Source organism: Streptomyces sp. Tek67B01 (assembly GCF_055231995.1).
On the sequence record NZ_JBUYUY010000001.1, the window covers coordinates 1928329 to 1985999 of the forward strand.

Annotated in this window: 49 protein-coding genes, 1 pseudogene and 1 riboswitch (2 of these 51 only partly in view); of the genes and pseudogenes, 21 read left to right on the forward strand and 29 right to left on the reverse strand. The window is 71.0% G+C overall.

Annotated features, from left to right (window positions below):
• A pseudogene (locus ACV7NM_RS08555) lies at positions 1-921 on the reverse strand (type I polyketide synthase); its annotated part reaches 4533 nt to the left of the window's first position; the annotation flags it as partial.
• A 358-nt stretch (positions 922-1279) separates the two neighbouring features.
• Between ACV7NM_RS08555 and ACV7NM_RS08560 the strand changes: the two are divergent.
• From ACV7NM_RS08560 to ACV7NM_RS08595, 8 genes are all read left to right on the forward strand, one after another.
• Positions 1280-2068 (forward strand): thioesterase II family protein, encoded by a 789-nt coding sequence (locus ACV7NM_RS08560; RefSeq protein WP_463409736.1) that lies wholly within the window; start codon positions 1280-1282, stop codon positions 2066-2068.
• Positions 2069-2088: 20 nt separating this feature from the next.
• Positions 2089-2946 carry a metallophosphoesterase family protein gene (locus tag ACV7NM_RS08565; RefSeq protein WP_463409737.1) on the forward strand — a complete coding sequence of 286 codons (858 nt, stop codon included), beginning with the start codon at positions 2089-2091 and terminating at the stop codon, positions 2944-2946.
• A complete protein-coding gene (locus ACV7NM_RS08570; RefSeq protein WP_463409738.1) occupies positions 2943-3698 on the forward strand; it encodes a 4'-phosphopantetheinyl transferase family protein in 756 nt (251 codons plus the stop codon). Before ACV7NM_RS08565 ends, ACV7NM_RS08570 begins: the two co-directional genes overlap by 4 nt.
• A gap of 67 nt (positions 3699-3765) precedes the next feature.
• Positions 3766-4989, forward strand: a complete 1224-nt coding sequence (gene metK, locus ACV7NM_RS08575) for a methionine adenosyltransferase (protein ID WP_463409739.1) — start codon at positions 3766-3768, stop codon at positions 4987-4989.
• 1 nt (position 4990) lies between these two features.
• Positions 4991-5974: a carbohydrate kinase family protein gene (locus ACV7NM_RS08580; protein ID WP_463409740.1), complete on the forward strand. Its 984-nt coding sequence runs from the start codon at positions 4991-4993 to the stop codon at positions 5972-5974.
• 35 nt (positions 5975-6009) lie between these two features.
• Positions 6010-6894 (forward strand): methylenetetrahydrofolate reductase [NAD(P)H], encoded by an 885-nt coding sequence (gene metF, locus ACV7NM_RS08585; RefSeq protein ID WP_463409741.1) that lies wholly within the window; start codon positions 6010-6012, stop codon positions 6892-6894.
• A 16-nt stretch (positions 6895-6910) separates the two neighbouring features.
• Entirely contained in the window at positions 6911-8779 is a 1869-nt protein-coding gene (locus tag ACV7NM_RS08590; protein ID WP_463409742.1) for a 2-oxoacid:acceptor oxidoreductase subunit alpha, read from the forward strand.
• Positions 8772-9896 carry a 2-oxoacid:ferredoxin oxidoreductase subunit beta gene (locus ACV7NM_RS08595; protein ID WP_463409743.1) on the forward strand — a complete coding sequence of 375 codons (1125 nt, stop codon included), beginning with the start codon at positions 8772-8774 and terminating at the stop codon, positions 9894-9896. The genes ACV7NM_RS08590 and ACV7NM_RS08595 overlap by 8 nt, the downstream gene beginning before the upstream one ends.
• Before the next feature lie 51 nt (positions 9897-9947).
• Here ACV7NM_RS08595 and ACV7NM_RS08600 read toward each other — a convergent pair whose 3' ends face one another.
• Positions 9948-11279: a class I SAM-dependent RNA methyltransferase gene (locus ACV7NM_RS08600; RefSeq protein ID WP_463409744.1), complete on the reverse strand. Its 1332-nt coding sequence runs from the start codon at positions 11277-11279 to the stop codon at positions 9948-9950.
• 102 nt (positions 11280-11381) lie between these two features.
• On the reverse strand, positions 11382-13430 hold the full coding sequence (locus ACV7NM_RS08605; RefSeq protein WP_463409745.1) for an APC family permease: 2049 nt from the start codon (positions 13428-13430) through the stop codon (positions 11382-11384).
• Between the two features lie 210 nt (positions 13431-13640).
• Between ACV7NM_RS08605 and ACV7NM_RS08610 the strand changes: the two genes are divergently transcribed.
• Together ACV7NM_RS08610 and ACV7NM_RS08615 are read left to right on the forward strand one after the other, a co-directional pair.
• Positions 13641-14309: a potassium channel family protein gene (locus tag ACV7NM_RS08610; RefSeq protein ID WP_463409746.1), complete on the forward strand. Its 669-nt coding sequence runs from the start codon at positions 13641-13643 to the stop codon at positions 14307-14309.
• Positions 14306-14968: a potassium channel family protein gene (locus tag ACV7NM_RS08615; protein WP_351373912.1), complete on the forward strand. Its 663-nt coding sequence runs from the start codon at positions 14306-14308 to the stop codon at positions 14966-14968. The genes ACV7NM_RS08610 and ACV7NM_RS08615 overlap by 4 nt, the downstream gene beginning before the upstream one ends.
• Positions 14969-15097: 129 nt before the next feature.
• On the opposite strand, the gene ACV7NM_RS08620 is transcribed toward ACV7NM_RS08615, so the two are convergent.
• The 7 genes from ACV7NM_RS08620 to ACV7NM_RS08650 all read right to left on the reverse strand — a co-directional run bounded on the left by ACV7NM_RS08620 (position 15098) and on the right by ACV7NM_RS08650 (position 21697).
• Complete coding sequence (locus ACV7NM_RS08620) at positions 15098-15829, reverse strand: DUF3159 domain-containing protein (protein ID WP_463409747.1); 732 nt, start codon at positions 15827-15829, stop codon at positions 15098-15100.
• A gap of 3 nt (positions 15830-15832) precedes the next feature.
• Complete coding sequence (locus tag ACV7NM_RS08625) at positions 15833-16252, reverse strand: OB-fold nucleic acid binding domain-containing protein (RefSeq protein WP_463409748.1); 420 nt, start codon at positions 16250-16252, stop codon at positions 15833-15835.
• Positions 16253-16276: 24 nt separating this feature from the next.
• Complete coding sequence (locus ACV7NM_RS08630) at positions 16277-16963, reverse strand: response regulator (protein WP_463409749.1); 687 nt, start codon at positions 16961-16963, stop codon at positions 16277-16279.
• Positions 16960-19611: a DUF4118 domain-containing protein gene (locus ACV7NM_RS08635; protein ID WP_463409750.1), complete on the reverse strand. Its 2652-nt coding sequence runs from the start codon at positions 19609-19611 to the stop codon at positions 16960-16962. The genes ACV7NM_RS08630 and ACV7NM_RS08635 overlap by 4 nt, the downstream gene beginning before the upstream one ends.
• A gap of 178 nt (positions 19612-19789) precedes the next feature.
• Complete coding sequence (locus tag ACV7NM_RS08640; protein WP_463409751.1) at positions 19790-20575, reverse strand: DUF3710 domain-containing protein; 786 nt, start codon at positions 20573-20575, stop codon at positions 19790-19792.
• Between the two features lies 1 nt (position 20576).
• On the reverse strand, positions 20577-21113 hold the full coding sequence (gene dut, locus ACV7NM_RS08645) for a dUTP diphosphatase (RefSeq protein ID WP_401530776.1): 537 nt from the start codon (positions 21111-21113) through the stop codon (positions 20577-20579).
• On the reverse strand, positions 21113-21697 hold the full coding sequence (locus ACV7NM_RS08650; protein ID WP_463409752.1) for a PaaI family thioesterase: 585 nt from the start codon (positions 21695-21697) through the stop codon (positions 21113-21115). Before ACV7NM_RS08650 ends, dut begins: the two co-directional genes overlap by 1 nt.
• A 58-nt stretch (positions 21698-21755) precedes the next feature.
• Between ACV7NM_RS08650 and ACV7NM_RS08655 the strand changes: the two genes are divergently transcribed.
• On the forward strand, positions 21756-22232 hold the full coding sequence (locus ACV7NM_RS08655) for a DUF3093 domain-containing protein (protein WP_463409753.1): 477 nt from the start codon (positions 21756-21758) through the stop codon (positions 22230-22232).
• A 70-nt stretch (positions 22233-22302) separates the two neighbouring features.
• Here the strand turns inward: ACV7NM_RS08655 and ACV7NM_RS08660 are convergent, their stop codons facing one another.
• The 4 genes from ACV7NM_RS08660 to ACV7NM_RS08675 form a co-directional block, all read right to left on the reverse strand.
• Positions 22303-23223 carry a hypothetical protein gene (locus ACV7NM_RS08660; RefSeq protein WP_463409754.1) on the reverse strand — a complete coding sequence of 307 codons (921 nt, stop codon included), beginning with the start codon at positions 23221-23223 and terminating at the stop codon, positions 22303-22305.
• Between the two features lie 12 nt (positions 23224-23235).
• Entirely contained in the window at positions 23236-23532 is a 297-nt protein-coding gene (locus ACV7NM_RS08665; protein WP_136212598.1) for a DUF4193 domain-containing protein, read from the reverse strand.
• A gap of 393 nt (positions 23533-23925) precedes the next feature.
• Complete coding sequence (locus tag ACV7NM_RS08670) at positions 23926-25170, reverse strand: sensor histidine kinase (protein ID WP_463409755.1); 1245 nt, start codon at positions 25168-25170, stop codon at positions 23926-23928.
• Between the two features lie 4 nt (positions 25171-25174).
• Entirely contained in the window at positions 25175-25828 is a 654-nt protein-coding gene (locus ACV7NM_RS08675) for a response regulator transcription factor (protein ID WP_030036265.1), read from the reverse strand.
• Positions 25829-26090: 262 nt separating this feature from the next.
• Between ACV7NM_RS08675 and ACV7NM_RS08680 the strand changes: the two genes are divergently transcribed.
• The gene (locus ACV7NM_RS08680) at positions 26091-26258 is read left to right on the forward strand and encodes a hypothetical protein (RefSeq protein WP_168714001.1); all 168 of its coding nucleotides are present in this window, start codon (positions 26091-26093) and stop codon (positions 26256-26258) included.
• 109 nt (positions 26259-26367) lie between these two features.
• Here the strand turns inward: ACV7NM_RS08680 and ACV7NM_RS08685 are convergent, their stop codons facing one another.
• On the reverse strand, positions 26368-27186 hold the full coding sequence (locus ACV7NM_RS08685) for an inositol monophosphatase family protein (protein ID WP_463409756.1): 819 nt from the start codon (positions 27184-27186) through the stop codon (positions 26368-26370).
• Between the two features lie 14 nt (positions 27187-27200).
• A complete protein-coding gene (locus ACV7NM_RS08690) occupies positions 27201-28340 on the reverse strand; it encodes a ferrochelatase (protein WP_463409757.1) in 1140 nt (379 codons plus the stop codon).
• A 168-nt stretch (positions 28341-28508) separates the two neighbouring features.
• Between ACV7NM_RS08690 and ACV7NM_RS08695 the strand changes: the two genes are divergently transcribed.
• Together ACV7NM_RS08695 and ACV7NM_RS08700 are read left to right on the forward strand one after the other, a co-directional pair.
• The gene (locus ACV7NM_RS08695) at positions 28509-29780 is read left to right on the forward strand and encodes an MFS transporter (RefSeq protein WP_463409758.1); all 1272 of its coding nucleotides are present in this window, start codon (positions 28509-28511) and stop codon (positions 29778-29780) included.
• Positions 29713-31059 (forward strand): D-arabinono-1,4-lactone oxidase, encoded by a 1347-nt coding sequence (locus tag ACV7NM_RS08700; protein WP_463409759.1) that lies wholly within the window; start codon positions 29713-29715, stop codon positions 31057-31059. Before ACV7NM_RS08695 ends, ACV7NM_RS08700 begins: the two co-directional genes overlap by 68 nt.
• 7 nt (positions 31060-31066) lie before the next feature.
• On the opposite strand, the gene ACV7NM_RS08705 is transcribed toward ACV7NM_RS08700, so the two are convergent.
• A complete protein-coding gene (locus tag ACV7NM_RS08705) occupies positions 31067-31798 on the reverse strand; it encodes a hypothetical protein (RefSeq protein ID WP_463409760.1) in 732 nt (243 codons plus the stop codon).
• A 531-nt stretch (positions 31799-32329) separates the two neighbouring features.
• Between ACV7NM_RS08705 and sepH the strand changes: the two genes are divergently transcribed.
• Positions 32330-33340 (forward strand): septation protein SepH, encoded by a 1011-nt coding sequence (gene sepH / locus ACV7NM_RS08710; protein ID WP_136212591.1) that lies wholly within the window; start codon positions 32330-32332, stop codon positions 33338-33340.
• A 176-nt stretch (positions 33341-33516) separates the two neighbouring features.
• Here the strand turns inward: sepH and ACV7NM_RS08715 are convergent, their stop codons facing one another.
• Positions 33517-34362: a sulfurtransferase gene (locus ACV7NM_RS08715; protein ID WP_463409761.1), complete on the reverse strand. Its 846-nt coding sequence runs from the start codon at positions 34360-34362 to the stop codon at positions 33517-33519.
• Between the two features lie 195 nt (positions 34363-34557).
• Between ACV7NM_RS08715 and ACV7NM_RS08720 the strand changes: the two genes are divergently transcribed.
• Entirely contained in the window at positions 34558-35352 is a 795-nt protein-coding gene (locus ACV7NM_RS08720; RefSeq protein WP_463409762.1) for a VOC family protein, read from the forward strand.
• Positions 35353-35427: 75 nt separating this feature from the next.
• On the opposite strand, the gene ACV7NM_RS08725 is transcribed toward ACV7NM_RS08720, so the two are convergent.
• From ACV7NM_RS08725 to ACV7NM_RS08745, 5 genes are all read right to left on the reverse strand, one after another.
• Entirely contained in the window at positions 35428-36858 is a 1431-nt protein-coding gene (locus tag ACV7NM_RS08725; RefSeq protein WP_463409763.1) for an NAD(P)/FAD-dependent oxidoreductase, read from the reverse strand.
• 153 nt (positions 36859-37011) lie between these two features.
• Complete coding sequence (locus ACV7NM_RS08730; protein ID WP_463409764.1) at positions 37012-37662, reverse strand: thymidine kinase; 651 nt, start codon at positions 37660-37662, stop codon at positions 37012-37014.
• 61 nt (positions 37663-37723) lie between these two features.
• Positions 37724-38926 carry an alkaline phosphatase family protein gene (locus tag ACV7NM_RS08735; RefSeq protein ID WP_463409765.1) on the reverse strand — a complete coding sequence of 401 codons (1203 nt, stop codon included), beginning with the start codon at positions 38924-38926 and terminating at the stop codon, positions 37724-37726.
• Positions 38926-39516: a DUF5998 family protein gene (locus tag ACV7NM_RS08740; protein ID WP_463409766.1), complete on the reverse strand. Its 591-nt coding sequence runs from the start codon at positions 39514-39516 to the stop codon at positions 38926-38928. The genes ACV7NM_RS08735 and ACV7NM_RS08740 overlap by 1 nt, the downstream gene beginning before the upstream one ends.
• 51 nt (positions 39517-39567) lie before the next feature.
• Positions 39568-42456 (reverse strand): bifunctional acetate--CoA ligase family protein/GNAT family N-acetyltransferase, encoded by a 2889-nt coding sequence (locus tag ACV7NM_RS08745; RefSeq protein WP_463409767.1) that lies wholly within the window; start codon positions 42454-42456, stop codon positions 39568-39570.
• Positions 42457-42640: 184 nt separating this feature from the next.
• On the opposite strand from ACV7NM_RS08745, the gene ACV7NM_RS08750 reads away from it, so the two are divergent.
• The gene (locus tag ACV7NM_RS08750) at positions 42641-42922 is read left to right on the forward strand and encodes an HPr family phosphocarrier protein (protein WP_079430157.1); all 282 of its coding nucleotides are present in this window, start codon (positions 42641-42643) and stop codon (positions 42920-42922) included.
• Positions 42923-43187: 265 nt separating this feature from the next.
• On the opposite strand, the gene ACV7NM_RS08755 is transcribed toward ACV7NM_RS08750, so the two are convergent.
• The 4 genes from ACV7NM_RS08755 to ACV7NM_RS08770 form a co-directional block, all read right to left on the reverse strand.
• Positions 43188-43853 carry a GntR family transcriptional regulator gene (locus ACV7NM_RS08755; protein ID WP_463409768.1) on the reverse strand — a complete coding sequence of 222 codons (666 nt, stop codon included), beginning with the start codon at positions 43851-43853 and terminating at the stop codon, positions 43188-43190.
• Positions 43854-44069: 216 nt separating this feature from the next.
• On the reverse strand, positions 44070-44861 hold the full coding sequence (locus ACV7NM_RS08760) for a M23 family metallopeptidase (protein ID WP_463409769.1): 792 nt from the start codon (positions 44859-44861) through the stop codon (positions 44070-44072).
• A gap of 12 nt (positions 44862-44873) precedes the next feature.
• Positions 44874-45032: riboswitch (cyclic di-AMP (ydaO/yuaA leader) on the reverse strand.
• A gap of 198 nt (positions 45033-45230) precedes the next feature.
• Positions 45231-46598 carry a M16 family metallopeptidase gene (locus ACV7NM_RS08765; RefSeq protein ID WP_463413874.1) on the reverse strand — a complete coding sequence of 456 codons (1368 nt, stop codon included), beginning with the start codon at positions 46596-46598 and terminating at the stop codon, positions 45231-45233.
• Positions 46599-46618: 20 nt separating this feature from the next.
• Positions 46619-47983, reverse strand: a complete 1365-nt coding sequence (locus tag ACV7NM_RS08770; protein WP_463409770.1) for a M16 family metallopeptidase — start codon at positions 47981-47983, stop codon at positions 46619-46621.
• A gap of 350 nt (positions 47984-48333) precedes the next feature.
• On the opposite strand from ACV7NM_RS08770, the gene ACV7NM_RS08775 reads away from it, so the two are divergent.
• Together ACV7NM_RS08775 and ACV7NM_RS08780 are read left to right on the forward strand one after the other, a co-directional pair.
• A complete protein-coding gene (locus ACV7NM_RS08775; protein ID WP_463409771.1) occupies positions 48334-50790 on the forward strand; it encodes a DNA gyrase/topoisomerase IV subunit A in 2457 nt (818 codons plus the stop codon).
• A 101-nt stretch (positions 50791-50891) separates the two neighbouring features.
• A complete protein-coding gene (locus ACV7NM_RS08780; protein WP_463409772.1) occupies positions 50892-53030 on the forward strand; it encodes a restriction endonuclease in 2139 nt (712 codons plus the stop codon).
• Here the strand turns inward: ACV7NM_RS08780 and ACV7NM_RS08785 are convergent, their stop codons facing one another.
• Entirely contained in the window at positions 53031-54191 is a 1161-nt protein-coding gene (locus ACV7NM_RS08785) for a CobW family GTP-binding protein (RefSeq protein WP_463409773.1), read from the reverse strand.
• Between the two features lie 14 nt (positions 54192-54205).
• Positions 54206-55372, reverse strand: coding sequence for a citrate synthase/methylcitrate synthase (locus ACV7NM_RS08790; RefSeq protein ID WP_463413875.1), 1167 nt, complete (start codon positions 55370-55372; stop codon positions 54206-54208).
• Positions 55373-55427: 55 nt separating this feature from the next.
• On the opposite strand from ACV7NM_RS08790, the gene ACV7NM_RS08795 reads away from it, so the two are divergent.
• Entirely contained in the window at positions 55428-56675 is a 1248-nt protein-coding gene (locus ACV7NM_RS08795; protein ID WP_463409774.1) for a citrate synthase, read from the forward strand.
• A 363-nt stretch (positions 56676-57038) separates the two neighbouring features.
• Positions 57039-57671: the 5' end (the start) of a sensor histidine kinase gene (locus ACV7NM_RS08800; RefSeq protein ID WP_463409775.1), read on the forward strand. 984 nt of this gene lie beyond the right edge of the window; only the first 633 of its 1617 coding nucleotides appear in the window; it begins with the start codon at positions 57039-57041; the stop codon falls past the right edge of the window.

A 57671-nucleotide genomic window follows, 5' to 3' on the forward strand; every position in this document is an offset into this window, starting at 1 on the left:
TCGCTGCGAAGGACCGTGAGGGGCGGTCAGTCGGCTCGACGCACCGTCCTGGTTGACGGCAGACCCGCGCAGCACGGCAAGCACCGGATGGCCGTTGCGCCGCGCGTCCGACAACCGCTCCAGCACCAGTACGCCCACGCCCTCGCCCCAGCCGGTGCCGTCGGCAGCATCGGCGAAGGGCTTGCACCGCCCGTCGGCTGCCAGGCCGCGCTGCTGGCTGAAGTAGATGAAGACATCGGGGGTGGACATCACGGTCACACCGCCGGCCAACGCCAGCGAACACTCACCCGACCGCAACGACTGCGCCGCCAGATGCATCGCCACCAACGACGACGAACACGCCGTATCCACCGTCACCGCCGGACCCTCAAGCCCCAGGCTGTAGGCAACGCGCCCCGAGACCAGACTCCCCCCACTGGTCACCGCCGCCTCGGCACCCAACCCGTAATCGTGATACATCAACCCCGCGAAAACACCCGTCGCACTCCCCTTCAACGACAGAGGATCAATCCCCGCCCGCTCCAACCCCTCCCACGACGCCTCCAACAACAACCGCTGCTGCGGATCCATCGACAACGCCTCATTCGGACTCACACCGAACAAACCCGCATCGAACAACGCCGCATCACGCAGAAAACCACCCTCCCGCGCATACGACTTACCAACCCGACCCACCTCCGGATCGAACAACCCCGCAACATCCCAACCACGATCCCCAGGAAACACACCAACCGCATCCACACCCCCGGAAACCACACCCCACAAACCCTCCGGAGACGCCACCCCACCCGGATACCGGCACGCCATCCCCACCACCGCCACCCGCTCCCCCGCCAACAACCCCTCAGCACGGGAAAGGCGTTCGCGCGTCGTTCGCAAATCGGCAGTGGCGCGCCTCAGGTATTCAAGAAGCCTTTCCTCGTTGCCCACCGAAGGCCCCCTCTGCGTCAGTTCGGATCCCCATGGCTCACACGGCACGGCAGCCGGGAGTGTGCGGTTTTCAGTCAGTCGTCTCGGCGTTTCACAAGACGTCTGATTCTTCGCTTCGGAGGCTACTGAGGCCCCCCTGGGCGGCCAACCCCTGACTGCGGCCAAGGGGGACCCCTAGTCCCGGCGGGCCTGTGGGTTAGGGGGTGGAACGAAGGTTCCGGGCTCCTTCAGGGGGTGAATCGTCTGGTGGCTCTCATGTCTATCCGGCTTGAATGTTGTTCCGGTTCGACTGCCCGTCGGCCAAGACGGCGTTCGCCTTGTGGGCGGAGTACAGAAGGGAAGCCTGCCAGTGAATGAGGCCGCGGCACCAGAACGAACCAGTGCGTGGATCCGACGTTTCGAGCCGGCCCCTTCGGCGCCGACGCAGCTGGTCTGCTTCCCGCACGCGGGTGGCTCGGCTGCGTACTTCCTCCCCGTCGCGCGGGGTATGTCGCCCGCCGTGGACGTCCTGGCGGTCCAGTATCCGGGCCGGCAGGACCGACGCGGCGAGCCTTGCATCGAGGACATCCACCAGCTGGCCGATCTCGCTGCCGCCGAGCTGCTCCTTTGGGCCGACCGGCCCCTCACTCTCTTCGGTCACAGCCTCGGCGCCACGGTGGCGTTCGAGGTCGCGGTACGACTGGAGCGCGCCGGGATCGAATTGCTCGGTCTGGTGGCCTCGGGACGTCGGGCACCTTCCCGACCCCGCGACGAACGAATCCACGAATTGGATGACCGCGGACTGATAGAGGACCTGAAGCGGCTGAGCGGAACCGACCACCGGATGCTCGATGACCCGGAAATCCTCGAAATGATCCTTCCCTATGTACGCAGCGACTACAAAGCCGCCGAGACGTACCGCTACCAAGTCGGCGGGGTGCCCGAGATCAACTGCCGGGTCTTCGCCATGACGGGTGACTCCGATCCACATGTGACGATCGAAGAGGCACGAGCCTGGTCCACCCACACGTCGGGGGCCTTCGGCCTGAAGGTTTTCTCCGGCGGCCATTTCTTCATCAACGACCACGCAACCGAAGTGATCAAGAAGACCGGCGAATTCATCGATGGCCGTATGCCGGCCACCGAACTCCACGTGTAGTTCAGAAACAGAGGCTTTCGATGTCGGGGTACGGAAAACTCCTGGCCATCAGCGACCTCCACGTCCGCTACGACGAGAACAAGGAGATCCTCCAAGGGATCCGGCCGACGTCGGACGGCGACTGGCTGCTGGTCGCGGGGGATGTCGGGGAAAACAGCACCGACATCCATCGGACCCTGGAGCTCCTTGCCGGTCGGTTCGCCAAGGTGATCTGGGTGCCGGGCAACCATGAACTGTGGACCACTCCGGACGACCCCCTGCGGCTCGGCGGTGTGCGGCGTTACGAGCATCTGGTGTCGATGTGCCACGCGTTGGGGGTTGTGACCCCCGAGGACCCCTTTCCCATCTGGGAGGGGGCAGGCGGCCCCACTGCAATCGCCCCGCTGTTCGTCCTGTACGACTACTCTTTCCTGCCTGCCGGCGCGGTGGACAAGGCATCCGGGCTGGCCATCGCGGAGCGAGCGGGCATCGTCTGCAGTGACGAGTTCATGCTGCACCCGGACCCGTATCCCTCCCGGGAAGCATGGTGTCGGGCCAGGGTGGAGAGCACGGAAGCACGGCTGGCCGCCCTGCCCACCGGCATGCCCACCGTGCTCATGAACCACTTTCCGCTGGTCCGCGACCCCACGTTTATCCTGAGGCATCCAGAGTTCGCCATGTGGTGCGGGACCGTCGCCACCGCCGACTGGCCGACCCGCTTCCGCGCGGCGGCGGTGGTCTACGGCCATCTGCACATTCCCCGGCTCACTTATCACGACGGAGTGCCGCACCACGAGGTGTCCCTGGGCTACCCGCGCGAGTGGCGTCGTTACGGCACGAACCCGGGCCAGCTCGTGGAAGTGCTCCCGGCCGCTGCCGCCGAAGAGGTGCGCCTGTGATCGAGGATCTGCTGCCGGCTTCGGTCGAGGTGGTCGAGTCATTCAGCGACTCTCCCGTCGAGTCGCTCTTCCCGGCGGAGGCCGAGGTCGTCGCGCATGCGGTACCCGCACGCCGCCGTGAGTACGCGACCGTCCGAGTGTGTGCCAGAGAGGCACTCGGACGGCTGGGAATCCCTCCCGCGCCGCTGCTGCCTGGGGCATCCGGCGAGCCCGTGTGGCCGACCGCGATCGTCGGCAGTCTGACGCACTGCACCGGGTACCGGGCGGCTGCGGTCGCGCGATCGTCGGACGTCACCACCATCGGACTGGATGCCGAGCCCAACCAGCCGCTGCCCAACACCGGGGTGCTGCACCACGTGGCGCGGCCCGAGGAGCAGCGACAGCTCGCCCGGCTTGCGGCACAGCGGCCCGACGTCTGCTGGGACCGGATGCTCTTCAGCGCCAAGGAGAGCATCTACAAGGCCTGGTTCCCATTGACCCACCGTTGGCTGGACTTCCTGGAGGCCACGGTTGTGATCGAACCCGAGGAGGGCACGTTCTCCTCGCGTCTACTGGTCCCCGGACCGCTCGTGGACGGCGTCAGGCTGCACGGTTTCCGTGGCAGCTGGCTGACCAGGGACGGTCTGCTCCTCACCGCGATCACAGTGACCCGGTCCGGGGCCGGGACCCTGGCGGAGGCCTGGGCCGGCCGATCGACATCGCTGCATACGGGCCCGGCCCCCGTGGAACACCCCACCACCGTGGTCCGCTGAGACTCGCGGTCCGGGTCGGCCGTACCGGCCCCCGGTCCTCTCACACCGAATCGAGTACGGAGACCCCATGTCCCGCCGTCTGTTCACCTCGGAGTCCGTGACCGAGGGTCACCCCGACAAGATCGCTGACCAGATCAGCGACACGATCCTCGACGCGCTCCTCCGTGAGGACCCGACCTCGCGCGTGGCCGTCGAGACGCTGATCACCACCGGTCTCGTGCACATCGCGGGCGAGGTGACGACGAAGGCGTACGCGCCGATCGCGCAGCTCGTCCGCGACAAGATCCTGGAGATCGGCTACGACTCCTCGAAGAAGGGCTTCGACGGCGCCTCCTGCGGCGTTTCGGTGTCCATCGGCGCGCAGTCCCCGGACATCGCCCAGGGCGTCGACACCGCCTACGAACAGCGCGTCGAGGGCGCCGCCACAGGTGAAGAGGGTAACGAACTGGACAAGCAGGGCGCCGGCGACCAGGGCCTGATGTTCGGCTACGCCTGCGACGAGACGCCCGAGCTGATGCCGCTCCCGATCCACATCGCGCACCGGCTCTCGCGGCGCCTGACGGAGGTCCGCAAGGACGGCACCGTCCCCTATCTGCGGCCCGACGGCAAGACGCAGGTCACCATCGAGTACGACGGCGACAAGGCCGTCCGCCTCGACACGGTCGTCGTGTCCTCGCAGCACGCCGCCGACATCGACCTGGACTCGCTCCTCGCCCCGGACATCCGCGAGTTCGTCGTCGAGCACGTGCTCGCGCAGCTCATCGAGGACGGGATCAAGCTCGACACCGAGGGCTACCGCCTCCTGGTGAACCCGACGGGCCGGTTCGAGATCGGCGGTCCGATGGGTGACGCCGGCCTGACCGGCCGCAAGATCATCATCGACACGTACGGCGGTATGGCCCGCCACGGCGGTGGCGCGTTCTCCGGCAAGGACCCGTCCAAGGTGGACCGTTCCGCCGCGTACGCGATGCGCTGGGTCGCGAAGAACGTGGTGGCCGCGGGTCTCGCCTCGCGCTGCGAGGTGCAGGTCGCGTACGCGATCGGCAAGGCCGAGCCCGTCGGCCTGTTCGTGGAGACCTTCGGCACCGCCAAGGTCGAGACCACGAAGATCGAGGAGGCCATCGGCCGGGTCTTCGACCTGCGCCCGGCCGCCATCATCCGCGACCTGGACCTGCTGCGGCCCATCTACGCCCAGACCGCCGCCTACGGCCACTTCGGCCGCGAACTGCCCGACTTCACCTGGGAGCGCACCGACCGCGTCAACGCCCTGCGCAAGGCTGTGGAGGCCTGACATGCGCATCGCCATCACGGGCTCGATCGCCACCGACCATCTCATGACCTTCCCGGGCAGGTTCACCGACCAACTCATCCCGGACCAGCTCGCCCACGTCTCGCTGTCTTTCCTGGTCGACACCCTGGACATCCGCCACGGCGGGGTCGCGGCGAACATCGTCTACGGGCTCGGCTCCCTAGGCCACTCTCCCACCCTGGTCGGAGCGGTGGGCAAGGACTTCGGTGAGTACCGCGACCTCCTGCGCGCAGCGGGTGTTGACACCGAGTCGGTACACGTCTCGAGTCTTCACCACACAGCCCGGTTCATGTGCACCACCGACGAGGAGGGCAACCAGCTGGCCTCCTTCTATGCCGGAGCGATGGCCGAGGCACGCACCATCGACCTCGCCGAGACGGCCTGGCGACTCGGCGGACTCGATCTGGTGCTCGTCGGTGCGGACGACCCCGAGGCGATGTTGCGCCACACCCGCGCATGCCGAACCCTCGGTATCCGCCACGTAGCGGACCCCGCCCAGCAACTCGCCCGGTTGGACGGCGCTCCTCTGCGCGAGTTGGTCGACGGATCCGACCACCTGTTCACCAACGAGTACGAGCGTGCGCTTCTGCTGAGCAAGACCGGCTGGTCCGAAGCCGAGGTCCTCGGCCGGGTCGGCACCTGGGTCACCACCCTCGGGGCCAAGGGCTGCCGCATCGACCAGGTGGGCCGGCCCACCGTCGAGAGCGCCGCCGTCTCCGCCCTGACCGTCGTGGACCCGACCGGTGTCGGCGATGCCTTCCGCGCGGGATATCTGGCAGCCATGGTGTCAGGCTTGGAGAGCCTTCAGTCGGCCCAAGCCGGCGCCGCGATGGCCACCCTCGCCCTGGAGTCGGTGGGCACACAGTCGTATGTGGTCACGCGCGAGCGCCTGCACGAACGGCTCGTATCCTCCTACGGCGCGGATGCCGCCGTCGTCACCGCGGCCGTGTTCGGGGGCACCCCGTGACGACGGTTCAGGCTCCAGCGGCCCGCCCGAGCATCGTGGACACTCTGGGGATCGGGCAGCGCTCGTACTCCTTCGAATTCTTCCCGCCGAAATCGGAGCGCGGCGAGCGGACACTGTGGCAGGCGCTACGCCGGGTAGAGGCGGTGAACCCGACGTTCGTCTCCGTGACGTACGGCGCCGGGGGCTCCTCCCGGGAGCGCACCGCCGCCATCACCGAGCGGATCGCGGAGGAGACCACGCTGCGACCGGTCGCCCATCTGACTGCTGTCGGGCATTCAGTCGCCGAGCTGCGGCACATCATCGGCCGCTACGCGGATGCCGGCATCCGGGATGTCCTCGTGCTTCGCGGCGATCCGCCAGGCAACCCGCGGGGCCCCTGGGTGCCGCATCCCGACGGTCTGCACCACGCCATCGATCTCGTACAACTCGTGCGTCGGTGCGGGGACTTCGACATCGGCGTCGCGGCCTTCCCCGAGCGTCATCCGCGGTCCTTGGATTGGGAGAGCGAGATCCGACATCTCACGGCGAAGTTCCGGGCGGGCGCGGGATACGCCATCACTCAGATGTTCTTCAGCGCGGACCACTACTTCCGCCTCCGCGACAGACTTGCCGCAGCGGGGTGCCACGCTCCGGTGATCCCCGAGATCATGCCCGCCGTGCGGTTCGAGCAGATCACCCGGTTTGCCGCACTCAGCGACGCGGCCTTCCCCGACCAGCTGGCCCGGCGCCTGGAGGCCGCGCGGAACAACCCGCAAGAGGCCCACAGCATAGGAGTCGACCACGCGACAGAGCTGGCTCAGCAGCTCCTCGATGCGCAGGCCCCTGGCCTGCACTACATCACGCTCAACCATTCGACAGCAGCGCTCGACATCCATCGCACGCTACGGCTGCCCGCGCATCCGACGCGGCCCGGGGACTGAACGCGAGGTGGAAGAAATGACGCAACTGCCCGCAAAGCAAATCCGCCGTCTCGATCGTGTGATCATCCGTTTCGCGGGTGACTCGGGTGACGGCATGCAGCTCACCGGTGACCGCTTCACCTCGGAGACGGCGTCGTTCGGCAACGACCTCTCCACACTGCCGAACTTCCCGGCCGAGATCAGGGCGCCCGCAGGAACTCTGCCGGGCGTCTCGTCGTTCCAGCTGCATTTCGCGGATCACGACATCCTGACGCCCGGGGACGCGCCGAACGTGCTGGTGGCCATGAATCCGGCGGCGTTGAAGGCGAACATCGGCGATGTGCCGCGCGGCGCGGAGATCATCATCAACACCGATGAGTTCACCAAACGGCCGATGGCCAAGGTGGGCTACGAGACCTCCCCGCTGGAGGACGGTTCCCTCGCCGCGTACAACATCCACCCGGTGCCGCTGACGACGCTGACCGTGGAGGCGCTGAAGGACTTCGGCCTCTCGCGCAAGGAGGCCGAGCGGAGCAAGAACATGTTCGCGCTGGGCCTGCTGTCGTGGATGTACCACCGGCCGACCGAGGGCACCGAGGCGTTCTTGCGGAGCAAGTTCGCGAAGAAGCCGGACATCGCCGAGGCGAACGTGACGGCCTTCCGGGCGGGCTGGAACTTCGGTGAGACGACCGAGGACTTCGCGGTCTCCTACGAGGTGGCCCCCGCGACCCGCGCCTTCCCGACGGGTACCTACCGCAACATCTCGGGGAACCTGGCCCTCGCCTACGGCCTGATCGCCGCCGGCCGGCAGGCCGATCTCCCGCTCTACCTGGGCTCGTACCCGATCACTCCGGCCTCGGACATCCTGCACGAGCTGAGCAAGCACAAGAACTTCGGCGTACGGACCTTCCAGGCGGAGGACGAGATCGCCGGCATCGGCGCGGCCCTCGGCGCGGCCTTCGGCGGCGCCCTGGCGGTGACCACCACCTCCGGCCCCGGTGTCGCGCTCAAGTCGGAGACCATCGGCTTGGCGGTCTCCTTGGAGCTGCCGCTGCTGATCGTGGACATCCAGCGCGGCGGCCCCTCCACGGGTCTGCCCACCAAGACGGAGCAGGCCGACCTGCTCCAGGCGATGTACGGGCGCAACGGCGAGGCGCCGGTGCCGATCGTCGCCCCCCGTACCCCGGCGGACTGTTTCGACGCCGCTCTGGACGCGGCGCGGATCGCGCTGACCTACCGCACGCCGGTCTTCCTGCTCTCCGACGGCTACCTCGCCAACGGCTCCGAGCCCTGGCGCATCCCGGAAGTCGCCGACCTGCCCGATCTGCGCACCAGTTTCGCCACGGCACCCAACCACGTCCTCGCCGACGGCACCGAGGTGTTCTGGCCCTACAAGCGCGACCCGCAGACCCTGGCCCGCCCCTGGGCCCTGCCCGGCACCCCCGGGCTCGAACACCGCATCGGCGGCATCGAGAAGCAGGACGGCTCGGGCAACATCTCCTACGACCCGGCCAACCACGACTTCATGGTCCGCACCCGCCAGGCCAAGATCGACCAGATCGCCGTCGCGGACCTGGACGTCGACGACCCGGACGGGGCCCGCGCGCTCGTCCTGGGCTGGGGCTCCACCTACGGCCCCATCACCGCCGCCGTGCGCCGGCTGCGCACCGCCGGCCTGCCCATCGCCCAGGCCCACCTGCGCCACCTCAACCCGTTCCCCGGAAATCTCGGGGAGGTCCTGAAGCGTTACGAGAAGGTAGTGGTGCCGGAGATGAACCTCGGGCAGCTGGCCACCTTGATCCGGGCGAAGTACCTGGTGGACGCCCAGTCGTACAACCAGGTCAACGGAATGCCCTTCAAGGCGGAACAGCTCGCGACGGTCCTCAAGGAGGCCATCAATGACTGACGTGACCGACGCGCCGACCCCGTCGCTGCTGTCGCTGGTACCGAAGGCCCAGGCCAAGCAGTCGATGAAGGACTTCAAGTCGGACCAGGAGGTCCGCTGGTGTCCGGGCTGCGGTGACTACGCCGTCCTCGCCGCCGTGCAGGGCTTCATGCCCGAGCTGGGGCTGGCGAAGGAGAACATCGTCTTCGTCTCGGGCATCGGCTGCTCCTCCCGCTTCCCCTATTACATGAACACCTACGGCATGCACTCCATCCACGGTCGTGCCCCCGCCATCGCGACCGGTCTGGCCACCTCCCGCCGCGACCTGTCCGTCTGGGTCGTCACCGGTGACGGGGACGCGCTGTCCATCGGCGGCAACCACCTGATCCACGCGCTGCGCCGCAACGTCAACCTCAAGATCCTGCTCTTCAACAACCGGATCTACGGACTGACCAAGGGCCAGTACTCGCCCACCTCAGAGGTCGGGAAGATCACCAAGTCCACCCCCATGGGCTCGCTCGACGCCCCCTTCAACCCGGTCTCCCTCGCGCTCGGCGCCGAAGCCTCCTTCGTCGCCCGCACCGTCGACTCCGACCGCAAGCACCTCACCGAGGTCCTGCGCCAGGCGGCCGATCACCGGGGCACCGCCCTCATCGAGATCTACCAGAACTGCAACATCTTCAACGACGGCGCCTTCGAAGTCCTCAAGGACCAGGAGCAGGCCCAGGAGGCGGTCATCCGCCTCGAACACGGCCGGCCCATCCGCTTCGGCGCCGAGGGCCACAAGGGCGTGATCCGCGACCAGACCACGGGCGACCTGGAGGTCGTCACCGTCACGCCGGAGAACGAGGCGCGCGTACTGGTCCACGACGCGCACGCGGCGAGCCCGACCACCGCCTTCGCGCTCTCCCGCCTCGCCGACCCCGACACGCTCCACCACACGCCCATCGGCGTCTTCCGCGACTTCGACCGGCCGGTCTACGACACCCTCATGGCCGACCAGCTCGACGCCGCGATCGACCAGCGCGGCAAGGGCGACCTGACCACGCTGCTCACCGGCAACGACACCTGGACCCTCACCGGAATGCCCAGCCGGAAGGAAGCGGCCGACGCAGAGAGAAATCGGGTACGGCCGTGAGAGCTACATCGCACCCTCGGACCAATAATGCACTCTGACTAAAATTGCAGGTCAGACGCCCTTTTGGGTAGGCTCCAGGATCGCCACGCACTCCACGTGGTGCGTCATCGGGAAGAGGTCGAAGACGCGGAGCGTGCGGACCTTGTAGCCGTTTTCCGCGAAGTACGCCAGGTCGCGGGCCAGGGCCGCCGGGTCGCAGGCCACGTAGGCGATGCGGCGGGGGGTGAGGCCGGCGACCTGGCGGACCGTCTGCTTGCCGGCGCCGGCGCGCGGGGGGTCGAGGACGACGAGGTCGCACTCGGTGATGCCGGTCTTCGGCAGGATCTGCTCGACCTTGCCCTGCTCGATGCGGACCCGCGGGAAGTCGGTCAGGTTGTGCCGGGCGTCCTCGACCGCGCGCTTCGTCGACTCGATGCCGAGCACCGCGCCCGTCTCGCCGAGCCGTTCCGCCAGCGCGCCCGCGAAGATGCCGACGCCGCAGTAGAGGTCGAGCGCCATCTCGCCCTTGCGCGGCATCAGCCCCTGCATGACGGCCTTGATCAGGGTGTCGGCGGCCTGCGGGTGGACCTGCCAGAAGCCGCCCATGCCCACGCGGTACGTACGGCCGTCCGCGCGCTCGCGCACGAAGGGGCGGCCGTGGACGCGGTGGACCCCGCCGTCCTTCTCCTCCACCCGCAGCACCGAGACGGGCTTGTCCAGTTCGACGAGCGGCAGTCGGCCGCCCGGGCGCGGGGTGAGGACGACCTGGCGGTCGCCGGAGCCGGAGGCGGCGATGGCCTCCACCGTCTCCATCTGCGGCCAGTCCTGCTTCTCGATGCCGAGTTCCTCGACACCGACGGCCGCGATCATGCAGTGGTCGATCAGCTCGATGTCGTGCGAGCGGTGCTTGCGCAGCCCGGCGTTGCCGTCCTCGTCGATCGCGAACTGGACCCGGGTGCGCCACTGCGGGACCTGTCCGGCCGGCAGCTTGTCGCCCTCGGCCGGCATGACCGTGCCGTCCCAGCCGGCCTCCTCCGGGGTCAGCCCCGCGAGCCGCTTGAGCTGCTCGGCGACGACCTCGCCCTTGAGCCGGCGCTGGGCGCCCGGCTTGGCGTGCTGCCAGTCGCAGCCGCCGCACTTGCCGGGGCCGGCGAACTTGCACGGCGCCTCGACGCGGTCCTTGGAGGCCTCCAGGACGGTGATCGCGTCGGCGCGCAGGAAGCGGGAGTCGACGTCGCCCTCCGTGACCCGGGCGACGACCTTCTCGCCGGGCAGGGTGTGGCGGACGAACAGGACGCGACCCTCGGCGGTGCGGGCGATGCAGTGGCCGCCGTGCGCGACGGGACCGACCTCGACCTCGTACTCCTCCCCGACCAGTGACTGCTTCTCGATCTGCTCGGTCATGGTGGGGAGACTCCAAAACATAAAAATGGGAACGGCCGGACGACCGACCCACCAGTTTACGTGGATCTCGTCCGGCCGTTCGCCACACCGACCGACCGGCGGCTACTTGCCCGCGCGGTCCTTGGGCCGCGAGGTGTCCACCGGGCCGCGGCGCACGGCGCCGGGGGCGTTCCACTCCTGCCGCTTCTTCGCCCGCTTCTTCGCGAGCTCCGAGGACTCCAGCTGGTACGGCACCGAGGTGACCATCACGCCGGGCGTGAACAGCAGCCGCCCCTTGAGCCGCAGCGCGCTCTGGTTGTGCAGCAGGTGTTCGTACCAGCGGCCGACGACGTACTCCGGGATGTAGACGCTGACCGCGTCGCGCGGGTTCTCGCTGCGCAGGCCCTTGACGTACTCCACCACCGGCCGCGTGATCTCGCGGTACGGGGAGTCGAGGATCTTGAGCGGTACGTTGATCCCACGCCGCTCCCACTCCGCCTTGAGCGCCTTGGTCTCGGCCGGGTCGACGCTGATGCTGAGCGCCTCCAGGGTGTCCGAGCGGGTCAGCTTGGCGAAGGCCAGGGCGCGCAGCGTGGGCTTGTGCACCTTGGAGACCAGCACGATCGAGTGGACCCGCGAGGGCCGCACGCTGTCGTCGCTAGGCCCCTCGTCGGCGGCGATCTCGTCGGCGACGCGGTCATAGTGCTTGCGGATGGCGGTCATGGTGCCGTAGAAGATCAACATCCCCAGCAGGGCGACCCAGGCCCCGTGGGTGAACTTGGTGGCGAGGACCACGACCAGCACCAGGCCGGTGAAGAAGGCGCCGAAGGCGTTGATCGCGCGGGAGCGGAACATCCGGCGCCGCACCCCTTGGTCCTTCTCGGTCCTCAGGTGCCGGTTCCAGTGCCGGACCATGCCGGTCTGGCTGAGGGTGAAGGAAACGAAGACGCCGACGATGTAGAGCTGGATCAGCTTGGTCGAGTCCGCGCCGTAGATCCAGATCAGCAGGACGGCGGCGCCCGCGAGCAGCACGATGCCGTTGGAGAAGGCGAGCCGGTCGCCGCGGGTGTGCAGCTGACGGGGCAGATAGCGGTCCTGGGCGAGGATCGAGCCCAGCAGCGGGAAGCCGTTGTAGGCCGTGTTGGCTGCCAGGAACAGGACGAGTGCGGTGGCGGCGGCGAGCACGATGAACAGGAAGCTGCCGTCGCCGAAGACGGCTTCGGCGACCTGGGAGATCACCGGGTTCTGCACGTACTCCGGTCCGACCGCCACGCCGTTGTGGAGCAGGTCCGTCGCGGGCTTCTCGGCCATCCTGACGTCGGTCGCCATCGCCAGGGCGATGATTCCGCAGAACATCGTCACGGCCAGCGCGCCCATCAGGGCGAGGGTGGTCGCGGCGTTCTTGCTCTTGGGCTTGCGGAACGCGGGCACGCCGTTGCTGATCGCCTCGACGCCGGTCAGTGCGGCACAGCCCGAGGAGAAGGCGCGCAGCAGCAGGAAGACCAGCGCGAAACCGGCCAGTCCCTGGTGCTCCGCCTTGATCTCGAAATCCGCGGTGGGCGCCTTCATGGTCTCGTCGAGGACGAGGCCCCGCCAGGCACCCCACGCGATCATGATGAATACGCCCGCGACGAAGACATAGGTGGGAATCGCGAACAGTCGCCCCGATTCCTTCATGCCGCGCAGATTCATCAGTGTGAGGAGCAAGATCATCCCGATCGCGCAGAGCACTTTGTGCTCGACGACGAAGGGGATGGCGGAGCCGAGATTCTCCACTCCGGAGGCGATCGACACGGCGACGGTCAGGACGTAGTCGACCAGCAGCGCGCTCGCCACCGTGAGACCGGCCTTGGGCCCGAGGTTCGTGTTGGCGACCTCGTAGTCGCCGCCGCCGCTCGGGTAGGCGTGCACGTTCTGCCGGTAGGACGCGACCACGGTGAACATCAGCACCACGACCGCCAGCGCGATCCACGGGCTGTAGCGGTACGCCGACACGCCCGCGATCGACAGGACCAGCAGGACCTCGCCGGGGGCGTACGCCACCGAGGAGAGCGGGTCTGAGGCGAAGACGGGTAGGGCGATCCGCTTGGGGAGGAGCGTTTCTCCGAGGCGGTCGCTGCGGAGCGCCCGGCCGATCAGGATCCGTTTGGGCACGTCGGTCAGTTTGGACACGCCAAGGATCGTAAGCGTTCGAAAACCGGCTGACGAACCCCCCGCCCCTATTAGCGGGCAATCGCGCTCCAATGAGCCCCCACCCACAGCCCAAATGGTCACACTGGTGACCGCCCGTGTGTAGCTTGGGCCATGGTCTGAGACCCTGTTTAGCCAGAGCATGCAATGAGGCTGGTAACCAGCGAGCCGCTGTCAGCCGGAAGGACGGCCGTGCACATCGTCATCATGGGCTGCGGAAGAGTGGGCTCCGCCCTCGCGCAGACCCTGGAACAGCAGGGTCATACGGTCGCAGTCGTCGACCAGGACCCCACCGCATTCCGTCGACTGGGGGCATCGTTCGGCGGCCGCCGCGTGACCGGGGTCGGCTTCGATCAGGACACGCTGCGGGAGGCGGGCATCGAGGAGGCGGGCGCCTTCGCCGCCGTCAGCAGCGGTGACAATTCCAACATCATCGCCGCCCGCGTGGCCCGCGAGATGTTCGGCGTCGAGAACGTCGCCGCCCGCATCTACGACCCCAAGCGCGCCGAGGTCTACCAGCGCCTGGGCATCCCCACCGTGGCGACCGTGCGGTGGACGGCCGACCAGATGCTGCGCCGGCTGCTGCCCTCGGGTTCGGAGCCGCTGTGGCGCGACCCGAGCGGCGGTTTGCAGCTTGCCGAGGTGCACACCTCGGCGAGCTGGATCGGTCACAAGGTCAGCACGCTCCAGGAGGAGACGGGCGTCCGCGTGGCGTTCCTCACCCGGCTGGGCGAGGCCATGCTGCCGACGTCGCAGACGGTCCTCCAGGAGGGCGACCTCGTCCACGTGATGATGCGTACGGACGAGATCGAGAAGGTCGAGGCGGTCTTCGCCCAGGGGCCCGAGGAGGCACACGCATGAGGGTCGCGATCGCCGGAGCCGGCGCCGTCGGCCGCTCCATCGCGGGCGAGCTGCTGGAGAACGGCCACGAGGTGCTGCTCGTCGACAAGGCGCCGACCGCCATCTCGGTGGAGCGGGTGCCGCAGGCCGAATGGCTGCTGGCCGACGCCTGCGAGATCACCTCGCTGGACGAGGCCGCGCTCCAGCGCTGCAACGTGGTCATCGCCGCCACGGGGGACGACAAGGTCAACTTGGTCGTCTCCCTGCTCGCCAAGACCGAGTACGGGGTCCCCCGGGTCGTGGCGCGGGTCAACAACCCGAAGAACGAGTGGCTCTTCAACGAGTCCTGGGGCGTCGACGTCGCCGTCTCCACGCCCCGCCTGATGTCCGCCCTGGTCGAGGAGGCCGTCAGCGTCGGCGACCTGGTACGGCTGCTCCGCTTCAGCCACGGCGACGCCAACCTCGTCGAGCTGACCCTGCCGGCCGACTCCTCGGTCGCGGGCACGCAGATCAGCGAGATCAACTGGCCCGAGGACACCTCGCTGGTCACGATCATCCGGGGCAACCGGGTGCTCACCCCGCACGGCGAGGAGACCCTGGAGCCTGGTGACGAGCTCCTCTTCGTGGCCGCCCAGGCCCGCGAGGAGCAGCTGGAGGACCTCCTCCAGGCCCGCCACTGACACGGTACGCACGGGAAGGGGCCGCCGACCACACCGTGGTCGGCGGCCCCTTCGTCTTGGTCACCGTGCGCCGCGCGAGCGCTGATCAGACCGCAGGCTGAGCGGTGATCAACGGCCAGGTCCGCGTCCTCAGGTCCGGCGTTCCCGCGCCGCGGCCTTCGCCGCCTTCTCGGCGGCCTCCTCGGCCTCGTACTCGGCGATGACGTCGATCGGCGGCGGCGCCTTCGCCAGGAACACCCAGGTGAAGTACACCGCGAGCACCATCGGCGGCAGCTTCAGCGCGATCAGCACCCAGCCGAGCTGCGTCGCGTCCCCCCACCAGTACAGCGGGAAGAGGATCGCGTACTTGGCGAGGAAGATGATCCCCCACGCCAGGCTCGCCTTGGTGTAGGCCTTCTTGCGTCCGGGGTTGCGCGTGCGCCAGGACAGGTTCTCCTTGAACACCGGCCCGAGGATCACGCCGAGCAGCGGGAAGCCGATCAGCGCCGAGAGCGTGAAGGCCACCCCCAGCCCGGCCCCGTAGATCATTCCGGGCAGGTAGAACCCCTTCGCGGTGCCCGTGAAGAGGGCGAAGGCCACGCCCACGCCGACCCCGAACACGCCGCTGAACGCGTGCTTGACGGTGTCCTTGCGCAGCAGCCGCACGATCACCAGCGCGACCGCGACGACGGCCGCGGCGATGGCGGACATCACCACGTTCTTGTTGATCGTGTAGATCATCACGAAGAGCAGGCCGGGGAGCATCGTCTCCACGGTGCCCCTGATGCCACCGAACGCGTCGAAGAGCGCGGCCTGCGTCGCGGCCTTCTGGTCGTCGGCATGGTCCGGGGCGGGGATGTTCGGTTTGTCGAGTGACGTCACCGGTTACTGCTCCTGTCCGAGCGGTCGGAGTTCGTACTTCGGGTTGAAGAGGACCCGGCGCCCATGACTCATCGCGATGCGCCCGGAGGCGATCATGTGCCGCCCGGGCTCGATTCCCACGATCGAGCGACGCCCGAGCCACACCACGTCCAGCGCGGCCGAGCCGTCGAACAGCTCCGCCTCCAGGGCGGGGACGCCGGCCCGCGGACGCAGGGTGACGGTCCGCAGGGTACCGGTCACCTTGACTATCTCGCGGTCGTAGGAGTCGCAGATCCGCGTACATCCCGCAGCTTCTGCGTCCTCCTGCAGCTCCGCCGAATGCAGATCTTCCTGGGAGGTGGAAAGACGCTCTATCATCCGGCGGAACCGGCCCGCCGGCCTGGCCGGTTTCGCGGGCTTCTCGGGACGCGGTTCAGCACTCATACAGGAAGCGTACCGGCGTGCCCACTACCTCTCGAAGCGGTAGCCCATGCCCGGTTCGGTGATGAAGTGCCTCGGGTGCGAGGGATCGGCCTCCAGCTTGCGGCGCAGCTGCGCCATGTAGACCCGGAGGTAGTTGGTCTCCGTCCCGTACGAGGGGCCCCAGACCTCCTGGAGGAGCCGCTTCTGGCCGACCAGTTTCCCGCCGTTGCGGACCAGGACCTCCAGCAGGTGCCACTCGGTGGGGGTCAGGCGTACGTCACGCCCCCCGCGCACGGCCTTCTTGGCCGCCAGGTCGACGGTGAAACCCTCGGTCTCCACGATCACCTCGTCCTCGCCGGCGCCCGTGAGGGGCTCGGCCCGGCGGACGGCGGCGCGCAGCCGGGCCAGCAGCTCGTCCATGCCGAACGGCTTGGTGACGTAGTCGTCGGCGCCCGCGTCCAGGGCCTCGACCTTCTCGTCGGAGCTGTGGCGGGCGGAGAGCACCAGGATCGGGACCCGTGTCCAGCCGCGCAGGCCCTTGATCACCTCGACGCCGTCCATGTCGGGCAGGCCCAGGTCGAGGACGATCACGTCGGGGTGGCGGGCGGCGGCGAGCTCCAGGGCGCGCGCGCCGTCGCCCGCGGCGTCGACCTCGTACTTGCGTGCCTTCAGATTGATCACGAGGGCTCGGACGATCTGGGGCTCGTCGTCCACCACGAGCACTCGGGTCATCGAAGATCTGCCTTCTGTCGTACGGAGGGAACATTGAACGGATCAGCAGGTTGGTCTTCCCGATCCACGGGGTCCGCGCGGTCCACGGCGCCCGGGCGATCCCCACGGTCCACCCGGTCCACCCGACCGGGTCCCCGCGCGGTCCCGCCGGCGGCCGCCCGCAAGGTCAGCACCATCGTGAGCCCGCCCCCCGGCGTGTCCTCGGCGGTCAGGGTGCCGTCCATGGCCTCCGCGAAGCCGCGGGCCACCGCGAGCCCGAGCCCGACCCCCGCCCCGCGCGGCGCGTCCCCGTGCCGCTGGAACGGGGCGAAGATCCGGTCCTTGGCCTCGTCCGGCACCCCCGGCCCGCGGTCCACGACCCGTACCTCGACCCGGTCGCCGAGGAAACTCGCCGCGACCAGCGCGGGCTGCCCCGGCGGGCTGTACTTGACGGCGTTCTCCACCACGTTGGCGACGGACCGCTCCAGCAGCCCCGGGTCCACCGCGACCATCGGCAGCGTCTCCGGGACGTCCAGCACCACGCTGTCCTCGGGTACGCCGCCCAGCGCCATCGGGACCACCTCGTCGAGGTCGATCTCCCGGATCAGCGGGGTGACGGTGCCGGTCTGGAGCCGGGACATGTCCAGCAGGTTCCCCACGAGGTGGTCGAGCCGGTCCGCGCCGTGCTCGATCCCCGCGAGCAGCTCGGCCCGGTCCTGCGGCGACCACTCCACGTCCTCGGAGCGCAGCGAGGATACCGACGCCTTGATGGAGGCCAGCGGGGTGCGCAGGTCGTGGCTGACGGCGGCGAGCAGCGCGGTCCTGATCCGGTTGCCCTCGGCCATCCTGCGGGCCTCCTCCGCCTCCCCGACCAGCCGCTGCCGGTCCAGTACGACGGCGGCCTGCGCGGCGAAGGCGCCCAGCACCCGGCGGTCCTCGGCGGGCAGTACCCGCCCGGACAGGGCCAGCGCCATGTGGTCGCCGATCGGCATGTCCACGTCGGCGTCCTCGGGCCGGGCGACGGGGCTCGGGCCGACGCTGCCGGCCGGCTGCCAGGGTTCCAGCTCGCCCGCGCGTTCCAGCAGCGCCACCGACTCCATGGCGAAGGTCTCCCGCACCCGCTCCAGCAGTGCGTCCAAGGTGGTCTCCCCGCGCAGCACGCTGCCTGCGAGGAAGGACAGGATCTCGGATTCGGCGCGCAGCCGTGCGGCCTGCTGGGTGCGCCGGGCGGCGGAGTCCACCACGGAGGCGACGGACACCGCCACCCCGAAGAACACCGAGATGGCGACGATGTTCTTGGGGTCGGAGATGGTGAGGCGGTGCAGCGGCGGCGCGAAGTAGTAGTTCAGCAGCAGCGAGCCGAAGGCCGCCGAGGCCAGGGCGGGCACGAGGCCGCCGAGCAGGGCCGCGGCCACGGTCAGGGCGAGGAACAACAGCATGTCGTTGGCCAGGCCGGGGTCGTCGTGCACATGTGTGAGCAGCACCGTGAGCAGGGCCGGGAAGGCCACGCCGACCACCCAGCCGGCGACGACGCGGGTCCTGCCGAGCCGGGCGGCCGAGCGGACGACGGGCAGCCCCCGCCCCTTGGCGACCTCCTCGTGGGTGACGATGTGCACGTCCAGGTCGGGCCCCGAGTCGCGGGCCACGGTGGCGCCCACGCCCGGCCCGAACACGTACTGCCAGGCCTTGCGCCGGCTGGAGCCGAGCACGATCTGGGTGGCGTTGACCCCGCGTGCGAACTCCAGCAGAGCCTCGGGGATGTTGTCGCCGATGACATGGTGAAACGTTCCGCCAAGGTCCTCCGCGAGGGTCCGCTGTACGGCGAGCTCCTTGGGCGAGGCGGAGGTCAGCCCGTCGCTGCGCGCGATGTACACCGCCAGTACCTCGCCGCCCGCGCCCTTCTCGGCCAAGCGCGCGGCACGCCGGATCAGGGTCCGCCCCTCGGGCCCACCGGTGAGCCCGACGACGATCCGCTCGCGCGCCTGCCAGGTGGAGCGGATGTCGTGCTCGCCCCGGTACTGCCGCAGGTACTCGTCGGCGCGGTCGGCCACCCAGAGCAGGGCCAGCTCCCGCAGCGCGGTGAGGTTGCCGGGGCGGAAGTGGTTGGACAGGGCCGCGTCGACCTTGTCGGGCTTGTATATGTTGCCGTGGGCCATCCGGCGGCGCAGCGCCTGGGGCGACATGTCGACCAGCTCGATCTGCTCGGCCCGCCGCACCACCTCGTCCGGCACGGTCTCGCGCTGCCGCACCCCGGTGATGGCCTCGACCACGTCCCCCAGGGACTCCAGGTGCTGGATGTTCACGGTCGACACTACGTCGATGCCGGCCCGCAGCAGTTCCTCGACGTCCTGCCAGCGCTTGGCGTTGCGCGAACCGGGGACGTTCGTGTGCGCCAGCTCGTCCACCAGTGCCACCGCGGGCCGCCGGGCCAAGAGCGCGTCCACGTCCATCTCGGTGAAGGCGGCGTCCCGGTAGGAGAGCTCCCGCCGCGGCACCTGCTCCAACCCGTGGAGCATCACCTCGGTCCGCGGCCGGCCGTGGTGCTCGATGAAGCCGACGACGCAGTCGCCGCCCCGCTCGACCCGGCGGTGGCCCTCGGAGAGCATGGCGTACGTCTTGCCCACACCGGGCGCCGCGCCCAGGTATATCCGTAGCTTGCCGCGTCCCATGCGCCCATTCTCGGGGACGTTCGCGCCGCCGACCGTCCGATGGGCGGTCCGCGCGGCGATCCCTGACGCATCCCTGACGCGATCGCCGCGTCCGGGGCCGAGAACGCCGGTGGGCCGTACCCGAGAGGGGGTACGGCCCACCGGCCTTGAAGAGGAAGACCGCGGGAGCGGCGGACGATCAGCGGACCTCGGTGATCTCCGGCCCGCGCTCCAGCTGTCCCATGTCGCCGCCGAAGCGGGAACCCTCGGCCTCATCGGTCGGCTGAACGCCGTCCGGCACCATCTGGGCGTCGTTCGGGAGCTTGAGGACGATCGGGTCGCGGGGCGCCATGGGGCCTTCGCCGCGCACGACGACCGTGTCCCGGAAGATCTGCTCCAGCACACCGCCCGACTCGGGGCGCACCGCGGCCTGGCCGGAGATGACGCCGCGCAGGAACCAGCGCGGGCCGTCGACGCCGACGAAGCGCACGAGCTGCGCGCCGGTCTGTCCGTCGGGCAGCGGTACCGGCACCTGGGCGCGCAGCTCCCAGCCGAGGGGGCCCTCGACCTCGTCGATGATGCCGCCCTGCTGGGTGATGCCCGTGGCGATCTCGTCGCGGACCTCGCCCCAGATGCCTTCCTTCTTGGGTGCCGCGAAGGCCTGCAGCTGCACGGCGCTGTCGCCCAGGACGACGGTCGCGGCGACGATCGCGTCCCCGGCGACCTCGACGCGCAGCTCCATGCCCTCGACACCGGGTACGAGGATGCCGCCCAGGTCGACCCGGCCGTCTTCCGGCTTGCCGGGCACCTCGGAGACGTCCCAGGGGCCGTCGGGCCGTGGCGCCGGCGGCAGGTTCATGCGGCGGGGCGTGGCGTCGTCGAGCCGCTCGGCGTCGTTCTGCTCATCGCCGTGCTCGTTCTCGACGACCTGCTCGGCCGCGCCGCCGTCCTTGACGGAGTCGTTCTTCTTGCGACGTCCGAACACGTCACTGTCCTTCCCGGTCGGTTACGACCGAAGCGTAGCCATTCCCACCCTGCTGACCAGCTCCGGATCCGGCCACGGCCGCATGACCGCCGGTGGAGCCGAAACCCCCCTCGGCCCGGGCCGAGCCGGGAAGTTCCGCCACCTCGTGGAAGCGCACCTTCTCGACCCGCTGGACAACCAGCTGGGCAATGCGGTCGAAACGCTCGAACCTGACGCTCTCGCGCGGGTCGAGATTGACCACGATCACCTTGATTTCCCCACGGTACCCGGCATCCACCGTCCCCGGGGCATTCACGAGCGCGAGCCCGCAGCGCGCGGCCAGGCCCGAGCGCGGGTGCACGAAGGCGGCGTACCCGTCGGGCAGGGCGATGGACACACCGGTGGGCAGTACGGTCCGCTCGCCGGGAGCCAGCTCGGCGGCCTCGGTGGTCACCAGGTCGCAGCCCGCGTCGCCGGGGTGACCGTAGGAGGGCAGCGGCACCTCGGGGTCGACGCGGCGGATCAGCACGTCGACGGGGGCGTGGTTGTTCTCAGACATCAGGGGTTCACCTCGAAGGCGCGCGAGCGCCTGACCTGGTCCGGGTCGGCCATTGCCGCCCGGATCTCCTCGGGCCGTCCGTTGTCGATGAAGTGGTCGACCTTCACCTCGATGAAGAGGGCGTCGGCGCGCACGGCGACGGGCCCTTGCGGCCCTCCTATTCGACCGACCGCGGTGGAGTAGATCTTCCGCCCGGCCACGGCGGTGACCTCGGCCTCCAGGTACAGGACGGTGCCCAGGGGCACCGGCCTCACGAAGTCGGTCTCCAAGCGCCCGGTCACCGCTATGACGCGCAGCAGCCAGTTCAGGGAACCGAGCGTCTCGTCGAGGGCGGTGGCCAGCACGCCCCCGTGCGCGAGACCGGGCGCGCCCTGGTGGGCGGGCTTGACGGTGAACTCGGCGGTGACGCGCACGCCCTCGCCGGCCCGGGCCTCCAGGTGGAGCCCGTGCGGCTGCCCCGCGCCGCAGCCGAAGCAGTGCTCGTAGTGCGCGCCGAGGAGTTCGCCGGGGGCGGGCGCCTCGGGGTGCCGGACCGGCGCCGTGGCGTCGGCCGGGGGCGTCAACGCTGTGTTTCGTCCACTCACAGCCGCAGACCTTACCCGCGCGGCTACCCGCCGGTCGCCTCGTGGCAGGCTTGAGGGCATGCAGCTCTCCCCCGCGCACCACGACGAACGCCTGACCGCCCCCCGCTCCTGGTGGGCGATCGCCGTACTGACCGGTCTGGCCTGCGCCTTGGTGGCGTTGCCGCTGGGCACGCTGCCGCTGCTGGCCGGGCTGGTCGGGGGTACGGCGTTGGCGGGGATGCTGGTGAGTTCGTACGGCTCCGCGCGCGTGCGCGTGGTGAACGGGGCGCTGGCGGCGGGTGAGGCCCGGATCCCGGTGACGGCTCTGGGCGAGCCGGTGGTGCTGGACGCCGAGGAGGCCCGGGCCTGGCGTACGTACAAGGCCGACACGCGGGCGTTCATGCTGCTCCGCAGCTACGTGCCGACCGCGGTCCGCGTCGAGGTCACCGATCCGGCGGACCCGACCCCGTACGTCTACGTCTCCACCCGCGAGCCCGAGGCACTGGCGGCGGCGATCCGCTCGGCGCGGACCGAGGCGCACCAAGGCGTGCTCTAGCGAGGCGTGCTCTGGCCGGGCGTGCTCCCGAAGTGGCGCCGGGCGCCCGAGGCCCGGGCGGGAAGCTTCGTCACGAGCGCTGGTCGCGCTCGCGCGGATCCGAGTCCTCGACGGCGGCCCTGATGGCCTCGGGAAGGGGCCCGGAGGGCCGCTCAAGGGGCGGGAGCCTGTCGAGGGACTCCCAGGGCACGGCGCGGGCCCGCAGGTCCGCGCGTACCTTGTGGGCGACTTTTCGGGTGTCGCGCCGGTTCATGAGGGCGCCGACGGCCGCGCCGACCATGAAGGGGATCAGGTTCGGGAGGTTGCGGACCATCCGCTTGGTGATCTGCTGTCGCAACTCGCGCTTCATCTGGCCGCCCAGCGCCACGTCCATCGTGCTCGGCTTGACCAGGTTCACCCCTCGCTCCTGCGTCCAGGACGCGAGGTAGGCGATGGTGCGGTCCTTGAGGTTGCCGGGGGGTCGCAGCCCGTACACCTCGTGCAGCTCGGCGATCAGCTTGAGCTCGATCGCTGCGACCCCGGTGATCTCCGCCGCCAGCTCCGCCGGCATCGCGGGCGGCACGGGCAGCATCGCCGCCGCGCCGACACCGGCTCCCACGGCGGACGTGGCATGGGCGGCGCCGGCGATCAGCTTGTCGGCGAGCTGGTCGGGGTCGAGGCCCGGGAACTGCGCGCGCAGCGTCGCGAGGTCCCGAACCGGAACGCGCGGTGCGTTCTCGATGACGCGTTCGGCGATGTACAGGGCGACGGCCCTGGAACCTTCGCCGCCCTTGCGCACACCGTTCTTGACGGCTTGCATCCGACGGGTCCCGGGCTTTCGGGGCCCGTCGCCGGCCACTGGGGCCGGCGGCACCGCGGGGGCGGTGTCGGAGGGCGCGTCGAGGCCGCCGGCGGTTCCGGGGCCCGTCTCCGGGCCCGTTTCCACCCGCGTCTGCACCGGATCACCAGACTTCCGGAAGCGACGCTTCCGGAAGGGCGACGACCCTGTCACGGCCGAGGCCTCTCAGTCGCAGTCGCGACAGATCGGCTGGCCGTTCTTCTCCCGGGCCAGCTGGCTGCGGTGGTGCACCAGGAAGCAGCTCATGCAGGTGAACTCGTCGGCCTGCTTGGGCAGGACCCGGACGGCCAGCTCCTCGTTGGAGAGGTCCGCACCGGGAAGCTCCATGCCTTCCGCCGCGTCGAAGTCGTCCACGTCCACATTCGAGTGGGACTTCTCGTTGCGCCGAGCCTTCAGCTCTTCGATGCTGTCGTTGTCTACGTCGTCGTCGGTCTTGCGCGGAGTGTCGTAGTCCGTTGCCATGGTTCGCTCTCCCCCTCTGGGATTTAGCGGTGTCTCAGCGCACGTAACGCGCGAGAGGCCGGACTTGTGCCCGACCTGAGGCGGAGATTTTGCCTCACATCAAGGTCTGTTACTCAATCGACACCCAGCCGGGCCCCCGAAGGAGCTTGCAGCTGGGATGACGACCGGGACCGTACACGGTCCGGAGGCCGCCTTGCACGCATGCCACCCCGTGTATTTCCCGCCATTCGGGGGGCCGGAAACCCGGACTTCCCGGGCGTTCCGGCCTTCTTGGGGTCACTGAACGCGCACAGCCGGACACTCGCTCATGTGATCGATCACACAGCGATTTCCCGGGATGCCGCTCTGTCGATTCTGGCGATTCAGCCAAAAGCGAACACGGGCACACCCTGCTCAGAGGGGCAAAGTGACACGCATCACGAGGCCACCGCCCTCCTGCGGGGTCGCCTGGATGCGACCGCCGTGTGCGCGCGCCACGGAGCGCGCGATGGACAGGCCGAGCCCCACACCCTTGTCGCTGCCCGTTCGCTCCGTACGCAGCCGTCTGAACGGCTCGAAGAGGTTGTCCACCTCGTACGCGGGAACCACGGGACCCGTGTTCGATACGAGAAGTACCGCCTGGCCGTGCCGGACCTCGGTCGCGACCTCCACCCAGCCTCCCTCCGGCACGTTGTACCGGACGGCGTTCTGCACCAGGTTCAGGGCGATCCGCTCCAGCAGCACGCCATTGCCCTGGACGACGGCCGGCAACCGTTCGCCGCGAATCTCCACGCCCTTCGCCGCGGCCTCCGCCCGCGCCTGCTCGATGGCGCGCGAGGCGACCTCCGCCAGGTCCACGGGCTTGCGCTCGACGATCTGGTTCTCGCTGCGGGCGAGCAGCAGCAACCCCTCGACCAACTGCTCGCTGCGCTCGTTGGTGGCCAGGAGCGTCTTCCCGAGCTGCTGGAGCTCCACCGGGGCCCCCGGGTCGGAGAGGTGCACCTCCAGCAGCGTCCGGTTGATCGCGAGCGGGGTGCGCAGTTCGTGCGAGGCGTTCGCGACGAACCTCTGTTGGGCGGTGAAGGCCCGTTCCAGCCGGTCGAGCATCTCGTCGAAGGTGTCGGCGAGCTCCTTGAGCTCGTCGTCCGGGCCGTCCAGCTCGATCCGCCGGGTCAGGTCGGTGCCGACCACCCGGCGGGCGGTACGGGTGATCTTGCCCAACGGCGACAGCACCCGCCCGGCCATCGCGTAGCCGAACGCGAAGGCGATGATGCTCAGGCCCAGCAGGGCCATCAGGGACCGGCTCAGCAGGTCATCGAGGGCGTGCCGGCGCTGGTCGAAGATGCACTGGCTGATCGCCGAGTAGAACTGGTCGAACGACATGTCGGCGCCCACGCCGGAGCAGGTCGTGCTGGTGACCTCGATCTTCGTACCGCCGACGATCTTGAAGGGCAGGGCGTTGCCCTCCCGCAGCGCCTGCGCCGCCAGCAGGTAGATGATCGACAGCAGCAGGATTCCCGCGATGAGGAACATCCCGCCGTACAGCAGGGTGAGGCGTATGCGGATGGTCGGCCGCAGCCACGGGAAAGGACCCTCGGGCTGGCCGGGGTCCCAGGTCGGTTTCGGTGGTGCCGTCGGTGGCGCCGGAGTCGCTGCCATGGCCTCAGATCCGGTATCCGGAGCCCGGCACGGTCACGATGACGGGCGGCTCGCCGAGTTTGCGGCGCAGGGTCATGACCGTCACCCGCACCACGTTCGTGAACGGGTCGGTGTTCTCGTCCCAGGCCTTCTCCAGCAGTTGCTCCGCGGAGACAACGGTTCCCTCGCTGCGCATGAGCACCTCCAGGACCGCGAACTCCTTCGGCGCCAGCTGCACCTCCCGGCCCTCCCGGAACACCTCTCGCCGGTTCGGGTCCAGCTTGATCCCGGCGCGTTCCAGTACGGGTGGCAGGGCGACCGTCGTACGCCGGCCCAGGGCGCGCACGCGGGCGGTCAGTTCGGTGAAGGCGAACGGCTTGGGAAGGTAGTCGTCCGCCCCGAGCTCCAGCCCCTCGACCCGGTCGCTGACGTCCCCGGAGGCCGTGAGCATCAGGACGCGCGTCGGCATGCCGAGCTCGACGATCTTGCGGCAGACGTCGTCCCCGTGGACGAGCGGGAGGTCCCGGTCGAGCACGACCACGTCGTAGTCGTTCACTCCGACGCGCTCCAGGGCCGCGGCACCGTCGTACACGACGTCCACGGCCATGGCCTCCCGGCGCAGGCCGGTGGCCACCGCATCGGCGAGCAGCTGCTCGTCCTCGACGACGAGTACGCGCACGTCGTTTCCTTCCTTCGAGCCCAGAAGGGCACACGTGTATTGCGTCGCCCATCCTGCCCGTTTCGGCGGTAAACCGGCTGTAAGGCGCCCTGGGGGCCGGCCGCGGCAGGCGCCGCCGGGCACGGGGCCGAGGATTCGATGGGCTTGAGAGGTTTCTGCGCCCAGGGTGCCGGGGAGGACGTTGTAACACCCCATCCACTCCTGACGGCGGACCCGCCACGGGCTGAGCCGCCGCGACCCACGAAGAGGGGGCGCACCCACCATGGACGCATTCACCGCGGGTCTCCTGCAGCGCATCAGCGCCACGCAGTCGGACCTGAGCAAGGCCCGTGAGACGGGCGACGACTACCTCGCAGACGTGGAGCAGGCGGAGCTGGAGGACCTCCAGCGCCTCGCGGCGGAACACGGAGTGCCCGTCACCGCCGCCTGACCGACGCCACTCGACCCCGGTAGGTACTTCCCGGATCGACTCCCGTTGCTCACCGGACCCCGGCCGCCCTCAGGGCGACCGGGGTCCGTTCATGCGCGGGCCCGGCGGGTCAGTCGTGCCAGGCCCCGGCTTCCTCCAGCAGCGGCTGGAGCGAGGCGAACACGGCCGGGGTGGCGGCCAGCGCCAGCTCCCCCGAGGCCGGTTCACCCGGCCGGCCGCCCGTCACGGCGCCGGCCTCCCGGGCGATGAGCGCTCCGGCGGCGAGGTCCCAGGGGTTCAGCCCCCGCTCGTAGTACCCGTCCAGCCGCCCGGCGGCCACATCGGAGAGGTCCAGGGCCGCCGATCCGGCGCGGCGGATGTCCCGCACCCTAGGCAGGATGCGCCGGGCCACCTCCGCCTGCTGCTCCTTGCGGTTTTGGAGGTAGGCGAACCCGGTCGCCACCAGCGCCTGGTCCAGCGGCGCGGCGGCGCGGCACCGCAGCCGCCGGTCCCCCAGCCAGGCCCCCTCGCCGAGCACCGCGTGGTACGTCTCCGAGCGCATCGGCGCCGCCACCACGCCGACGACCGTCTCGCCGCCGTACTCGGCGGCGATCGAGACGCTCCAACTGGGCAGGTCGTAGAGGTAGTTCACGGTGCCGTCCAGCGGGTCCACGATCCACCGCACGCCGCTCGTCCCGGGACTGTCGGCGCCCTCCTCGCCCAGCAGCCCGTCCCTCGGTCGGCGCTCCGCGAGGATGCTCGTGATCAGCTTCTCCGCCGCGATGTCCATCTCGGTCACCACGTCGATCGGGCTCGACTTGGTCGCCGCCACCGCCAGGTCCGCCGGCCGCCCGTCCCGCAGCAGCTCGCCCGCCCGGCGGGCGGCGTCCAGCCCCACCGCCAGCAGCTCCGCCTTGAGTTCCGCGGACGCCTGTTCGTCGATGCTCATGCTCGTCCCGCTCCCTACGCGTACGGACTGTCGACACCCGCGGCCGCCGGCCGGGGTGCTCGCGCGGGACAGCAGCCCACCGCGCAGAGGTCGTGGCTGGGACCGAGCGCCCCGAGCACGCATCGATCCACCGTTTCACCGCGCTCGACGGCCGCCCGCTCCAGCACGAGGTCCCGTACCGCCGCCGCGAAACGCGGGTCGGCGCCGACCGTCGCCGACCGGGCGACGGGCAGGCCCAGTTCGGTGGCCTTGGCCGTCGCCTCGGTGTCGAGGTCGTACAGGACCTCCATGTGGTCCGAGACGAAACCGATCGGCACCATCACCACCGCCGGAACGCCCGCTCCGTGCAGCGCCTCCAGGTGGTCGCAGATGTCGGGTTCCAGCCAGGGGATGTGGGGGGCGCCGCTGCGCGACTGGTAGACCAGTTCCCAGGGCAGTTCGGTGCCCGTCTCGGCGCGCACCGCGTCCGCGATCAGCCCGGCGACGTCGAGGTGCTCCTTGACGTACGCGCCGCCGTCGCCGTGCTCCTCGACGGGACCGGAGGTGTCGGCGGCCGCCGTCGGGATGGAGTGGGTGGTGAAGGCCAGGTGGGCGCCTGCTCGGACCTCCTGCGGCAGGGCGGCCAGGGAGGCGAGTACCCCGTCGATCATCGGCCGTACGAAGCCCGGGTGGTTGAAGTAGTGCCGCAGCTTGTCGACCTTCGGAAGCTCGGCGACACCCTCCTCCGCGAGCGTGGCGAGCGCGTCGGCGAGGTTCTCCCGGTACTGCCGACAGCCCGAGTACGAGGCGTACGCGCTGGTGGCGAGCACCGCGATGCGGCGGCGCCCGTCGGCGGCCATCTCCCGCAGCACGTCGGTGAGGTACGGGGCCCAGTTCCGGTTGCCCCAGTAGACGGGCAGGTCCAGCCCGTGCTCGGCGAAGTCCTTGCGCAGCGCGTCCAGCAGCTCGCGGTTCTGGCCGTTGATGGGGCTGACCCCGCCGAAGCCGAAGTAGTGCTGTCCGACTTCCTTGAGCCGCTCGCGCGGGATGCCGCGCCCGCGCGTGACGTTCTCCAGGAACGGCACGACGTCGTCGGGACCCTCGGGACCGCCGAAGGACAGGAGCAGCAGGGCGTCGTAGGGGCCGGCATCGGGTGCGCGTAGCTGGTCAGACATGCGTCGAATCCTGCCACCAGGCCGACTGCGGCGGGAAGCGGACCCGGCGGTCGGGCCCCTGTTCTGCGGGGTAAGGTCACCCTTACTTCAGTCTGTTTTCTCGCCATGCGGGTGCCTTGTCGGCGGTCGTAACCTGTAGAGGCCATTGACGTCCCTTACGGAGGGTCCGTGCCCAGTCCCTACCGCGCGATCTTCGCCGCCCCAGGAACCAAGGGGTTCAGCGCCGCCGGGCTCATCGGTCGCATGCCGCTCTCCATGGTGGGCGTCGGTATCCTGACCATGATCTCGGAGATCACCGGGCGCTACGGGCTGGCGAGCGCCCTCACCGGGACCGTCGCCCTCTCCGCAGCGGCCGTCGGCCCCCAGATCTCCAGGCTGGTCGACCGCTACGGACAACGGCGCGTACTGCGCCCCGCCACCCTCTTCGCCGTCTCGGCGGTGGCCGGCCTGCTGGTCGCCGCGGCGAAGGGTTGGCCCGACTGGACCCTCTTCGTCTTCTCCGTCCTCGCGGGCTGCGTGCCGAGCGTGGGTTCGATGGTCCGCGCCCGGTGGACGGCGATCTACCGCGACACCCCCAGCCTGCACACGGCGTACTCCTTCGAATCGGTGGTCGACGAGATCTGCTTCATCTTCGGCCCGATCATCGCCATCTCCCTGTCCACGACCTGGTTCCCGGAGGCGGGACCGCTGATCGCCGCCCTGTGCCTGCTGGTGGGCGTCTGGTGGCTGACGGCGCAGCGCGCGACCGAACCGCGGCCCCACCCGCACGAGGAACACGGGGACCGGACGTCTGCCCTGCGCTCGCCCGGACTCCAGGTGCTGATGGGCACGTTCGTGGCGACGGGGGCGATCTTCGGCTCGATCGACGTCGCCACGCTGGCCTTCGCCGACGAGCGGGGCCACAAACCACTCGCGAGTGTGATCCTCGCCGTGTGGGCCCTCGGCTCCTGCCTCGCCGGCATCGTGTTCGGCCTGCTGCACCTCAAGGGAACGGCCGAACGCCGATGGGTACTGGGCATCTGTGCGATGGGCGTGAGTATGATCCCCCTCCTACTGGCCGGGAACTTGCCGTTTTTGGCCGTGGCGCTCTTCGTCTCGGGCCTCGCCATCGCTCCCACGATGATCACCACGATGGCCCTGATCGAGGCGCACGTACCACGCGCGAAGCTGACCGAGGGCATGACCTGGATCAGCACCGGCCTCGCGGTCGGTGTCGCGGTCGGCTCCTCCGTGGCCGGCCTGGTCATCGACGCGGCCGGCGCCAAGAGCGGGTACGTCGTCTCCATGTCGGCGGGAGCGGCCGCGGCGGCGGTGGCGTTCGCGGGATACCGCCGGCTGACGAGGCCGGCGCAAGGGGAGGAGCCAGCCAGCGATGGGGACGGCGACAGCAGGGCGCAACGGGCCGGCCGGGGCGGCGAAGACGCCGACCGCGTGGCGTAACTGGGCGGGGAACGTCAGCGCGACGCCCGCCCGGGTGGTGGCCCCGACCTCGGTCGGGGAGCTGCGGGAGGCGGTCCGCCGGGCCGCCGAGGAGGGCTTGCGGGTGAAGGCGGTCGGCACCGGCCACTCCTTCACCTCGGCCGCCGCCACCGACGGGGTGCTCATCCGCCCCCAGGCGCTGCGGGGCATCACGTCGATCGACCGGACCGCCGGCACCGTCACGGTGGCGGCGGGCACCGTGCTCAAGGAGCTGAACGTGGCCTTGGCACGGGAAGGCCTGTCGCTCACCAACATGGGCGACATCATGGAACAGACGGTCGCGGGCGCCACCAGCACCGGCACCCACGGCACCGGCCGCGACTCGGCGTCCATCGCCGCGCAGATCCGCGCCCTGGAGTTGGTCACCGCGGACGGCAGGCTGCTGACGTGCTCGGAGAAGGAGAACCCCGAGGTCTTCGCGGCCGCGCGGCTCGGGATCGGGGCGCTCGGCATCGTCACCTCGGTGACCTTCGCCGTCGAACCGCTCTTCTTCCTGACCGCCCGTGAGGAACCGATGGGCTTCGAGCGGGTGACGGCCGAGTTCGACGAGCACGTCGCGGAGAACGAACACTTCGAGTTCTACTGGTTCCCCCACACCGGCAACTGCAACACCAAGCGGAACAACCGCAGCCAGGGCCCGGCCGCCCCGCCCGGAGCGGTCAGTGCCTGGATCGAGGACGAATTGCTGTCCAACGGCCTCTTCCAGGCCGTCAACTCGCTGGGCCGTGCCGTCCCGGCGACCATCCCCACCATCGCCCGGGTCGCGAGCCGGGCACTGTCGGCGCGGACCTACACCGACATCCCGTACAAGGTCTTCACCAGCCCGCGCCGGGTGCGCTTCGTGGAGATGGAGTACGCCCTCCCCCGCGAGCACGTCGTCGAGGCCCTGCGGGAACTCAAGGCGATGGTCGATCGGTCACCTCTGCGCGTCAGCTTCCCCGTGGAGGTACGCACCGCCCCGGCGGACGACATCACCCTGTCGACGGCCTCGGGGCGCGAAACGGCGTACATCGCGGTGCACATGTACAAGGGCACGCCGTACCAGGCCTACTTCACGGCCGCCGAGCGGATCTTCACCGCGCACGAGGGACGGCCGCACTGGGGAAAGGTGCACACCCGGGACGCCGAGTACTTCGGGCGGGTCTACCCGCGCTTCGGGGAGTTCACCGCCCTGCGGGACCGGTTGGACCCGGACCGGCTGTTCGGCAACGACTACCTGCGGCGGGTCCTGGGCGCCTGACGGCGGTTCACGGGGAGCTCGGCGTCGCTGTCGGCGTCTGTGGTGTCGGGGACGGCGACATCGGGGTGGTTGCCGGGGACGGCGTCGACGGGCTCGGGGGCGGCGTCGGGTCCGCGGAGCGCGAGGGCGTCGGGTCCGGCGCCGGGCTATCTCCGCCCTGGGAGCGCGCCGGGCCGGGGGAGGCTCCCCCGCTTTTGCCGTCCTCGTCCTTGCCGGTTCCGTCCTTGCCGTTCCGGCTCCCGGGCGCGTCCGGTTGCCGGTGGTCGGCGGCCTGACGGGTGCCGCCGGAGAGGAGCGTGCCGCCGCCGTCGCTGATCGAGGTGCCGGCCGCGGCCTCGTAGGCGCCGAGGCCGCCGATGGCTATGGCGAAGGCGGCCCCCGATGCCACAGCCGTGCGCTTCCAGCCCCGTACGCGGGTGCCGTGGACGGTGGCCTCGCCGTACTCGGCCTCCGCCGGCGTGGTCGGCCGGCCGGACGAAGGGTGCGTGCACTGCGGGCCGGGGTACTCGAAGCGGGCGCCGCCGCGCAACCGGTCGCCGGTGCGGCGAAACACGTGCTGGATGACGGGACCCCCGGCGGTGGCGACCACACTCACGACCCCGGCGCCCAGGATGGTCCCGTACACGCCCAGCTTCGAGGCGAGCAGCGCCGCCGCGACGGTGGCGAGGGAGGAGCCCGCGATCTGAGCGACGCTCAGGTCGAGCGTCTTCGTCTCCGGTGTGGTGTCGTCCTGTGCCATTCCGTGTGCGCCCTGCCTCTCGCGTGTCTCCTCTTCCGGCAGTTACAGACACCAGGACGAAACGGATAGTTCCACTTCAGGGGATTCTGTGAAGCAAGACACCCGAAAACGGACCACCACGCAGGTCGGCCTGGCCGGAACCCCGTTTCGAGGCAGGCCAACTCCCGCCGCCCAGGACAACTTCGGCGGCGCGGCGGTCCACCCAGGTGGCCCGAATGGAGTACTGTGGCGAGCCCTGGGGCCGTCCTTCCTTTCGGATGTCCGGACCCGGGAGAGGGGGCCGACGATGGAGAAACGGCACTCAAGACCGGCGATGCCGCGGTGTTGCACGGGTTTCTGATGCGCACAGTAATCGTTTGGTCACTGTGCGTGCCCAACAGGTAACCGTGCCATAACGGCGATCAAGGGCGCGTGCCCGACACGCCGGTTTAACTCGGCAAGGTTGTGGCAGGCTGCACCCGGGCAGGCCACACTCGACTAGCGGAAGCAGCGACGCACGTGACGTCGGCAGGCACCACCCGGGAGGTCCCCATGCCCGAACTGCGTGTCGTGGCCGTCTCCAATGACGGAACACGACTGGTGCTCAAAGCTGCCGACAGCACGGAGTACACGCTTCCGATCGACGAGCGTCTACGGGCTGCCGTGCGCAACGACCGCGCGCGCCTGAACCAGATCGAGATCGAGGTGGAGAGCCACCTCCGCCCCCGCGACATCCAGGCCCGCATACGAGCCGGTGCCTCCGCGGAGGAGGTCGCGCAACTCGCGGGCATTCCCGTCGATCGGGTACGCCGCTTCGAGGGACCCGTCCTCGCGGAGCGGGCGTTCATGGCGGAGCGGGCCCGCAAGACTCCGGTGCGCCGTCCCGGCGAGAACACCGGGCCGCAGCTCGGCGAGGCGGTACAGGAGCGGCTGACGCTGCGTGGCGCCGACAAGGAGTCCGTGCAGTGGGACTCGTGGCGGCGTGACGACGGGACCTGGGAGGTCCTGCTGGTCTACCGCGTCGCCGGCGAACCGCACTCCGCCGGCTGGACCTACGATCCGCCGCGCCGGCTGGTCGTGGCCGTGGACGACGAGGCCCGTTCCCTGATCGGCGAGTCCGACGACCTGCCGGCCACGCCGGAGCCCAGCTTTCCCTTCGTGCCCCGGATCGCGCGGCTGCCGCGTGACCGGCCGCTGGACCGTGCGCTCGACCGCCAGATGGAGCGGCCCGTCGCGCCGGTGCCGGAGCCCGAGGAGGAACGGGACACGCTGACCAGCCTGCTGGAGGCGGTGCCGAGCTTCCGGGGCGACATGGTGGTACCCGAACGCCCCGACGCCCCGGCGGAGGAGCCGGAGGCGGAGGAGCCCCCGGCCGCCTCGGCGGGCGCGGGTACGGCGTACGCCGATGTCCTGATGCCCCGGACGGTGGCCGGCCACCGAGAGCGCCTCACCGGCACCACCGACCGCCAGGCGGAGGCCGACGGTGTCCGTCCGGGCCGCCGCGCCGCGGTCCCGAGCTGGGACGAAATCGTCTTCGGCACCCGCCGCAAGAAACAGGAGTAACGGGGCCGGGAGCCGCCCCGCGCAACGGCTCCCGGAGACGGCGGCCGGAGGAGTTCGAGGCGTGGGGTCGGGCAGAACCCCGGGAGACCCGGCACGGCCGGGGCCGCTCCGCGCCTCGCACCCCGCGCGCAAACCCCGCGCCTCGCACCCCGCGGAGCACCCTCGGAGCGCCCGCCTCAGCCGGCGGAGCCGCCGGTCGCGATCGGCCGCCCCGGGTCCGATGACCAGTCCGACCAGCTGCCCGCGTAAAGCGCCGACGGGATTCCCGCCACCTCCAGCGCCAGCACCTCGTGCGCCCCGGACACGCCCGAGCCGCAGTACACCCCCACCGCCGTTCCTTCCGCCGCGCCCAGCGCCCCGAACCGCGAACGCAGCGCCGGCGCGGCGAGGAAACGCCCGTCCGGCGCCACGTTCTCGGTGGTCGGCGCCGACACCGCCCCCGGTACGTGGCCGCCGACCCGGTCGATCGGCTCGACCTCGCCCCGGTACCGCTCCCCCGCCCGCGCGTCCAGCAGGACCCCGGTCCGGGCCAGTGCGGCAGCCCCGTCCGCGTCCAGCACATCCATCGCCCCCGGGTTTGGCTTGAAATCACCTTCCTGGGGGGCCGGTTCCTCGGTCGTCAGTTCGCCGCCCGCCGCCGTCCAGGCGGGCAGGCCCCCGTCCAGCACCCGAACCTGCCCGTGCCCCGTCCAGCGCAACAGCCACCACGCGCGGGCCGCGGCCCACCCCTGTCCCCCGTCGTACACGACCACCGGCACGCCCGCGCGGACCCCGGCCCGCCGCATCACCGCCCCGAAGTCCTCGGGGTCCGGCAGCGGGTGGCGGCCACCAAGCCCCGTCTCACTGACCGGACCAGCCAGTTCGCGGTCGAGGTCGACGTACACCGCCCCCGGCAGGTGTCCCGCCTCGTAGGCGGGTCGCTGGTCGGGGCCGCCGAGCTGCCAGCGGATGTCCAAGAGCACCGGCGGGGTGGTTCCGGCCGACTCGCTCATCAGTTCGGAAGCCGAGAGGATCGCAGTCATGGGCCCATCTTCCTCCCCGCGCCCGGCTTCGGGTAGCCAGCCGGGCACCCGACGCACCGTGACGGCCCGGTCCGATCCGGTCATCTCTCGCCCGGGCGTGCTCCGTCCGGCCCGGTCGAGCCGCGCCGGGCCGCGCGGAGTGGAAGCATCAGAGAGCGACACCGGGACAGGGCTACGACGGAGGAGACTGCGGACATGACCGAGTCAGCGGAAACGACCAGGCGCCCGCCCGGCGCACCCTGCTGGGTGAGCCTGATGGTCCACGGTCTCGGCACCACCGAGGACTTCTACGCCGACCTCTTCGGCTGGGAGTACGTTCCGGGCCCCGTTCCGTTCGGTCCGTACGTCCGCGCCTTCCTCGACGGACAGGAGGTGGCGGGCATCGGCGAGATGCCTCCGGACCGGCACCTGCCCGTGGCCTGGACCACGTACTTCGCGACGGACGACGCGGACTGCACGGCCGAGTCGATCCGCGCGTGCGGGGGCACGGTCGCGGTCGGCCCGCTGGACGCGGGCAATGCCGGCCGACTGGCCATCTGTTCCGACCCACTGGGGGCGATCTTCGGGATCTGGCAGGCCGGCGCCCACCTCGGCGGCAGACTGCACGGGCACCCGGGGACCCCGGTGTGGAACGAGTTGCTGACCCAGGACACCTCGACCGTCGGCAAGTTCTACGAGCACGTCTTCGGCCACGAGGCCCGTGAACACCCCGACGCGTCCGCCGACTTCGACTACCTCGTCCTGCACCTCCAGGGCGCCCCGGTCGCCGCCGTCCACGGAGTGGGGCGCGCGCTGCCGCACGACCGGGGATCGCACTGGATGACGTACTTCGAGGTGGCGGACCCCGACGCGGCCGCCGCGCGGGTGGCCGAACTCGGCGGGCGCGTCATCCAGCCGCCGCGTGACCGGCTCAGCGGCCGGGTGGCGACGGTCGCGGACCCGGAGGGCGCGGTGTTCACCCTCGTACGGTCCTGGCCGCAGACAGCCTAGCGGCGAACGCGGCGCGCGGGGTGGGTCCCGTGGGCGTCGGTAGCCGGGGCCCCTGACCGGCGTCCGCCCCGGTGTTCAGGTCCGTGAGCCCCGCGCGCTCCCTGGTTCGGGGAGGCCGTCCAACAGTTTGCGTTCGGCCGAGGTGAACCGAGGGTGCTCCAGCTGCGGATGCCACGGGCCGATGAGAGCGGCCAACAGCACCCCGGGCCTGACCAGGGATGCCGGCGGCGCCTGGAGCGCCAGTACGTCGGTCAGGGCCGTGGCGGCGCGGTGCGACCCGGTCGCGGTACGGGACAGGCGGCTGACGTAGCGGTGGAGGAGCCGATCGGCGAGGTTCGGACGCTTGCCCGTGGTGGTGGAGAAGTGGATGTCCTGCCCGGCGGCAAGGGTCCAGGCGATGTCGACGGGGCGGGCGATGGCACGCTGCGCGCGGCGGGCCAGGCCGGAAGTCGGGCGGCTCACCAGCAGGTCCCGCAGGGCGAGGGCGCCCAGCGCGGCCACCGACATGCCCTGTGCGTACGTGGGGTTGAAGGTCGCGACGGAGTCCCCCACCGCCACCAGGCCGTCGGGCCACGATCCGAGCCGTTCGTAGTAGCGGCGCCGGTTCGCCGTACTGTGGGTGACGCTGACGTCCGAGAGCGGTTCGGCGTGTTTCAACAGGTCGGCCAGGATGGGGTGTCGCAGCGTGCGGGCGAACGATTCGAAGTCCTCCGCGGCTCTGGTGGGCTGTCCGCCTGGGGCGCCCATCAGGCTGACGTGCCAGCGGTCGCCCTCGATCGGCAGGATACCGCCGGAGTTGGCCGGCCCCGGCTGACGCGGGTCGGCCTGCACGCCCACCACCGGCCAGCCACGGGTGGGTACCGGGGCACGGTAGAGACGGCTGGCATAGACCAGGCCCGAGTCGATGTGCTCCTCGGCGATGTCGCCGATCCCCAACTGTCCGAGCCACCGGGGCAGACGGGAAGCGCGGCCGGAGGCGTCGACGACCAGGTCGGCGCGCAGCTCCGCTTCCGCGCCGTCGACGCCGCGGACGCGCACGCCCGTGACGGTGCGACCGTCACCGAGAAGACCGACGACGCCGGTCCGTGTGCGGACTCGTACCCGGCGGTCCTTGAGGACCTCCTGCCGGATGACGAAGTCCGTCAGGTCCCGGCTCGCGGATATCACGTAGTGGGTGGCTCGCCGCCAGCGGCGGTACCAACCCTCGGGAGAGTAGATGACCATGTCGGTGGTCACGGGTACGCGGTTGGCACCCATGGCGATCAGCCGGTCGACGCCGCCCGGCAGCAGCGCCTTGATCGCCTCCGCTCCGCCGGTCTGCAGCCAGTGGATGTGGGCGGCCTGGGGGACGCCGGTACGCGGCTGCGGCCCTGCGGGCAGTTCGTGGGCCTCGATGATCTCGACGCGGTCGACGTGGTCCTTGACCGCGGCCGCGGCGAGCATGCCGGCGATGCTGCCCCCGACGATCACGACGCGCTTCGGGCCCCGGCTGGGGGCATCACTCATGACGGGCTGCTTCCTACGGGCGCGCCGTGGCGCTCACGGACGTGTCGGACCACCGGCGAAGCCGCTCAGCCGGCAGCCCGTTGGCGGCTCGATGATCGTGCACGGCCCACCAGCCTATCGGTGGGGCCCCCTGCCCCTTGCTTTGTCCCTTGCTCAGACGTGGTTGACCGGGAGGACATCCGGGGAGAGGGCGCCCGCGTGGGCCGCGGCGGACGTCATGCGCCGGCGGTGGTGGCGGCGGCAAAGGACTTCGTAACCGATCTCCCCCGCCGGGCGGTTCACGTCGCCCACCACGACCTGGGCGCCCTCCACCACCATCTCGCCGTCTATCGTGCGGGCGTTGTGGGTGGCGCGGGCCCCGCACCAGCACAGGGCCTCCACCTGGAGCTGCTCGATCCGGTCCGCCAGTTCGATCAGGCGCTGCGAGCCCGGGAACAGCTTGGTGCGGAAGTCGGTGGTGATCCCGAAGGCGAACACGTCAAGGCCGAGGTCGTCCACGACGCGGGCCAACTGGTCGATCTGGTCGGGCGCGAGGAACTGGGCCTCGTCCACGATCACGTAGTCGGCCTTGCCGCCCTTGGACAACTGCGAGACCAGGTACGCGTACAGGTCCATGCCCTCCGGCGCCTCGACGGCCTCGGTCACCAGGCCCAGCCGCGACGACAGCTTTCCCTCGCCCGCCCGGTCGTCCCGCGTGAAGATCATGCCCTGAAGCCCGCGCGCGTCGCGATTGTGGGCGATCTGGAGCGCCAGCGTGCTCTTTCCGCAGTCCATCGTTCCGGAGAAGAACACCAGCTCGGGCATGGGAAGTACGGGGCCTTTCGGGTCGTGGTCGGGGCGGGGCGAGAGACGGGGCGGGGCAGGGTCAGCTGCGGACTTCGAGGAGGGGCACCAACTGCTCCGCCGCCGTCATCGAGCCGTGCATGCCGGCGAGCGCGGACTCGTTCGGCTCGTTGCGGCTCGCGGTGATCGCGACATCGGCGTGGGCCGCGGCGATGACGTCGCCGATCCGGCCGCGCACGCGCTCGTCGCACTCCCCCGACGGGCCGAACCAGCCCAGTTCCAGCGCCTCTTCGCGGCTCGCGACCCAGAAACGGTCACCGAGCACCTCGCGCCATACGGTCAGTACGTCGGCCTCCGCGCCCGGCACCGCGTACACGTGCCGCGCCCGGCCCTCGCCGCCGAGCAGGGCCACGCCGGCGCCCAGTTCCCAGTCGTCGTCGAAGTCGATCCGGGAGTCTTCGTCGAAGGGGACGTCGACCATGCCGTGGTCGGAGGTCACGTACAGCGCGGTACGCGGCGGCAGTTGCTCGGCGAGGCGCTGCACCAGCCGGTCGACGTACATCAGTTGGCCGCGCCAGGCGTCGGAGTCCACGCCGTGCCGGTGGCCGGCGCCGTCGAGTTCGCTGTAGTACGTGTACACGAGCGAGCGCTCACCGGCGGCGAGCTGGATCGCCGCGAGGTCCATCCGCTCCTCGCCGGTCATCCGGCCGTGGAAGGTGCCGCCACTGAGGGCGATCTTCGTCAGGGGAGTGGACTGGAAAGCGGGCGCGGACACCTGCGCCGTGTGCACCCCGGCCGCGTCGGCGAGCTGGAAGACGGTCGGGTACGGCTGCCAGGCCTTGGGCCGGGTCCAGGGCTGCCAGCGGAGCTGGTTCATCAGCTCGCCGGACGCCGGGTTGCGTACGGCGTAGCCGGGCAGGCCGTGCCGGGACGGCGGCAGGCCGGTGCCGACGGAGGCGAGCGAGGTGGCGGTGGTCGCCGGGAACCCGGCGGTGATCGGCAGACCCGTGCCGCCGCGCGAGCCGGCGAGGAGGGAGGCCAGGTACGGGGCCTCCTGCGGGTGGATCTTGATCTGCTCCCAACCCATGCCGTCGACCAGGAACACGCAGTTCCGGTCGGCCGGGGTCAGCTCGGCGATCCCGGCGGTGAGGCCGGGGACGCCCTGTCCGGCCGCGAGGGTCGGAAGGAGGTCGGCGAGGGAGCCGGTGCCGTACTGCGGTACCGGGGCGCCGGCCAGGTCCAGCAGCTCCGGCTCGTCCCAGTTCGGCGGGGCGGAGTAGGACATCAGCGGGCGGCCGTGGCCGCGGTCGCCTCGGACAGCGCCTGGGCGAAGACCAGCGTCTGGCGGACCGTCTCCGGGCCGTCGCCCGCCTCGCTGACGCGCAGGCTGAGGTCGTCGGCGGTGGAGTTGCCGGTGTAGCCGTGATCGGAGTCGCAGTTCGGGTCGCCGCAGGCGGCGGGCTCCAGGTCGATGCGCGAGACGGCGCCCCAGCCGATGGTCAGCACGACCTCGCGGGGCAGGGTGCCGGGGGTGTAGGACTCCGGGTTCGCGACGACTCGGCTGAGCACCACCGAGGAGATGCTGCTGAGCTTGACCGATTCGGTGGAGGTGGTCGCGTACGGGGACGGGGACCCGGCGTCGGCCGCTTGCTCGTCGGTGTGGCTCACGATGAAGCGGTTGTGGGTGAGCACGAGGACCGTGACGTGCCGGCGCACCTCGTTGGAATCGAAGGTCGTCTCCTGGTGCACCAGGTACGACGAGATCGACTCGCCGCCCACCGCGGCCTCCACGGCCTCGGCCACGAGGGTCGGGTAGTAGCCGCTGCGCTCGATCGCCGCGCGCAGCCCCTGGGTCGTCGTACCGGATTTCGCCATGAGGTCCATCCTAAGGCCCGTCCGGGGGACCTGGACCGCGCCAGGGCCGCCCTAGTAGCTGGGCAGCGTGCGCGGTCCGAGGTCGGTGCGGGCGGGCGGACGGGTCACGCGGATGGTGGCGCTCAGTACCGAGAGGCCCTCGGTGGCGACGACGACGGGCTCCAGGGAGACGCCGACCACCTCGGGGTGGTCGTCGACCAGCCGGGACACGCGCAGCAGGAGCTCTTCGAGGGCCGGGGTGTCGACGGGGTCGCTGCCGCGCCAGCCGAAGAGGAGGGGCGCGGCGCGGATGGATCGAATGAGGCCGAAGACGTCACGGTCGGTGGCCGGAACGAGACGGTGGGCGGTGTCGCCGAGGAGTTCGGAGGGGACTCCGGCGAGCCCGAAGGAGAGGACGGCCCCGGCGGCGGGGTCGATGACGGACCGCACGACGGTGTCGACGCCCCGGGGCACCATCGCCTGGACGACGGGGAGCAGTTCCTGCGGCTTGCCGAGCAGTTCGGTGAGTTCCTCGTAGGTGCGCCGCAGCTCGGCCTCGGTGGTGAGGTCGAGGCGTACGCCGCCGAGGTCCGCGCGGTGGCGCAGGTGCGGGGCGGTGGTCTTGAGCGCGACGGGGTAGCCCAGGACGCGGGCCGCCCGGGCGGCGGCGTCGGCGCTGGGCGCGGGGAGGGTGGTGGGGACAACGATGCCGTAGCGGGCGAGGAGGGCACGCGCGTCGGCCTCGGCGAGGGTGAGGACGGTGTCGTGCGCGGCGCCCGTGAGGAGCTCGGCCAGCTGGGCGGCGGCGCCCCCCTCGTCGATGTCCTCGAACTCGGGAACCTGGCCGGCGTCCGCGTTGGCCTGGCGCCACTGGGCGTAGCGCACCGCCTCGGCGATGGCCTTGACCGCCCGCTCCGCGGCCGGGTAGGCGGGAATCCGGCCTTGGCCCGCGGCGGCGCCGGGGGCCGAGGTGCTGTCCTCCCCCTCCCCGCTCCCCGCCGACACCCGGGGCCGCGCGCCCGCGAACGCCGGGGGTGCGGCTTCGGGCGCCGCCGGGGCGTCGGGCGAAGAGGCCGAAGGGGCCCGAGGGGTCGAAGGGGTCACGGGGGTCGAAGGGGTCGGTGCGTGCGGGCGCGAGGTCGTGGAGAGGGCGTCGGCGAGCGCGCCCAGCTCCACGTGCACCACCGCCACCGGCTTGCCGGGCCACTCGGCCACCGCCTCGCGCAGCGCACCGGCCAGGTCGTCGGCCAGCTCCTGCTCCCGCACCCACGGGATCGCCGTCACCACCACCGCGTCGCTGTCCGGCGAGGCCAGCGCCCCGGCCAGCGCCGCCCGGAAGTCCTCCGGCGAGGCCGCCGTCGTCAGGTCCAGGGGCGCCAGCGGCCGCAGCCCCTCGGTCAGGCAGGCGTCGTACGTGAGCACCCCCAGCGACTCGGAGTTGCCGAGGATCGCGACCCTGGGCCCGGCCGGCAGCGGCTGTCCCGCCAGGAGGAGGCCGACGTCGACCAGCTCCGTGACCGTGTCGACCCGGATGACGCCCGCCTGCCCGAGCAGCGCCGAGACCGTGGCGTCGGGCAGCCGGGTCCCCGGTACGACGTGTCCGGCCGGGGTGTGGCGCCCGCCGCGGGCCACGACCACCGGCTTGACGGCGGCCGTCCGCCGGGCGAGGCGGGTGAACTTGCGCGGATTGCCGAGGGTTTCGAGGTACATCAGCGCCACGTCGGTGGCTTCGTCGTCGTACCAGTACTGGAGGATGTCGTTGCCCGAGACGTCCGCGCGGTTGCCCGCGGACACGAAGGACGACAGCCCCGCGCCCCGGCGCAGCAGACCCGACAGCAGGGCGATGCCGATCGCGCCGGACTGGGTGAACAGGCCGATCCGGCCCCGCTCGGTGGTAGGGGACGGGGCGAGGGAGGCGTTGAGTTCGACATCGGGCGCGGTGTTGATCACCCCGAACGCGTTGGGTCCGATCAGCCGCATCCCGTACGACCGCACCTGCCGCAGCAGGTCGCGCTGGCGTTCTTGTCCCGCCGGGCCGCTCTCCCCGTACCCGGCGGACAGCACCACCAGTCCCTGCACGCCGTGATCGCCGCACGAGGCGACCACGTCAGGTACGCGCCGCGCCGGGACGGCGATCACCGCGAGGTCGACGGGGGCGCCGATGTCGGCGAGCGAGCGGTACGCGCGTACGCCCTCCAGCAGGTCGGCGTCGACCGCCTCGTTCACGGCGTAGAGATGACCGTGGAAGCCGGTGTCGCGCAGGTTGCGCAGCACCGCCGCCCCGACGCCCGCGCCGGACCGGCTGACGCCGATCACCGCCACCGAGCCGGGCGCCAGCAGCCGCTGCACGGAGCGGGCTTCGGCGCGCTGTTCGCGGGCACGCTGCACGGCGAGCGACTCGGCGGTGGGTTCCAGGTCGAGGGTGAGGTGGACGGAGCCGTCTTCGAAGCTGCGCTTCTGCTGGTAGCCGGCATCGGTGAACACCTTGATCATCTTGGTGTTGGCGGGCAGCACCTCGGCCGCGAACCGCCGGATGCCGCGCTCGCGCGCCACCGCGCCGATGTGTTCGAGGAGCGCGGAGGCCACGCCGCGGCCCTGGTGGGCGTCCTGCACCAGGAAGGCCACCTCGGCCTCGTCCGCGGGGGTGGAGGCGGGCCGTCCGTCGGGGCCGATCCGGTCGTAGCGGACGGTGCCGATGAACTCCCCGCCGATGGTCGCGGCGAGACCGACCCGGTCCACGTAGTCGTGGTGCGTGAAGCGGCGCACGTCGCGGTCGGAGAGCCGGGGGTACGGCGCGAAGAAGCGGTAGTACTTCGACTCGTCCGAGACCTGTTCGTAGAAGCTGACCAGCCGTCCGGCGTCGTCGGTGGTGATGGGCCGGATGCGGGCGGTGCCGCCGTCGCGCAGGACGACGTCCGCCTCCCAGTGGGCCGGGTACGAGAGGTCCGACTCGGTGGTCATGGGCACACCCTAAGGGGCGCATCCCCTCGGTGGCGCGTGCGCGGCGCATGAGGCAGATCAGGGCGGACGAGTGCAAGCTGGGGAAGGTCGAACGGCAGTGGGCCGGGGCTGAGGATCGGTCCGAGCATTCCGGGTGTCGTGAGAGAATGGTCTAGACAACCGTAAGAACCTGAAGGGCATCACCATGGCAGAGCGCCGCGTCAACGTCGGCTGGGCCGAGGGCCTGCACGCTCGTCCCGCCTCGATCTTCGTCCGGGCGACGACCGCTTCCGGCGTCCCGGTGACCATCGCGAAGGCCGGCGGCGACCCCGTCAACGCCGCTTCCATGCTGGCGGTTCTGGGCCTCGGTGCCCAGGGTGGCGAGGAGATCGTCCTCGCGTCCGAGGCCGAGGGCGCCGAGGCCGCGCTGGACCGCCTCGCGAAGCTCGTCGCCGAAGGCCTTGAGGAGCTCCCGGAGACGGTCTGAGCCCCCCGACCCTTCGGGTCGTCCGTTCGCGGCGAAGCCGCGGCGCCCGGTTCGCGGGGGCCGCGGCTTCGCCGCTTTTCCGCCCCACATTCCCACCCGTATCCCCGCTGCATTCTGCCGCATTCCCGCACGCCTTTCGGACACGGGAGATTATCCGGGCCCGCCGTCCGGCCCCGTCAACCGGCTCGACGCATTCGACCGGTGCGCACTTGGAAGGTGGACCCATGGCGGCCGAATATCCCTCCCCTTTTGTATACGGCTCGTGTTAATGCCGGCCGCTCGCCGTGTGAACGGCAGGTTGCGAAGTCCTCACCCTCAGCCGGTGTGAACCGGCCGCCCGGTCCGCGTGCAGCCCGGTGAGCGCCCGGGCGCGCTCGGCGTCACCCCGCGCCACCGCGTCGACGATCGCGCCGTGCTCGGCCCAGGAATCCACCGGCCGGGCCGGGGCCCGCACCACGTACATCCAGGCGATCTTGTGCCGGGTCTGGGTCAAGACGGAGATCAGCCCGGGGCTGGCGGAGGCCTGTACGAGCGTCTCGTGGAACCAGCCGCCCAGGGCGCGAAGATCCTCCCCCCGCCCGCTCCTGGCCCGCTCCTGGCCCAGCCTGACCAGACCTCGCAACACTTTGAGGTGGCCCTCGGTGCGCCGGCGGGCGGCCTTGGCGGCGGCGAGCGGCTCAAGGAGCGCCCGTAGTTCCAGCAGGTCCGCCGCCTCCTGGTCGGTGGGCTCGGCGACGCAGGCCCCCGCGTGCCGGCGGGTGGTGACGAACCCCTCCGCCTCCAGGGTGCGCAGCGCCTCGCGGACGGGGACGCGCGAGACCCCGTACCGGCGGGCGAGGACCTCCTCGGTCAGTCTGCCGCCCCGTTCGAAGACTCCGGAGACGATGTCGTCACGAATTGCTGTGCATACCGCGTTCGCAGGAATACGCAAGGCCGGACTCCGCTCTCATTCCGACTGCCGACCCTCAACCGTGAACGGCTGACCGCCGGCGTTACAGCCACGACCGTACTGCGACTCTATTGCAACACGCGACGAATTCCGAGAACGGCCGGAAATACTAAACATCGCCGGCGGGACGCGGGGCCCGGCAGCACACGCGGAAGGCCCCGGCTCGGTGAGCCGGGGCCTTCGACCGAAGCGGTGCCGTCAGACGTTGACGCCGTGCGAGCGCAGGTACGCCACCGGGTCGATGTCCGTGCCGTACGTGGCGCCGGTGCGGGCCTCGAAGTGCAGGTGCGGGCCGCTGGCGTTGCCCGTGGAGCCCGAGATGCCGATCTGCAGGCCCGCGGTGACCTGGTCGCCGACGGAGACGCTCAGCGAGAGCAGGTGCCCGTACTGGGTGTAGGTGCCGTCGTTGTGCCGGATGACGACGTTGTTGCCGTACGCGCCACCCCAGCCCGCCTCGACGACGGTGCCCGCGCCCACGGCGTGGACGGTGGTGCCCTCGGCGGCATGGAAGTCGATGCCCGTGTGGCTGCCGGAGGACCACATGCCGCCGCCGGCCTTGTACTGCGTGCTGACGTACGAGCCGTCGATCGGGGCGACGAAGGTGTTGAGGCGCTTGCGCTCCTCTTCGCGGGCCGCGCGCTCGGCGGCGTCGCGCTCGGTCTTCGCCTTGGCCTCCGCGAGCCGCTTGGCCTCGGCGGCCCGCGTCTTGGCATCGGCCTCGGCCTGCGCCTTGGCGGCGGTGACCTCGGCGGCGCGCTGCTGGGACTCGGCCTGGTACTCGATCTCGCTGTGGAGCTCGTCGGCGACGACCACGGCGCCCAGGCCGGTGTCCTCCATCGAGGGGGCGGCGGCCTTGTCCGCGGCGAACGCGGGGACGGCCAACGTGCCGACGACACCCGTGGTGGCGAGGGCGGCTATGCCGGCGTAACCGGCGGTCTTGCGGCTCAGACGACTGGAACCACGGTGCTTACCGGCGGCACGACTGCCCATGAAGGGTTTGATCCTTTCCTTCCCTCTCGCCTACCGGGTTAGCTGACGGGTTCGGAGCAGGAAGGTCTCCTACGGGCCCCTCTTGCGAGGTGGTCCGATTCACCCCAGGGACACAAGTGGGTCCCCGGCTCCCCAGGCTCGCGCCTGACGGGGACTCGGCGATCGCTGTCCGGTGCCGCGGGTGCGGCGGGCACAACTGACGGACAGCACGGCCGACGCTAGGCGGATCATCAGTCAATCTCCAAACAGACGCGCGTTTTTGTTACCTACGCCACAGCACATACGAACAACCACACCACCAAACAGGCAAAAGGGACTCCGGCGGACAAGCCGCCGGAGTCCCTCAAGCCAAGTCGCGTGTCATGCGCGTCAGTTGGCGACGACGGTGACCTCACCGATCCCGAGGGCCCGTACGGGCTCCGCGATCTGCGCCGCGTCGCCCACCAGGACCGTGACCAGCCGGTCCACGGGGAACGCCGCGACGACCGCCGAGGTCGCCTCCACCGTGCCGGTCGCGGCGAGCTGCGCGTACAAGCGCGCCTGGTAGTCGTCCGGGAGCTCCTGCTCCACCTGGTCCGCGAGGGTGGCCGCCACCGAGGCCGCCGTCTCGAACTTCAGCGGGGCAACACCCACCAAGTTCTGTACGGCTACGTCCCGTTCGGGGTCGGTCAGGCCGCCCTGCGCGAGGGTGCGCAGCACCGTCCAGAGGTCGTCCAGCGCCGGGCCGGTGTTGGGCGTGTCCACCGATCCGCTGATGGCCAGCATCGAGGCGCCATTGCCGTCGGCGGTGGAACGCAGCACCTGGCCGAAGGCGCGCACCCCGTAGGTGTACCCCTTCTCCTCGCGCAGCACCTTGTCCAGGCGGGAGGTGAGGGTGCCGCCCAGGCAGTACGTGCCGAGCACCTGGGCCGCCCAGACGCGGTCGTGCCGGTCCGGACCGATGCGGCCGATCAGCAACTGCGTCTGGACCGCGCCGGGCCGATCCACGATGATCACTCGCCCGGTGTCGTCGGCGGTCACCGGGGGCACGGGCAGCGCCTCGGAGCTGCCGCCCGTCCAACCGCCCAGGGTGTCGGCGAGGACCGCGTCGAGGTCGATCCCCGTCAGGTCGCCGACGACCACCGCGGTGGCCGTGGAGGGGCGTACATGGGCCTCGTAGAAGGCGCGTACGGCCGCGGAGTCGATCCGGGAGACCGTCTCCTCGGTGCCCTGGCGGGGTCGGGACATCCGGAGGGTGGCCGGGAAGAGCTCCTTGGAGAGCTCCTTCGCGGCGCGGCGCTGCGGGTTGGCCAACTCGTGCGGGATCTCGTCGAGCCGGTTGCGCACCAGCCGGTCGACCTCGCCGTCCGCGAAGGCGGGGGCGCGCAGCGCCTCGGCCACCAGACCGAGGGCCTTCGCCAGGCGGGAGGCCGGGACCTCCAGGGAGACCCGGATGCCCGGGTGGTCGGCGTGCGCGTCGAGCGTGGCGCCACAGCGCTCCAGCTCGGCGGCGAACTCCTCGGCGGAGTGCTTGTCGGTGCCCTCCGACAGGGCGCGGGCCATGATGGTGGCCACGCCGTCCAGGCCCTCGGGCTCCGCGTCCAGCGGCGCGGCGAGGTTGATCTCGACGGCGATCACCTGCCGGCCAGGGCGGTGGCAGCGCAGCAGGGTCAGCCCGTTGGGCAGCGCGCCGCGCTCGGGGGCCGGGAAGGCCCAGGGCTTGGCCTCGCCGGCCTGCGGCTGCGGGTGGAGGGTCATCGTGACGGCTGCGGTGTCGCTCACTGCTCCGCCCCTTCGTTCTCGGTGTCGTCGGTCTCGTCGGTCTCGTCGGACGCACCGGACTCCGCGTTGAGCGGCTCGTACACGAGCACCGCGCGGTTGTCGGGGCGCAGCCGGGCCGCGGCGACGGCCTGGACTTCCTCGGCGGTGACGTCGAGGACGCGCTGGACCGCGGTCAGGGCGAGCTGCGGGTCGCCGAACAGGACCGCGAAGCGGCACAGTTCGTCGGCGCGGCCGGCCACAGTGCTCAGCCGGTCCAGCCACTCGCGCTCCAGCTGCGCCTGGGCGCGCTCCATCTCCTCGGCCGTCGGGCCCTCGGCGGCGAACCGCGCGAGTTCCTCGTCCACGGCCGCCTCGATGGCGGGCACCTCGACCCCGCTGGAGGTCTTCACGTCCAGCCAGCCCAGGGAGGGAGCGCCCGCGAGGCGCAGCAGACCGAAGCCGGCCGCGACGGCGCTCTGGTCCCGGCGGACCAGTCGGTTGTGGAGGCGGGAGGACTCTCCGCCGCCCAGGACGGTCAACGCCACGTCGGCGGCGTCGCACTCGCGGGTGCCGTCGTGCGGCAGCCGGTACGCGGCCATCAGCGCGCGGGCCGGGACCTCCTCGACGATCTCCTGACGGAGCTGACCGCCCATGACCTCGGGCAGCGAGCCGTCGCGCGGCGGCTGCTTGCCGTCGTGGGCGGGGATGGAGCCGAAGTACTTCTCGACCCAGGCGAGCGTCTGCTCGGGGTCGATGTCGCCGACGACCGACAGGACGGCGTTGTTCGGCGCGTAGTACGTACGGAAGAACGCGCGGGCGTCCTCCAGGGACGCGGCGTCCAGGTCGGCCATCGATCCGATGGGCGTGTGGTGGTACGGGTGGCCCTCCGGGTAGGCGAGGGCGGTCAGCTTCTCGAAGGCCGTACCGTACGGGACGTTGTCGTACCGCTGGCGGCGCTCGTTCTTGACGACGTCGCGCTGGTTCTCCATGGACTCGTCGTCCAGGGCCGCCAGCAGCGAGCCCATGCGGTCCGCCTCCAGCCACAGCGCGAGCTCCAGCTGGTGGGCGGGCATCGTCTCGAAGTAGTTGGTGCGCTCGAAGCTGGTGGTGCCGTTGAGCGAACCGCCGGCGCCCTGGACGAGCTCGAAGTGCCCGTTGCCCGGTACGCTCGCCGAGCCCTGGAACATCAGGTGCTCGAAGAGGTGAGCCAGACCGGTCCGTCCCTTGACTTCGTGGCGGGAGCCGACGTCGTACCAGAGGCAGACGGCGGCGACCGGAGTCAGGTGATCCTCGGAAAGCACCACGCGCAGGCCGTTGGCCAGCCGGTGCTCGGTCGCTGTCAGGCCGCCGGAGCCGGCCTGGGCTGTGGCCGTGTGACCCATGGGCATGTGGTCCCTTCGAATCGCGATGCAGAGATTTCTGTCAGACCTGCCACTGTATGCAAGCGCGTCGGCGACCGGAGAAGTTCCCGGCTTCCCCGCGACTTCGTCCGGGCGACCCCAGGGTCGGAGTCGGCGTTGTCGGTGCCACGGGCCACAATGGTCCGCGTCGGCACCGGCCGAAACCGGTCGGCTACCCGGCCGGACCGTCGGCCGGACCGACAGGACCTACGTACCGCCGGAACCGATCACCGTAAGAGCCAGACCGCCGACCGCCCGACCGTCACACCGCCCGACCGCCACACCGTCAGACCCCGAGTACACCCCATTCTTGGTTAAGGAGCCGCGCAGCGATGGCCCGCCGCAGCACGAAGACCCCGCCGCCGGAGGATTTCGAGGAGAAGATCCTCGACATCGACGTCGTCGACGAAATGCAGGGCTCCTTCCTCGAGTACGCGTACTCGGTGATCTACTCCCGTGCCCTGCCGGACGCCCGTGACGGCATGAAGCCGGTACACCGGCGCATCGTCTACCAGATGAACGAGATGGGCCTTCGCCCCGACCGGGGGTACGTGAAGTGCGCCCGCGTCGTGGGCGAGGTCATGGGCAAGCTGCACCCGCACGGCGACGCGTCGATCTACGACGCCCTCGTCCGCATGGCCCAGCCCTTCTCGATGCGGCTGCCGCTGGTCGACGGCCACGGCAACTTCGGTTCGCTCGGCAACGACGACCCGCCCGCCGCCATGCGTTACACCGAGTGCAAGATGGCCGACGCCACGTCACTGATGACGGAGTCGATCGACGAGGACACCGTCGACTTCACCGCCAACTACGACGGCCAGGAGCGGGAACCGGTGGCGCTGCCCGCCGCCTACCCGAACCTGCTGGTCAACGGCTCCTCCGGGATCGCGGTCGGCATGGCCACCAACATGCCGCCGCACAACCTGGGCGAGGTCATCGCGGCCGCCCGGCACCTGATCCGCTACCCGCAGGCGGACCTGGAGGCGCTGATGCGCTTCGTGCCGGGCCCCGACCTGCCGACCGGCGGACGGATCGTGGGCCTGTCCGGCATCAAGGACGCCTACGAGAACGGTCGCGGGACGTTCAAGATCCGCGCCACGGTGACCGTGGAGAACGTGACCGCCCGCCGCAAGGGCCTGGTCGTCACCGAACTGCCCTTCACGGTCGGTCCCGAGAAGGTCATCGCGAAGATCAAGGACCTGGTCGGTTCGAAGAAGCTCCAAGGCATCGCCGACGTCAAGGACCTCACCGACCGCTCGCACGGCCTGCGCCTGGTCATCGAGATCAAGAACGGCTTCCACCCCGAGGCCGTCCTGGAACAGCTCTACAAGCTGACGCCGATGGAGGAGTCCTTCGGCATCAACAACGTCGCGCTGGTCGACGGGCAGCCGCTGACACTGGGCCTCAAGGAACTGCTGGAGGTCTACCTCGATCACCGCTTCGAGGTCGTACGGCGGCGCAGCGAGTTCCGCCGGGGCAAGCGGCGCGACCGCCTGCACCTGGTCGAGGGCCTGCTGGTGGCCCTCGTCGACATCGACGAGGTCATCCGGATCATCCGGGACAGCGACAACTCGGCGCAGGCCAAGGAACGGCTGATCGAGCGCTTCTCGCTGAGCGAGATCCAGACCCAGTACATCCTGGACACCCCGCTGCGCAGGCTCACCCGCTTCGACCGCATCGAGCTGGAGTCCGAGCGCGACCGACTGACCGGCGAGATCGACGAACTGACCGGCATCCTGGACTCCGACAGCGAGCTGCGCAAGCTCGTCTCCTCGGAACTGGCCGCGGTGGCGAAGAAGTTCTCCACCGAACGGCGTACGGTCCTGCTGGAGTCGGGAGCCGCGGCCGTCGGGGCGGTACCGCTGGAGGTCGCGGACGACCCCTGCCGGGTGCTCCTGTCCTCGACCGGCCTGCTGGCGCGGACGGTCACCTCCGAACCGCTGCCGCTGGAGGAGGGCGGCCCCCGAGCCAAGCACGACCTGATCGTCTCGCAGGTCACCGCGACGGCCCGGGCCGAGGTCGGCGTGGTCACCTCCTACGGGCGGCTGCTGCGGCTGTCGGTGATCGACCTGCCGCAGCTGCCGGACACCCACACCGCGCCGAACCTCGCCGGAGGCGCCCCGGTCACCGAGTTCCTGTCGGGGTTGGAGGCGGATGAGCAGGTGATCTGCCTGCTGACGCTGGACGAGACCTCGCAGGGCCTGGCGCTGGGCACCGAGCAGGGTGTGGTCAAGCGGGTCGTGCCGGACTACCCCGCGAACAAGGACGAGCTGGAGGTCATCACCCTCAAGGAGGGTGACCGGATCGTCGGCGCGGTCGAGCTGCGCACGGGCGAGGAGGACCTCGTCTTCATCACCGACGACGCCCAGCTGCTTCGCTACCCGGCGGGTCAGGTACGTCCGCAGGGGCGCCCGGCGGGCGGTATGGCGGGCATCAAGCTCTCCGAGGGCGCGAAGGTGATCCACTTCTCGGCCGTCGACCCGGGGCGCGAGGCCATGGTGTTCACCGTGGCCGGCTCCCACGGCACGCTCGACGACTCGGTCCAGTCCGGGAAGCTGACCCCGTTCGACCAGTACCCGCGCAAGGGCAGGGCCACCGGTGGCGTGCGCTGCCAGCGGTTCCTCAAGGGCGAGGACGTACTGACGCTGGCCTGGGCGGGCAACGCCCCGGTCCGCGCGGCGACGGCCGGCGGCGCGCCGGCCGAGCTGCCGGCCGTCGACCCGCGCCGGGACGGCTCCGGCACGGCGCTTCCCGCCGCGGCCGTGGCGCTGGCGGGCGGCGCGCTGTAGCGCAAACAGTCGGTTCGGGTGGTACGCGCCGGGGGACGTACCACCCGAATGCCGACTAGTGTTTTCCCGTTGATGCTTGTGGTGGGGGCGGGGGAAAACTGATGAGCCGTCAGTCGGGCGGGATGATCGGGAACTGGGCCGAGGCGCAGCGCAGGCAGCAGCGGACGCAGTTGATCCAGCAGCGCGAAGCGGAGCGCCGCCGACGGGCCTGGGACCGGGACGTGACCCGGGGCGAGCGCGAGCAGCAGGCCGCCTACCGGCAACGCCGTGAAGCCGAGGCCCGCAGCCGCACGGCGGGTATCGAGGCCGAAGTCGCGGCGTTGCAGAACCTGCTGGCGCTGGGCTGCCGGGCGACGGCGTTCCGGATGGCCTCGCTGGTACGGAGCGAGATACTCGAACCGTTCCGTCCCGGGCCTCTGGCGCACCCGGTGGCCCTGCCGCGCATCGAGGAGTTCCAGCAGCTGAGCAGTGGCATGGCGCTGGGCTCCTATCGGCGGGTGCAGGCGGAGCGTGAGGAGCAGGCGCGGTATGCGCGGGCCCGACAGAAGGCCCAGTCGGCGGAGACCCGGCGCCAACAGCAGCTGGCCGAGAACCGCCGGCAGTACGAGCGCTGGGCGGCCGAGCAACTCGCCGTGATCCGGGCACACAACCGCGGGCTGGACGAGTTGGCCGGACGGCTGCGCGACCGTGACGCCGAAGCGGCGGTCGAGTACTTCTCGGCGGCCTTGTACGCCTCCGCGGCCTGGCCCGGACAACTGCCGAGGCAGGTGTCCGCCGCATACGACCGGGCTGCCCGCCAACTGGTGCTGGACTGGGAACTGCCCCGCTTCGAGGTGGTTCCGGAGACCAAGGCGGTCCGGTACGTGCCGAGTACCGACCAGGACAAGGAGACGGCCCGTCCCGTGGGTCAGCGGCGGGCCCTGTACCGGGACCTGCTGGCCCAGTGCGTGTTGCTGGTACTGCGCGAGCTGTACGCGGCGGACGAGTTCGAAGCCCTGGACTCGGTGGTGGTCAACGGGTTCGTGGACGACCACGATCCGGTGACGGGGCGCGAGGCGCGGATCGTCCTGGCCACCGTGCGGGCCGAGCGCGAGGCCTTCGCCGGTCTGCGCCTGGAGCAGGTGAGCGCGGTGGACTGTCTGCTCGACGGATTGGGCGGGCAGTTGTCCGCCCGGCCGGACCAGTTGACGGCGGTGCGGCCGGGGCGCAGACCCGGCGAGGTCGGGGGTGTCGTCAGCCACGGCGGGCACGCGGGTGACGGCGATGACGAGCCCGACCTGTTCACGATGGACCCGATCGCCTTCGAGAACCTGGTCGCCGAGCTGTTCCGGGCCATGGGCATGGAAGCGGTGACCACGCAGCGGTCGGGCGACGGCGGCGTGGACGTCGAGGCGTTGGACCCGGCGCCGATCCGGGGTGGGCGGATCGTCGTCCAGGTCAAGCGCTATCGGAACACCGTCCCGCCGACGGCGGTGCGGGACTTGTACGGCACCGTGCAGGACAGGGGGGCGAACAAGGGGGTGCTGGTCACCACCGCGTCCTTCGGGCCGGGGTCGTACACCTTTGCCAACGGCAAGCCGCTGGAGTTGGTTCCCGGGGCCGAACTGGTGGCGCTGCTGCACCAGCACGGACTCCGGGGGCGCTTGGGCGACGGCGGCCGACCCACGGCGGAGGCGGCGGCGGGGGCCGGGAACGGGGTGGCGTCCTCCCCCGCGTCCGGGCAGGTGCCCCCGCCCGCGCAGGCGGCCGACCCGGCCCCTTACAACGTCCTCGGCATGTCCTGGTCGGGTGCCGTCGCTCTGGACGTCTGCGCGCTGGTCTGCGAGGGCGGCCGGGTGCTGGGCGAAGACCACTTCGTCTTCTACAACAACCCCCGGACCCCGGACGGCTCCGTGCGCTCCGGGGCCCACACGGCGCCCGACAAAGCCGCCGTCGAGGTCGACTTCGACGGCCTGCCGGAGCGCGCCGACCGTCTGGTGCTCGTCGCCGCGATCGACCCGGAGGTCGATCCGAACGCCGATCTCGCCGGCTTCACCGAGGCCCGCATCCGGCTCCTCGACCCCGCCGGACAGGAACTCGACCGACTGGAGGTCTCCGACGGCCGGGCCGGCGAGACCGCCCTGGTCCTCGGGTCCTTCCGGCGCCGACCGGGGGGCGACTGGAAGTTCGTGATCGGCGGCAAGGGCTACCGGGGCGGCCTGGAAGACCTGCTCGGCGAATTCGGCATAGAGGTCGCCTAGCTAGACGCCCCGGCCGCCTCCCTCCGGGCGGCCTTCGGCGTCCTCTTTCCGCGCCGGCCGGGCGACGTACCGCAGGACTCCCCACATGCTCTCTGGGCTCACCTGCCGCGGCTCCGGCTCGCGACAGGCCTCCAGTTCGCGGAGCAGCCCGGCGCCGTCCATGTCGGTGCCGATCAACACCAACCGGGTCAGCCGGGCCTCGCCCCGTCCCCAGGGGGCGGTGGCGAAGCGGAGGAAGCGGCCCACCGCCTGGATCTCGTAGCGTTCCTCGTGCCCGGGGACACCGAAGTAGACGAAGCCCTTGATCCGGTAGAGGCCGGCGGGCCGGCGGTCGAGGAAGTCGATGAACCGGCGCGGGTTCATCGCCTGCTCCGACGCGAACTCCACGCTTTCGTACGCCGCGTGGACGTGCCCGTCGTGCCCGTCGTGGCCACCATGGCCGTGCCGGTCACGACCGTCCTCGTCCGCGGCTTCCCCCGCCAGCAGGTCCTCGAAGGAGAGCTGTCCCCGTGGCTCGGTCCAGGGGCGGCGGTCGAAGAGCAGCTCGGGGTCGATCCGCCCGTGGTCGACGGCCAGCACCGGGGTGCCGGGCGCGCAGAGCGTCCCCAGTTCGGTCTCGACGCGGGAGCGCTCCGCGGAGTCGATCCGGTCGGTCTTGTTGAGGACCACCAGGTCCGCGACCCGGAGGTGACGGTCGGTCTCCGGGTGCTTCGCCCGCGTCGCGTCGAACTCCGCCGCGTCCACGACTTCCACCGTCCCGCCGTACCGGATCGCGGGGTTCTCGCTGGCCATCAGCATCCGGATCAGTTCCTGCGGTTCGGCCAGCCCACTCGCTTCGATGACGATGACGTCGATCCGGTGAGCGGGCGCCGAGAGTTTCTCCAGGTACGCGTCGAGTTCGCTCCCGTCGACCGCGCAGCACAGGCAGCCCCCGCCGAGGGAGACCATCGAGTCGCCGAGTTGTCCGGCGACGGCCATCGCGTCGATCTCGATGACGCCGAAGTCGTTGACCACGACTCCGACGCGCGTACCGCCGCGGTGGGCGAGGAGATGGTTGAGCAGGGTGGTCTTGCCGGAGCCGAGGAATCCGGCGAGGACCACGACGGGGATGGTGGGAACGCTCCGGTCGGGCTGTCCGCTGGTCGGTGATGTCGGGTGCACCCGACCGATCGTAGTCAGCCGAACGCGGGAACCGGCTCGGGCGGGGTGGGGCCGGTGTAGCGCGCGGCGGGACGGATGATCTTCGAGTCGGCGGCCTGTTCGAGGATGTTCGCGCCCCAGCCGACCACGCGGGCCGCGCAGAAGGTCGGGGTGAACATCTCGCGCGGCAGTCCGCACAGTTCCATGACCACGCCCGCGTAGAACTCCACGTTCGTGTGGAGCTCACGGCCCGGCTTGAGTTCGGCGAGAATTTCCTCGACCTGCCGTTCGACCTCGACGGCGAAGTCGACCAGCGGCCCGCCGAACGTCCGGGCGATGTCACGCAGCATCCTCGAGCGGGGGTCCTCGGTGCGGTACACGGGGTGGCCGAAGCCCATGATCCGGTCCCCGGCGAGCACGCGCTCGCGAATCCAAGGATCGATCCTGTCCGCCGTACCGATCGCGTCGAGGGTGTCCAGGGCCCGGCTCGGGGCGCCGCCGTGCAGCGGTCCGGACAGGGCCCCGACCGCCCCGGTCAGGCAGGCCGCCACGTCCGCGCCGGTGGAGGCGATGACGCGGGCGGTGAAGGTCGAGGCGTTGAAGCCGTGGTCGATGGTGGAGATCAGGTACTGCTCGACCGCGCGCGCCTTGGCCGGCTCGGGCACCTGCCCGCTCAGCATGTAGAGGTAGTTGGCGGCGTACGGAAGGTCGTCACGCGGGTCCACCGGCTCCAGGCCCTGCCCGAGCCGGTGCAGTGCTGTGAGCAGGGTCGGCACGGCGGCGCAGGCGGCGAGCGCGTCGGCCGCCCGGCGCTCGGGGCTCAAGTCGTAGACGGGCCGGAAGCCGGCGGAGGCGCCGAGCAGGGAGAGCGCGGTGCGCAGCCCGGCCAGCGGGCCGGACAGGGCGGTGGCGCGGGCGAGGGCGGGCAGGGCGTCCCGCACCTCGGCGGGGAGGTGGCGCAGCGGGGCGATCTCGGCGGCGAAGGCGGCGCCCTCGGTGACGTCCTCGGGCAGGGCGCCTCGGAACATCAGCTGCCACACGTCCTCGAAGCCGCGGCTCGCGGCGAGCTCGACGGCGGAGTACTGGCGGTAGTGGTAGAAGCCTTCACGGCCTCGGACGTCGCCGAGCTGCGTCTCGGTGACCACGACTCCCGCGAGCCCGCGGGGTACTTCGACGGTGGAGTTCATGGATTGACCATCCATCATGGATTGAATCCTTGTCAATGTTGATCGAATCAATATATGTAGGGTGACTGTCATGAACGAGCAGGCGGAAGGCGAGCGACGGCTCACCACGCAGCAAGCGGCGGAAGTCCTCGGCGTGAAGCCCGCGACCGTGTACGCGTACGTGAGCCGGGGGCAGCTGACCAGCCGCCGCGATCCGGTCGGACGCGGCAGCAGTTTCGACGCGCGCGAGGTCGAGGCGCTGGCCCTGCGCAACCGGCGCGAGGCTGCCGGCCCGGCGGTCGCCTCCGGGGAACTCTCCGTCCGGACCTCCCTCACCCTGATCGAGGACGACCGGTACTACTTCCGCGGCGTGGACGCGGTGGAGCTGGCCTCCCGGCACCGTTACGAGGAGGTCGCGGAGTGGCTCTGGACGGGAACGCCGGCCCCGGGAGCCCGCTTCACCGCCCCGCCGGAAGCCCTGGCCGCAGCGCGGCGCTCGGTGGCCGCGCTACCCGAGCACAGTGGTCCCATCGACCGGCTCCGGGTGGCGGTCGCCGCTGCGGCCGTGGCCGATCCGCTGCGGTTCGACCTGTCCGAGACCGCCGTACTGGGCTCCGCGCGCTGCCTGATCCCGACGCTGGTCGGCGCACTGCCCGAGGTGGGCCCCACCCGGTGGGGCGGTGACACCCGACTGGCCCGGCGCCTGTGGTCCCGGCTCACCACGCGGGAGCCCGACCCGGACGCCCTGGCCGTGCTGGACCTGACACTGGCCCTGCTGGCCGACCACGACCTGGCCGCCTCGACCCTGGCCGTCCGCGTGGCGGCGTCGGCCCGCGCCCATCCGTACGCGGCGGTATCGGCCGGACTCGGGGTGCTCGAAGGCCCCCTGCACGGGGCTGCCGGCCGGATCGCGCACCGGATGCTGGTGGAGGTCTCGGAGCGGGGCGGGGCCGCGCCGGTCGTGGCCGAGTACCTGCGGGCGGGGCGGCGTGTGCCGGGGCTCGGCCACCGGCTGTACCGGGGCCAGGACCCCCGCGCGGGAGCCCTGTTCGCCCGGCTGGAGCAGTTGCCGCAGGCCTCGCGCGCTCTGGGGGCCGCCCGGGAGGTGGCCGAGGTGATGGCCCGCCACGGCGGCGGGCTGTACCCCAACGTGGACTTGGCCGTGGCGGTCCTGACGGTGTCGTACGGCATGCCCGCGGAGGCCGGCGAGACGGTGTTCGCGGTGTCCCGCACGGCGGGCTGGATCGCGCACGCGCTGGAGGAGTACCAGGAGCGCCCCCTGCGCATGCGGCCGAGCGGCCACTACAACGGCCCCCGCCCGCCCCGGCCCGTGCCGTAAAGGGGCCACCCGCCGGGTGTGCCGATGCCGGCCGGTCCGGCCGGCTCCCCCGGGGCCTGTTCCAGGACGACGACGAGCTCGCCGACGGTCGACGCTTCGGCATCGGGCAGCAGACGACCTCGTACAGCTCGGCCGCTCCATGCGGCCCACCGATCACCACGAGGGTCGTCGCGCGGAAGGTCCCGAAGACCTCGGGGAGATGCTCGGCCGAAAGCGGCCTCCGGGCCGAGGCTTCGTGGCCGCTCCGGGCGAGAGCGCCGACCTCCTCATCGTGATCAAGCCGGGCCGAACGGCTGCCGGCCGAGGGGCCTCCGGCTCCCCCGAGGATTCCGCTTGGCCGAAAGCCGACCTACGGTGCTACCCATGCGGTTCCTCCTCACCTGCGCTCGGCGCCTCGGGCTGCCCAGACGGGCCGTCTCCCAGATCCTGCTGACGCAGCTCGCCATCGCCGCCGGGGTCGCGGTCCTGGCCACCGGGCTTTTCCTGGCGCCGCTCGGCGCGCAGCTCGACGACCAGGCCATGCGCCGGGCCCTCGCGATCGCCCAGAGCGCGGCGGCCGACCCGGCGCTGGCCGCGGGCCTACTGGATTCCGCGCCCACCCCGGACGGTCCCGTGCAGGTGGCGGCCGAACGAATCCGTCGGGCCACGGGCGCCGAGTACGTGGTCGTCGTGGACCTGAACGGAATCCGCCACTCCCACCCCAGCCCCGATCGCATCGGCCGGCCGGTCTCCACCGACCCGGGTGACGCTCTCGCGGGCCGTGACGTGATGGAGATCGACGAGGGCACCCTGGGCCGCTCGGCCCGCGGCAAGGTGCCGCTGGTGGCGGCCGACGGAGAGATCGTCGGCGCGGTGTCGGTGGGCATCGCCTACGACAGCGTCCGAGCACGCTTGCTCGGGGCCATCCCGGGACTGCTCGCCTACGCGGGCGGCGCTCTGGCGGCGGGGGCGCTCGCCGCCTACCTCCTCTCCCGCAGAATCCAGCGCCAGACCCGT

Bases quoted from the DNA above. Each gene is read 5' to 3' on its own strand.
- ACV7NM_RS08590 (WP_463409742.1), top strand. From the start codon at position 6,911: ATGACGCAACTGCCCGCAAAGCAAATCCGCCGTCTCGATCGTGTGATC.
- ACV7NM_RS08665 (WP_136212598.1), bottom strand. From the start codon at position 23,532: ATGGCAACGGACTACGACACTCCGCGCAAGACCGACGACGACGTAGAC.
- metK (WP_463409739.1), top strand. From the start codon at position 3,766: ATGTCCCGCCGTCTGTTCACCTCGGAGTCCGTGACCGAGGGTCACCCC.
- ACV7NM_RS08760 (WP_463409769.1), bottom strand. From the start codon at position 44,861: ATGGGCAGTCGTGCCGCCGGTAAGCACCGTGGTTCCAGTCGTCTGAGC.
- ACV7NM_RS08745 (WP_463409767.1), bottom strand. From the start codon at position 42,456: ATGACCACCGAGTCGGACCTCTCGTACCCGGCCCACTGGGAGGCGGAC.
- ACV7NM_RS08725 (WP_463409763.1), bottom strand. From the start codon at position 36,858: ATGAGTGATGCCCCCAGCCGGGGCCCGAAGCGCGTCGTGATCGTCGGG.
- ACV7NM_RS08715 (WP_463409761.1), bottom strand. From the start codon at position 34,362: ATGACTGCGATCCTCTCGGCTTCCGAACTGATGAGCGAGTCGGCCGGA.
- ACV7NM_RS08655 (WP_463409753.1), top strand. From the start codon at position 21,756: ATGCAGCTCTCCCCCGCGCACCACGACGAACGCCTGACCGCCCCCCGC.
- dut (WP_401530776.1), bottom strand. From the start codon at position 21,113: ATGTCTGAGAACAACCACGCCCCCGTCGACGTGCTGATCCGCCGCGTC.
- sepH (WP_136212591.1), top strand. From the start codon at position 32,330: ATGCCCGAACTGCGTGTCGTGGCCGTCTCCAATGACGGAACACGACTG.
- ACV7NM_RS08670 (WP_463409755.1), bottom strand. From the start codon at position 25,170: ATGGCAGCGACTCCGGCGCCACCGACGGCACCACCGAAACCGACCTGG.
- ACV7NM_RS08775 (WP_463409771.1), top strand. From the start codon at position 48,334: ATGGCCCGCCGCAGCACGAAGACCCCGCCGCCGGAGGATTTCGAGGAG.
- ACV7NM_RS08580 (WP_463409740.1), top strand. From the start codon at position 4,991: ATGCGCATCGCCATCACGGGCTCGATCGCCACCGACCATCTCATGACC.
- ACV7NM_RS08615 (WP_351373912.1), top strand. From the start codon at position 14,306: ATGAGGGTCGCGATCGCCGGAGCCGGCGCCGTCGGCCGCTCCATCGCG.
- ACV7NM_RS08780 (WP_463409772.1), top strand. From the start codon at position 50,892: ATGAGCCGTCAGTCGGGCGGGATGATCGGGAACTGGGCCGAGGCGCAG.
- ACV7NM_RS08765 (WP_463413874.1), bottom strand. From the start codon at position 46,598: ATGACCCTCCACCCGCAGCCGCAGGCCGGCGAGGCCAAGCCCTGGGCC.
- ACV7NM_RS08625 (WP_463409748.1), bottom strand. From the start codon at position 16,252: ATGAGTGCTGAACCGCGTCCCGAGAAGCCCGCGAAACCGGCCAGGCCG.
- ACV7NM_RS08565 (WP_463409737.1), top strand. From the start codon at position 2,089: ATGTCGGGGTACGGAAAACTCCTGGCCATCAGCGACCTCCACGTCCGC.
- ACV7NM_RS08795 (WP_463409774.1), top strand. From the start codon at position 55,428: ATGAACGAGCAGGCGGAAGGCGAGCGACGGCTCACCACGCAGCAAGCG.
- ACV7NM_RS08735 (WP_463409765.1), bottom strand. From the start codon at position 38,926: ATGTCCTACTCCGCCCCGCCGAACTGGGACGAGCCGGAGCTGCTGGAC.
- ACV7NM_RS08635 (WP_463409750.1), bottom strand. From the start codon at position 19,611: ATGGGACGCGGCAAGCTACGGATATACCTGGGCGCGGCGCCCGGTGTG.
- ACV7NM_RS08600 (WP_463409744.1), bottom strand. From the start codon at position 11,279: ATGACCGAGCAGATCGAGAAGCAGTCACTGGTCGGGGAGGAGTACGAG.
- ACV7NM_RS08705 (WP_463409760.1), bottom strand. From the start codon at position 31,798: ATGGCACAGGACGACACCACACCGGAGACGAAGACGCTCGACCTGAGC.
- ACV7NM_RS08720 (WP_463409762.1), top strand. From the start codon at position 34,558: ATGACCGAGTCAGCGGAAACGACCAGGCGCCCGCCCGGCGCACCCTGC.
- ACV7NM_RS08740 (WP_463409766.1), bottom strand. From the start codon at position 39,516: ATGGCGAAATCCGGTACGACGACCCAGGGGCTGCGCGCGGCGATCGAG.
- ACV7NM_RS08770 (WP_463409770.1), bottom strand. From the start codon at position 47,983: ATGGGTCACACGGCCACAGCCCAGGCCGGCTCCGGCGGCCTGACAGCG.
- ACV7NM_RS08685 (WP_463409756.1), bottom strand. From the start codon at position 27,186: ATGAGCATCGACGAACAGGCGTCCGCGGAACTCAAGGCGGAGCTGCTG.
- ACV7NM_RS08700 (WP_463409759.1), top strand. From the start codon at position 29,713: ATGGGGACGGCGACAGCAGGGCGCAACGGGCCGGCCGGGGCGGCGAAG.
- ACV7NM_RS08690 (WP_463409757.1), bottom strand. From the start codon at position 28,340: ATGTCTGACCAGCTACGCGCACCCGATGCCGGCCCCTACGACGCCCTG.
- ACV7NM_RS08630 (WP_463409749.1), bottom strand. From the start codon at position 16,963: ATGACCCGAGTGCTCGTGGTGGACGACGAGCCCCAGATCGTCCGAGCC.
- ACV7NM_RS08730 (WP_463409764.1), bottom strand. From the start codon at position 37,662: ATGCCCGAGCTGGTGTTCTTCTCCGGAACGATGGACTGCGGAAAGAGC.
- ACV7NM_RS08680 (WP_168714001.1), top strand. From the start codon at position 26,091: ATGGACGCATTCACCGCGGGTCTCCTGCAGCGCATCAGCGCCACGCAG.
- ACV7NM_RS08750 (WP_079430157.1), top strand. From the start codon at position 42,641: ATGGCAGAGCGCCGCGTCAACGTCGGCTGGGCCGAGGGCCTGCACGCT.
- ACV7NM_RS08595 (WP_463409743.1), top strand. From the start codon at position 8,772: ATGACTGACGTGACCGACGCGCCGACCCCGTCGCTGCTGTCGCTGGTA.
- ACV7NM_RS08790 (WP_463413875.1), bottom strand. From the start codon at position 55,372: ATGGATGGTCAATCCATGAACTCCACCGTCGAAGTACCCCGCGGGCTC.